The organism is Candidatus Effluviviaceae Genus I sp., assembly GCA_016867725.1.
GTDB lineage: Bacteria > Joyebacterota > Joyebacteria > Joyebacterales > Joyebacteraceae > VGIX01.
Genome location: VGIX01000013.1, coordinates 1 through 46435 on the forward strand (window position 1 = coordinate 1; position 46435 = coordinate 46435).

The 46435-nt window shown below is 70.3% G+C and carries 42 protein-coding genes; 15 read left to right on the top strand and 27 right to left on the bottom strand.

Translation table 11 applies throughout. The features are described from left to right. The 3 genes from FJY74_04670 to FJY74_04680 all read right to left on the bottom strand — a co-directional run. The coding region (locus FJY74_04670) for a BatA domain-containing protein (protein MBM3307596.1) at positions 1 to 1482 on the bottom strand (1482 nt) is incomplete at its 3' end. A 43-nt stretch (positions 1483 to 1525) separates the two neighbouring features. Further along, positions 1526 to 2425, bottom strand: coding sequence for a DUF58 domain-containing protein (locus tag FJY74_04675; protein ID MBM3307597.1), 900 nt, complete (start codon positions 2423 to 2425; stop codon positions 1526 to 1528). A gap of 128 nt (positions 2426 to 2553) precedes the next feature. After that, a complete protein-coding gene (locus FJY74_04680; GenBank protein ID MBM3307598.1) occupies positions 2554 to 3561 on the bottom strand; it encodes a MoxR family ATPase in 1008 nt (335 codons plus the stop codon). Positions 3562 to 3830: 269 nt separating this feature from the next. Here FJY74_04680 and FJY74_04685 point away from each other — a divergent pair, with 269 nt between their 5' ends. The 3 genes from FJY74_04685 to FJY74_04695 are packed head-to-tail and all read left to right on the top strand — an operon-like array spanning position 3831 to position 6402. Continuing rightward, the gene (locus FJY74_04685) at positions 3831 to 4259 is read left to right on the top strand and encodes a hypothetical protein (GenBank protein ID MBM3307599.1); all 429 of its coding nucleotides are present in this window, start codon (positions 3831 to 3833) and stop codon (positions 4257 to 4259) included. A 27-nt stretch (positions 4260 to 4286) separates the two neighbouring features. Next, positions 4287 to 5093 carry a hypothetical protein gene (locus tag FJY74_04690; GenBank protein ID MBM3307600.1) on the top strand — a complete coding sequence of 269 codons (807 nt, stop codon included), beginning with the start codon at positions 4287 to 4289 and terminating at the stop codon, positions 5091 to 5093. 40 nt (positions 5094 to 5133) lie between these two features. Next, positions 5134 to 6402: a hypothetical protein gene (locus FJY74_04695; GenBank protein MBM3307601.1), complete on the top strand. Its 1269-nt coding sequence runs from the start codon at positions 5134 to 5136 to the stop codon at positions 6400 to 6402. A gap of 91 nt (positions 6403 to 6493) precedes the next feature. Here FJY74_04695 and FJY74_04700 read toward each other — a convergent pair whose 3' ends face one another. The 6 genes from FJY74_04700 to FJY74_04725 all read right to left on the bottom strand — a co-directional run bounded on the left by FJY74_04700 (position 6494) and on the right by FJY74_04725 (position 14911). Then, on the bottom strand, positions 6494 to 8587 hold the full coding sequence (locus FJY74_04700; protein ID MBM3307602.1) for a hypothetical protein: 2094 nt from the start codon (positions 8585 to 8587) through the stop codon (positions 6494 to 6496). A 23-nt stretch (positions 8588 to 8610) separates the two neighbouring features. After that, the gene (locus tag FJY74_04705; GenBank protein MBM3307603.1) at positions 8611 to 9237 is read right to left on the bottom strand and encodes a hypothetical protein; all 627 of its coding nucleotides are present in this window, start codon (positions 9235 to 9237) and stop codon (positions 8611 to 8613) included. A gap of 40 nt (positions 9238 to 9277) precedes the next feature. Beyond that, a complete protein-coding gene (locus tag FJY74_04710) occupies positions 9278 to 9784 on the bottom strand; it encodes an RNA polymerase sigma factor (protein MBM3307604.1) in 507 nt (168 codons plus the stop codon). A 112-nt stretch (positions 9785 to 9896) separates the two neighbouring features. Next, entirely contained in the window at positions 9897 to 12065 is a 2169-nt protein-coding gene (locus FJY74_04715) for a hypothetical protein (GenBank protein ID MBM3307605.1), read from the bottom strand. A gap of 34 nt (positions 12066 to 12099) precedes the next feature. Next, positions 12100 to 13401, bottom strand: coding sequence for a diguanylate cyclase (locus FJY74_04720; GenBank protein ID MBM3307606.1), 1302 nt, complete (start codon positions 13399 to 13401; stop codon positions 12100 to 12102). A 277-nt stretch (positions 13402 to 13678) separates the two neighbouring features. Next, positions 13679 to 14911 (bottom strand): OmpA family protein, encoded by a 1233-nt coding sequence (locus FJY74_04725; GenBank protein ID MBM3307607.1) that lies wholly within the window; start codon positions 14909 to 14911, stop codon positions 13679 to 13681. 225 nt (positions 14912 to 15136) lie between these two features. On the opposite strand from FJY74_04725, the gene FJY74_04730 reads away from it, so the two are divergent. Next, on the top strand, positions 15137 to 15529 hold the full coding sequence (locus FJY74_04730) for a cupin domain-containing protein (GenBank protein ID MBM3307608.1): 393 nt from the start codon (positions 15137 to 15139) through the stop codon (positions 15527 to 15529). A 168-nt stretch (positions 15530 to 15697) separates the two neighbouring features. Next, positions 15698 to 16387 carry a hypothetical protein gene (locus tag FJY74_04735; protein ID MBM3307609.1) on the top strand — a complete coding sequence of 230 codons (690 nt, stop codon included), beginning with the start codon at positions 15698 to 15700 and terminating at the stop codon, positions 16385 to 16387. Between the two features lie 128 nt (positions 16388 to 16515). Here the strand turns inward: FJY74_04735 and FJY74_04740 are convergent, their stop codons facing one another. The 18 genes from FJY74_04740 to rpmH all read right to left on the bottom strand — a co-directional run bounded on the left by FJY74_04740 (position 16516) and on the right by rpmH (position 32372). Then, positions 16516 to 17139, bottom strand: coding sequence for a V-type ATP synthase subunit D (locus tag FJY74_04740; protein ID MBM3307610.1), 624 nt, complete (start codon positions 17137 to 17139; stop codon positions 16516 to 16518). Continuing rightward, positions 17136 to 18521, bottom strand: coding sequence for a V-type ATP synthase subunit B (locus FJY74_04745; protein MBM3307611.1), 1386 nt, complete (start codon positions 18519 to 18521; stop codon positions 17136 to 17138). Before FJY74_04745 ends, FJY74_04740 begins: the two co-directional genes overlap by 4 nt. 19 nt (positions 18522 to 18540) lie before the next feature. After that, positions 18541 to 20325, bottom strand: a complete 1785-nt coding sequence (locus tag FJY74_04750) for a V-type ATP synthase subunit A (GenBank protein ID MBM3307612.1) — start codon at positions 20323 to 20325, stop codon at positions 18541 to 18543. 31 nt (positions 20326 to 20356) lie between these two features. Further along, positions 20357 to 20692, bottom strand: a complete 336-nt coding sequence (locus FJY74_04755) for a V-type ATP synthase subunit F (protein ID MBM3307613.1) — start codon at positions 20690 to 20692, stop codon at positions 20357 to 20359. Further along, the gene (locus tag FJY74_04760; GenBank protein ID MBM3307614.1) at positions 20685 to 21686 is read right to left on the bottom strand and encodes a DUF2764 family protein; all 1002 of its coding nucleotides are present in this window, start codon (positions 21684 to 21686) and stop codon (positions 20685 to 20687) included. The genes FJY74_04755 and FJY74_04760 overlap by 8 nt, the downstream gene beginning before the upstream one ends. Positions 21687 to 21694: 8 nt before the next feature. Next, positions 21695 to 22294 carry a V-type ATP synthase subunit E gene (locus tag FJY74_04765; protein MBM3307615.1) on the bottom strand — a complete coding sequence of 200 codons (600 nt, stop codon included), beginning with the start codon at positions 22292 to 22294 and terminating at the stop codon, positions 21695 to 21697. A 19-nt stretch (positions 22295 to 22313) separates the two neighbouring features. Beyond that, positions 22314 to 22772, bottom strand: coding sequence for a V-type ATP synthase subunit K (locus tag FJY74_04770; GenBank protein MBM3307616.1), 459 nt, complete (start codon positions 22770 to 22772; stop codon positions 22314 to 22316). An 80-nt stretch (positions 22773 to 22852) separates the two neighbouring features. Next, the gene (locus tag FJY74_04775) at positions 22853 to 24820 is read right to left on the bottom strand and encodes a V-type ATP synthase subunit I (GenBank protein ID MBM3307617.1); all 1968 of its coding nucleotides are present in this window, start codon (positions 24818 to 24820) and stop codon (positions 22853 to 22855) included. 20 nt (positions 24821 to 24840) lie between these two features. After that, a complete protein-coding gene (locus FJY74_04780) occupies positions 24841 to 25152 on the bottom strand; it encodes a hypothetical protein (protein MBM3307618.1) in 312 nt (103 codons plus the stop codon). A gap of 322 nt (positions 25153 to 25474) precedes the next feature. Continuing rightward, positions 25475 to 25912, bottom strand: coding sequence for a polymer-forming cytoskeletal protein (locus tag FJY74_04785; GenBank protein MBM3307619.1), 438 nt, complete (start codon positions 25910 to 25912; stop codon positions 25475 to 25477). Between the two features lie 132 nt (positions 25913 to 26044). Beyond that, entirely contained in the window at positions 26045 to 26902 is an 858-nt protein-coding gene (locus FJY74_04790) for a ParB/RepB/Spo0J family partition protein (protein ID MBM3307620.1), read from the bottom strand. Then, the gene (locus FJY74_04795) at positions 26899 to 27756 is read right to left on the bottom strand and encodes a ParA family protein (GenBank protein ID MBM3307621.1); all 858 of its coding nucleotides are present in this window, start codon (positions 27754 to 27756) and stop codon (positions 26899 to 26901) included. Before FJY74_04795 ends, FJY74_04790 begins: the two co-directional genes overlap by 4 nt. A gap of 386 nt (positions 27757 to 28142) precedes the next feature. Next, positions 28143 to 28811, bottom strand: coding sequence for a 16S rRNA (guanine(527)-N(7))-methyltransferase RsmG (rsmG, locus tag FJY74_04800; protein MBM3307622.1), 669 nt, complete (start codon positions 28809 to 28811; stop codon positions 28143 to 28145). Between the two features lie 215 nt (positions 28812 to 29026). Then, positions 29027 to 29689: a Jag N-terminal domain-containing protein gene (locus FJY74_04805; GenBank protein MBM3307623.1), complete on the bottom strand. Its 663-nt coding sequence runs from the start codon at positions 29687 to 29689 to the stop codon at positions 29027 to 29029. A 33-nt stretch (positions 29690 to 29722) separates the two neighbouring features. Then, the gene (gene yidC / locus FJY74_04810; protein MBM3307624.1) at positions 29723 to 31522 is read right to left on the bottom strand and encodes a membrane protein insertase YidC; all 1800 of its coding nucleotides are present in this window, start codon (positions 31520 to 31522) and stop codon (positions 29723 to 29725) included. A 54-nt stretch (positions 31523 to 31576) separates the two neighbouring features. Next, positions 31577 to 31834: a membrane protein insertion efficiency factor YidD gene (gene yidD, locus FJY74_04815; GenBank protein MBM3307625.1), complete on the bottom strand. Its 258-nt coding sequence runs from the start codon at positions 31832 to 31834 to the stop codon at positions 31577 to 31579. A 10-nt stretch (positions 31835 to 31844) separates the two neighbouring features. After that, positions 31845 to 32195 carry a ribonuclease P protein component gene (locus FJY74_04820; protein MBM3307626.1) on the bottom strand — a complete coding sequence of 117 codons (351 nt, stop codon included), beginning with the start codon at positions 32193 to 32195 and terminating at the stop codon, positions 31845 to 31847. A 39-nt stretch (positions 32196 to 32234) separates the two neighbouring features. Next, the gene (gene rpmH, locus FJY74_04825) at positions 32235 to 32372 is read right to left on the bottom strand and encodes a 50S ribosomal protein L34 (protein ID MBM3307627.1); all 138 of its coding nucleotides are present in this window, start codon (positions 32370 to 32372) and stop codon (positions 32235 to 32237) included. 454 nt (positions 32373 to 32826) lie between these two features. Between rpmH and dnaA the strand changes: the two genes are divergently transcribed. The 10 genes from dnaA to FJY74_04875 form a co-directional block, all read left to right on the top strand. Next, positions 32827 to 34185: a chromosomal replication initiator protein DnaA gene (gene dnaA / locus FJY74_04830; GenBank protein ID MBM3307628.1), complete on the top strand. Its 1359-nt coding sequence runs from the start codon at positions 32827 to 32829 to the stop codon at positions 34183 to 34185. Between the two features lie 541 nt (positions 34186 to 34726). Then, entirely contained in the window at positions 34727 to 35848 is a 1122-nt protein-coding gene (dnaN, locus tag FJY74_04835) for a DNA polymerase III subunit beta (protein MBM3307629.1), read from the top strand. Positions 35849 to 35864: 16 nt separating this feature from the next. Further along, positions 35865 to 37016, top strand: coding sequence for a DNA replication/repair protein RecF (locus FJY74_04840; protein ID MBM3307630.1), 1152 nt, complete (start codon positions 35865 to 35867; stop codon positions 37014 to 37016). Then, entirely contained in the window at positions 37013 to 37372 is a 360-nt protein-coding gene (locus FJY74_04845; protein ID MBM3307631.1) for a DUF721 domain-containing protein, read from the top strand. The genes FJY74_04840 and FJY74_04845 overlap by 4 nt, the downstream gene beginning before the upstream one ends. After that, positions 37353 to 39647, top strand: coding sequence for a DNA topoisomerase (ATP-hydrolyzing) subunit B (gene gyrB, locus FJY74_04850; GenBank protein ID MBM3307632.1), 2295 nt, complete (start codon positions 37353 to 37355; stop codon positions 39645 to 39647). The genes FJY74_04845 and gyrB overlap by 20 nt, the downstream gene beginning before the upstream one ends. A gap of 18 nt (positions 39648 to 39665) precedes the next feature. Then, the gene (gene gyrA / locus FJY74_04855; GenBank protein MBM3307633.1) at positions 39666 to 42092 is read left to right on the top strand and encodes a DNA gyrase subunit A; all 2427 of its coding nucleotides are present in this window, start codon (positions 39666 to 39668) and stop codon (positions 42090 to 42092) included. 17 nt (positions 42093 to 42109) lie between these two features. Next, a complete protein-coding gene (locus FJY74_04860) occupies positions 42110 to 43831 on the top strand; it encodes a hypothetical protein (GenBank protein MBM3307634.1) in 1722 nt (573 codons plus the stop codon). Continuing rightward, a complete protein-coding gene (locus FJY74_04865) occupies positions 43828 to 44700 on the top strand; it encodes a hypothetical protein (GenBank protein MBM3307635.1) in 873 nt (290 codons plus the stop codon). The genes FJY74_04860 and FJY74_04865 overlap by 4 nt, the downstream gene beginning before the upstream one ends. Positions 44701 to 44728: 28 nt before the next feature. Continuing rightward, positions 44729 to 45508 carry a hypothetical protein gene (locus FJY74_04870; protein ID MBM3307636.1) on the top strand — a complete coding sequence of 260 codons (780 nt, stop codon included), beginning with the start codon at positions 44729 to 44731 and terminating at the stop codon, positions 45506 to 45508. 227 nt (positions 45509 to 45735) lie between these two features. Continuing rightward, positions 45736 to 46435: hypothetical protein (locus FJY74_04875; GenBank protein ID MBM3307637.1), on the top strand; the 700-nt coding region annotated here is incomplete at its 3' end.

The following is a 46435-nucleotide window of genomic DNA, read 5'->3' on the forward strand; positions in this document are numbered from 1 at the left end:
GAGGATCTCCTCCGCGCCGGCGAGCGTCGCCTCGAACCCGCGGCGCACGGCCACGTCGTCGATCAAGCGTCCGCCGAACACGAGCCCGTCGAGGATCGGATGCCCCTCGCCCGCCGGAGCGAGCCGCGCGCCGCTCGAGCGTTCGAAGGGGACCGTGAGCGTCACGCCCGTGACGGACGAGAGCGGGCCGGTGTTCCAGAACCTCGCGTCCGTCCTTCGCCCGAGAACGAAGAGCGCGCCGCCGCCGTCGGCGAGATGCCGCTCGGTCCACTCGAGTCCGGACCCCGGCAGCCTGCCGGCGTCCGCGAAGACGACGACCGGGAACCGTCCGCGGTCCTGGCCCGCGAGCGCCGACGCGGCGACCCCCACGGGAGAGAAGCGCTCGCCGCGGCCGGTCGGGTCCAGCGCCAGCCGAAGGTAGTGGCCGTCGCCACGCGCGTCGGCGCCGTCGGGCTCCACGACGAGCACCTCGACGCGCTCTGTCGCAGGGATCGCGAGGTACGCCTCGTTGTCGCCCGCGAAGGCGTCGGGCGGGATCTCCACGCGCCACGCGTGCCACCGAGCCCCGTCGACGGCCACGGCGAAGCCGACCGGGGACGACTCCCCGGGCCCCACGTCAACGCCCGCCTGACCGACCTGCGCGTCGTCGAGGAAGAGCCTGACCGGCACCGTTGCCCGCCGCCGGCCGTGGTTCCTCACCTCGGCCGAGATCGTGTGAAGCCCCCGCGTGCCCCCGTACGCGCGCTCCACGCCGGTGACGACGACGCTGAGGTTGCTCTCGGGGCCGGCGACGGGAAGGCAGTAGGTCCTCGGCCCCGCCGCATCCGGCGCCCGGGCCGACTCCGCGCCGGCCGTCGCGAGACGCCACCCGCTCCGCTGCATGTCGCCGATGACGTAGATCTCGCGGTTGAGGTTGCGCGCTCCGGCGAGGAGGTCGCGCGCGAGCGCGAGGGCGGCCGGGTAGTCGGTCGCCGCCGCGCCGACGCGCACGCCGTCGACGGCGGCCTTGAGCGCCTCGCGGCCGAAGGTGCCCCCGGGCAGCACGGAGCGCGGCGGGACGCCGGCCGTGACGAGAAACGCCTGGTCGCCCTCGGCGAGGAGGCCGGCGATCCCGCGCGCGGCGGCGACCGCGGCGTCGAAGAGCGGGCGGCCGTCCTGCCCGTCGCGCGACATGCTCGCGCTGTCGTCGAGCACGATGGCCACCGACGTCCGGGCGTGCGCGCCGCCCGCGTGCGCGCCGCGGAGGGTCGGCCGCGCGAGCGCGAGCGCCGCGCAGAGGAGCACGAGCGACCGCACGACGAGCAGGAGGATCTGCCGCAGCCGGACACGTCGGATGCGCTTCCGCTCCAGTTCCTTCAGGAACCGAAGCGAGCTGAAGTCGACCGTCTCGACCTTCCGCCGGCTGATCAGATGGATGACGAGCGGGACGAGCGCGGCAAGCCCGGCGAACAGAAACCCGGCGTTCAGGAAGGTGAGGTTCACGTGTGACCTCCGGCGCGACCCGGCACGACCCGCCCGCGCCGCGCTATCCCAACCGCTTCCGCTTCTCGAGGTACGAGAAGAGCGCCCGGTCGTACGGCGTCGAGGTCAGCACCGGCACGTAGTCGATCCTGCTCTCCGCGCACTCGCGCCTGAGCGTCGTCGTCCACCGCCCCACGGCGTCGAGGTAGTCCCGCCGCACCGTGAACGGCTCGGTGGTCATCACCTCGCCCGTCTCCATGTCGCGGAACGACGCGTCCACGTCGAACCCGAAGTCGGCCTCGCGCGGGTCGAGGACGTGGAACACGATGACCTCGTGCTTGAGATGCCGGAAGTGCTTGAGCCCCGGAAGCACGTGATCGGCGTCGTCGAGGAGGTCGGAGATGAGGATGATGAGCCCCCGGCGCCGCACCCGCCGCGCGAGCTCGTGGAGCACGAGGCCGATGTCCGTTTCCGACGATGCGTCGGCGCGGTCGAGCTCGGCGAGGAGCAGGTGAAGCTGCTTCGCGCTCGACCGCGGTGGCACGAACCGCCTCACCGCCTCGTCGAACACGAGGAGGCCGACGGAGTCCTGCTGCTTGAGCATGAGGTAGATGAGCGCCGCGGCGAGGTACCGCCCGTACTCGAGTTTCGACACGCCGGCCGACCCGTACGCCATCGAGGCGCTCGCGTCGAGCAGGACGTGCCCGCGGAGGTTGGTCTCCTCCTCGTACTCCTTGATGTAGAAGCGGTCGGTCTTGCCGAAGACCTTCCAGTCGATGTGCTTGAGCGGATCGCCCGGCATGTACTGCCGATGCTCGGCGAACTCGACGCTGAAGCCCTTGTACGGGCTGCGGTGCAGCCCCGTCACGAAGCCCTCGACCACGAGGCGCGCGCGAAGCTCCATGGTCGCGAGCTTCGAGACGACCGCTGGGTTCAGATAGCGTCGGAAGGACTCGTTCGTCATCAGGCTCCCAGGAGGCGGAGGCCCATCATCCGCGACCGCGTCGGCGGGCTCCATCATCCCCTCCGGCTCAGACAAGGCTGCTTCGCAGCCAAACTCGCCGGGCGGGGATGATGGAGCCCCGCCACCTGTCACTTCACCTCCGCCACGATCCGTTCGACGATGTCGGCCGGCGACACGCCGTCGGCCTCGGCGTTGAAGCTCGTCACGATGCGGTGCCGCAGCACCGGCTGCGCGACCGCGCGAACGTCGTCGGTCTCCGGCGCGTACTTCCCCGCGAGCACGGCGCGCGTCTTCGCCGCGAGCACGAGGTACTGCGACGCGCGCGGGCCTGCGCCCCAGCTCACCCAGTTCCGCACGAACTCCGGCGATCCGTCGGCCGGGCGCGTGCTCCGCGCGAGACGCACGGCGTAGTCGAGCACGTGCCCCGGCACCGGGACGCGCCGCACGAGCCGCTGGAGCCCCCGGATGTCCTCGCCGGTCAGGACCCGCGTGAGGTCCGGCTGGTATGCGCTCGTGGTCGTCTCGACGATCTCCCTCTCTTCCGCCTCGGTCGGATATCCCACGTGGATGCTGAACATGAAGCGGTCGAGCTGCGCCTCCGGCAGCGGGTACGTGCCCTCGAGCTCGATGGGGTTCTGCGTGGCGAGCACGAAGAACGGGAGGTCGAGCGGATACGTGTTCCCCCCGGCCGTGACCTCCTTCTCCTGCATCGCCTGGAGGAGCGCGGCCTGCGTCTTCGGCGGCGTCCGGTTGATCTCGTCGGCCAGCACCACGTTCGCGAACACCGGACCTCGGATGAACTTGAAGCTGCGCGCGTGGCTCGCCGGGTCCTCCTCGATGATGTCGCTCCCCGTGATGTCCGACGGCATGAGATCCGGCGTGAACTGGATGCGCTTGAACGAGAGGTCGAGCACCGAGGCGAGCGTGCTCACCATGAGCGTCTTCGCGAGCCCCGGCACGCCGACGAGGATGCAGTGCCCGTCGGCGAGGATCGCCGTGAGAAGCTCCTCGATGACGCGGTCCTGGCCGACGATGACCTTGCGCATCTCGCCCAGGATCTTGCCCCGCGCCTCCGCGAGCGTCTGGATCGCCTCGATGTCCTTCCGTCCGTCTGCCCGCCCCGCGTCGCTGGCCATGCTTCCCCTCGCTTCGGTTGCCGCGCTCGCGCGGTCCGCCCGTGAATGCACCTAGCCGCCGCGCACGGCCCCGGGATGGGCCTGCGCCGCGGTCCGTCTCTCCGTCCGGCGCGTCGCGCGCCGTGCAGACCAGTCTAGTGAACGCGGCGCCGCGGGGCAAGGACGCGGTGCGACGGGCCGGGGGCTTGATTCGGCGCGCTCCGCGGCCTATGATGTGACGAGCCGTTCACCCCCTGCAGCACGCGGAGGTCGGCAGGCATCCGAATCAGATGGAGGCGGCCCATGACCGCTCGAGGCTCTGCGCGCTCGTGCTCGCGCTCGTCGTCGTCGCCGGACTCGCGGGCTGCGCGAAGAAGGTGGCCGTCAGCATCTCGTCCACGGTCCCGGCCGCGCAGGCGGAGATCAAGACGAGCAAGGACAAGAACGAGAACAGCGTCGTGGACCTCAAGGTGAAGTACCTCGCGCCCCCCGACAGGCTCACGCCGCCGAGGTCCGTGTACGTCGTCCGGGTCGAGGCTCAGGACAGGGTCACCGTGAACGTCGGACGCCTCAAGCTGAGCGACAAGCTCGAGGGCGGCATCAGGGTCACAACGCCCTACAAGAGCTTCAGGATCGTCGTCTCCGCCGAGGACGACGCGCTGGCCCGGTCGCCCGGGTCACACAGGGTCATCGAGACCGGGCAGATCAACATCCGATAGCACGCGGTCTCTCATCCGGAGCGGCCCGTGACGTGTCTCCAGGAGCTCCGGCAGATCGGGATCGAGAAGAGCAGGGGGCTTCCGGACGAGGCCTTCCGCGTCCGCGGCCTGTGGCGGACCGACCTCCTCTTCAAGCCCAACCCTGCCGAACGCACGTTCAACTACACGTTCCTCCTCGTCCAGACGGTCGCGGAGGGCGCGTGCTACTGCTCCACCATCCCCGCGCTCGTCGAGGGCTTCGACCTGCTCGGCAAAGACTGCCGGACCGCCGAGTTCAAGTATCGCTGCTTCGAGGTCGCAGCCCTCGACGCGATGTTCTCGGCGTTCGACAAGCGCCCCGATGAGACCCTCACGCTCTCCGGCACCTCGGCTGAGAAGGCGGTCCGGCGGAGCGGCATCATCGCGGGCGAGGTCCTGCGTCAGCTCGAGCTCGCCGGCGCGGAGCGCGGCCGCGTCGTCAACGTCGGCGTCATCGGCAACCTCGTGAAGATGCTGACGGAGCGCAGCATCGAGGTCGTCGGGACCGACGAGGACCCCGCGCTCGTCGGCTCCGAGATCGACGGCATCCCGGTGCACGGCGAGGAGCGCACCGTCGAGCTCGTCGAGGAGTGCGACGTCGCCGTCATGACCGGCATGATCATCTCCACCGACACGATGGAGGACATCCTCGCCGCAGCCCGACGGGGCCGGACGCGGCTCGTCATGTTCTGCGAGACGGGCGCCCACCTGTGCGAGGAGTACGTGCGAATGGGGGTGGACAGCGCCATCGCGGAGCCGTTCCCCTTCTACATCTTCGGCGGGACCACGCGGATCGACATCTTCAGGAAGAAGTGAGGAGGAGCGTCTGCTCAGGAACTTCGAACAGCGAGACGGCGTGCTGCACATCGGAGGCGTCCCCGTGACGGGGATCGTCGCGGACCACGGCACGCCGCTGTACATCTACGACGGCGGCATGATCCAGGCGAAGTGCGGCGCCGTCGCCTCGGCCTTCCCGTCGTTCGACATCTTCTACTCCCTCAAGGCGAACCCGTCGCTCGGTCTGGTCGGGTTCCTCCGTCGCATGGGCGCCGGCGCCGAGATCGCCTCCGGCGGCGAACTCCACGTCGCGCGCGCGGCGGGGTTCGACCCGCTCGACATCGTCTTCGCCGGGCCCGGCAAGACCGACCGCGAGATCGAGGAGGCCATCGTCGCGGGGATCTTCGCGATCAACGTCGAGTCCGTGCGAGAGCTCGAGCGCGTCGCGCACATCTCGAAGCTGCTCGGAGTCCCCGCGCGGGTCGCGCTGCGCGTGAACACGGCGAACGGGCTGGCGGACCCGGGGCGCGGGTCGGCCGGTCCGCTCCACGAGCAGATGGCCGGGGGCCCGAGCAGGTTCGGCATCGACGAGGAGAAGCTCGGCAGGGTCGCCGAGGTGTGGAACCGACGAACCGTGGACATCGTCGGTGTCCACGTGTACACGGCGAGCCAGATCCTCAAGGCCGACGAGATCGTGGAGAACGCGCGGAGGGCCGTCGCCGTCGCCCGACTCGTCGAGGAGATGACCGGCCGGCCGATCGAGTCCATCGATTTCGGAGGCGGCATCGGCGTGCCGCACTACGACAGTGAAACGCCGCTCGACCTCACGGCCCTCGGCGCGCGCGTCGAGGAGGTCTTCCGCCCGTTCGCGGAGGCGGACGCGCGGCTCATCATCGAACTGGGAAGGCACATCGTGTCCGAGGCCGGGGTGTTCGTGAGCAGGGTGATCGAGCTCAAGGAATCCCGCGGCGAGCGGTTCGTCATCACGGACGGCGGGGTCAACCAGTTCCTGCGGCCCGTGCTCATGAAGGTGGACCACGAGGCGCGCGTCGTCAACAAGCTCGCGTCCCCCGGCGCGGCGACCGCGAGGGTCGGCGGCCCGCTCTGCACGCCGATCGACTGCACGGCCCGAGAGCTCCCGGTTCCCGACGACATCGCGCTCGACGACCTCGTCGGCGTGTTCAACGCGGGCGCCTACGGCTACTCGATGAGCCCGCTCCTCTTCCTCTCGCACCCGACGCCCGTCGAGGTGATGGTCCTCGACGGCGAGATCGTCCCGCTCAGGAAGCGCGGCACCTACGACGACCTCCTCCGCAACCAGCAGCCGTTCCCCGGCGCGGCGCGGTAGGGGCCGGCGCGCTGGGACGAACCCCCGACGCGACGCGCGCCGGGAGCCAATGCCCCCGGCGCGCGATCCGTTGCGACTCCGATCGTCCCGACTACTCCGAGCCTCCTCCCCCGATCGGGCGGACCACCCTCACGAGAGCCGCGTCGCTGTACACCTCGCCGCCCTGCGTCACGGTCGCGACCACGCGCGTCTGCTTCACCTGGCCGGGCAGGATCTGCGTCGTAGCGGTGAAGAGACCGTCGGGCGAGATGCTGCCCGCCTCCGCGTTCAGCACCTGCCACTCGACCGGGAGCGGAAGCGGCGACCCGTTCTGATCGAGGACCAGCGCCTCGAACTGCCGGGTCTGCCCTGGGCGCAGCGTCGCCTCACGGGGCCTGACCCGCACGACGACCTCGGGCATCCCGATGTTGATGATCACGACGGCGGCGCCGATGAACACGCGATCCTGCCCCAGCACGACCTGGGCGGTCACGCGCCCGGTCGGCGGCTCCGGCGAGCCGGGCTGCGGGAAGTCGGTGGCCGCCGTGAAGAGCCCGTCCGGGGTGATGGTGCCGATCCGCTGCGGCACCACGCCCCACGTGACGGGCACTTCCAGCTCCTCCCCGTCCGGACCGAGCACCACGGCGTGGAACTGCGTCGATTCGCCGGGCGGAACGAGCGCGACGCGCGGCTCGACGATCACTCGAACCGGGACCCCGGGGACCCTCACGAGCACATGCGCGAGGTCGGACAGCGTCGTGCCGTCCGGGAGCGTGGCCCGCGCGCCCACGGCGCCCTCGTGCGGACCGAACTCGGGCGAGGTCGGGTCTCCGTACGCGGGGTTCGCGGTGAAGAGCCCGTCCGGCGTGATGGTGCCGAGGCCGGGCGGGAGCACGGCCCACTCAACCGTCACGGGGATGGGGCCGCCGGGGCCGACGACCTCAGCGTCGAACTGCACCTCCTGCCCGGGCGCGACGACCGCGCGGGCGGGCGTGATCCTGAGACGCGCGGTCGGGCCCATCGCGCGGACGAACACCCGCGCGGCGTCGCTCGCCGTCCCCTCGGTCGTGGTGACCGACGCGGTGACGGCCCCGCGCCACCCGCCGCCGGACGCGGGCTCGGGGAACTCCTCGGCGGCGGTGAAGAACCCGTCCGCGCTGACCGTGCCGAGCCACTCCGGCCGCACGTGCCAGTCCACGGGCACGTCGATGGGCTCATTGTCCGGGCCGAGCACGACGGCCTCGAACTGCACGTCCCCGCCCGGCGCCACCGAGGCGCCCTTCGGACGGATGTGCACGCGCAGACCGGCGGGCCCCGGGTACCTCACCTCGACGGCCGCGAACCCGCGCGCGGGGCCGTCGACGGCCATCGCGGTCGCGACGACGCGCCCGTCCATCTCCTCGGGTCCTGCCGTGAACACGCCGCCGGCGGTGATGGCCCCGAGCGCGCGCGGCACGACGGACCACTCGACCGGCACCTGCACGGACTGGCCGCTCTCGTCCAGCACGATCGCCTCGAAGCGCGCCTCGTCCCCCGGCCGCAACAGGGCGCGAGGCGGCCTCACGATCACCCGCAGCCGCCCGCTCTCGGGCTCGCCGACCACCACGCTCGCGGCGCCGACGCCCTCGCGGCCGCCGGAGGAGGCGTGCGCGGCGACGCGGCCGGCGCCCGAGGCGTCGCCCGCCGTGAAGAGGCCTGAGCCCGTCACAACGCCGAGCGCGTCGGGGAGCACGACCCATCGCACGTCCGCGCTCACGGACTCCCCGGTCAGCGGATCCGTGACCGAGGCCTCGAACTGCACCTGGCCCCCGGTCGGGGTCGCGGCGTCCGGCGGAGCGACCGTGACCGACAGCCGCCTCGGTGCCGCGCTCCCGACCTCGATCACCGCGTGCCCGGACCCTGTGGCCTCGCCGTGACGAGCCACGACCCTCACGATGCCTCGCCCTTCGTTGTTCAGCGCGACGAGCCTGCCGTCCGCGCCGACTCGGCCGAGCCGCGGCGGGATCACCGACCACGAGAGCTCGGCGGAGACCGGCCGCCCCTGCGCGTCCGTCACGGAGGCCGTGAAGCGGACCTCCGCGCCCGGCCTCAGGTACGCCTCGGCCGGCGAGACCGTGACTGTCAGCGCGTCGGCGGCCGCTTGGCCCGTCGTCGCGAGCGCGACGGCGAACGCAACCGTCAGCATGATGCCGTGTGCGCGAAACATGCGATCACCTCCATCCCTTCGTTTCACACGCGCTCGTCCGGAGCGCGGTGTCCGTCCACCGTGTAGAAGAGCCACGTGATGTCCCTGATCTTGTTCCCGGCGCGGTCTCGGATCTCGATGGTGATGACGTGCTCGCCCTCGGCGAACCGCTCCCCCGGCGTGTACATGACGTAGTCCGCCGTGACCTCCGCGAGCCCGGTCACGTCCTCCTCGTCCACGAGCAACCGGATGACCGCCCCCTCGAGCGGCGGCGTGATCGCCGCCACGATCTCCACCTGGCCGCCGCCCACGACCGCGTTCCCCTGCGGGAGCATGGGGTCGATCCTCGGCGCGACAACCTCGGACTCCACGGCGACCTGTTCCGCCTGCGGCGCGACGGGGACGGCGATCGGCGCCTGCCGCCCGCCGCGCGCGAGCACGACGGCCAGCGCGGCCACTGCCACCGCTGCGACCGCCCACGCGAGCCTGGGCGAGCGGAGGAGCCCCGCGCGCGTCCGCCCCGCCGCGTCTCCGCGGAGCCTCGCGAGCAGCCTCTCCCGATAGAACGGCGGGAGCTCGGCCTGCCGGAGCTCGCCGAGCAGCCGCTCGACCCGCTCGTCCTCGGGCCCCATGGGCGCCCCGGTCCTCTGCTCATCCCGTCCTGTTGCCATCGTCTCCTCCCCGCCGCGCCCGTCGGTCCGCCCGGCGGCCTCACACCTTGCCCTCGAGCAGCCGTCCGAGCATCGCCTTCCCCCGCGCGATCCTCGACTTCACGGTGCCGACCGAGCACCGCGTCACCGCGGCGATCTCCTCGTAGCTCGCGTCCGACATGTACCGGAGCACGATCGCCTCGCGGTACGGCTCCCGCAGTCCCGCGACCGCCGCGCGGACCGCCGCGGCGCGCTCCCTTTCGACCGCGTCGAGCGCCGGCGTCCGCCACTCCGCCGACGGCGGCGGGTCCTGCTCGGCATGGTCCCGCCACAACGCGGCCCGGCGCGCCTGCCTGCGATGCCGCTTCTTGAACACGTTGACGGCGATGCGGTAGAGCCACGTGAACGGGTCGGCGTCGCCGCGGAAGCCGTCGTAGGCGCGCATGGCGCTCACGAAGGCCTCCTCGGCGAGGTCGAGCGCGTCATCGTAGTCGCCGGTCAGTCCGTACATGACGTTCACGAGCCTCTTGTCGTAGCGCGCCACCAGTTCCTCGAAGTCGGGCTTCACCCTTCACGCCCTCCGCGCCCTGTTGCTCGTGAGTTAGAGACCGCGACGTGGCGAGTTGTTCCCGGCCGAGGCGGCGTTTCGGGGCCGCCCGCCGCTCGCCGCACGGAGCGGGTCAGAAGCGCCGTCCGAGGCGGACGATCCCGACGTGCTCGGTGTAGCTCTCGTCCGGAGTTGCCCGGTCCTCAAGCTCGAGGTATCGGTACTCGGTCTCGAGATCCCAGGCGTCGAAGCGGTATCGCAGTGCAAGCGTGTGGGTCGCCCGCGTCGAGTCGTCGTCGCCTGTTCCGAACGTCCAGCGCGTGGACGCCCGGGCCGTGAGGTCGCTGGGCAGAACCTCCCAGCGGACCTCGCCGCCCGCGCCCGCGGTCTCGTTGTCCGCCGTGGCGGAGATGCGCGACCAGAAGAGCGAGAGCGAGACGAACAGCCGGTCCCGGCGATACGAGCACCCGGCGGCGCCCTGGACGTAGCGGTAGTCGTACGCGTCGTACGGGGTCCGGTCGTATCGCGCGAGCGCGTAGCCCCGCGCGTCGCCGCCCGCCACCGTGAGCACGCCGTCGGCCCGCGCCGTGAGGACCGTCCCCCACTCGTCCGCCGCGGTCCCGGACGCCGACCCTTCGGTGCGGTGCACCTCGGCGGTCACGAGCGCGCCCAACGCCGCCGGCGAATAGGCCGCCTCCACCCCGACGCTCTCCCGCCCGGGCCTCGTGGCGATGTTCCCCGCGGCGTAGAACGCCGTGTCGGCGCGCGCGTACTCGATCCACGCGCGGTTCGCGTGGTCCTTCTCGTAGCCGACCCGCACGCGCGCGTGCGCGCCGTCGCCCTCGACGACGCCGCTCGACCACGACCTCGCGGCCTCGGCCTCGACGAACCTCCGGCCGCCTCGGACGAGAAGCCTCGCCGCGAGCACGTCGTTCTCGACGGGCTCGACGACGCGGTCGGCGGCGGCCACCGTCGCCGTGTCGTCGAACGCGTGCAGGAACGCGAGCGCGAGCTCGCTGCCCGTCCCCCACGCCACGGTCTCCTTCGCCCCCAGCGCGTAGCGCGCGTACGCGCCCCATCCGTCGGTCGTGTCGGCCTCGGCGAGTCTGAGCGCGACGACGTCGGTCCTGGTCGGCCCGACGCGGACCGCCGCGCGCGCCCCCAGCCCGGAGGCCCACTCCAGCGTCGCGCGTGTCAGCGACGGGTAGATATCGCCGGCCTCTGCGTCAAACGACGACGATTCGAACAGGAAGGCCCCGCTCAGTCGTTCGTCGAAGAGCGGGTCGTATCGCGCCGTCGCCATCCACGTGCTCCCGACTCCGAGGGACGACGCGTAGAGGTCGAGGCTCGGCGCGCTCACCTCTTCATAAGGAAGGAAGACCTCGAGCGACTCCGCGTCCGCGGCGTCGGCCGCCACCGCCGCCCAACCGACCTTGACGAAGCCGCTCAGGACGGGCGCTGACTCCCAGGTCTCCCCCGTCGGCGCCGCCGTCGCGTCGGGTTCCGGCGTCCGCGGGACCCACAGGGCCTCCTGCACGAAGAACATCCACCTCCCCTCGACCGCCCGCGAGGAAGTGAGCGCCGAGAAGACCACCGTGTGCGCGCCGACGCTGAGGGACTCCGGCGGTGAGAGGTAGAAGTGGTCGGATCGCAGCTCGGCGGCGTCCGTCACGTCCCGGCCGTCCAGGAGGACGACGGCCGTCCATGGGCTCTCGAGCGGAGGATCGAGGACGGCGACGACGTCGGGGCGGCGCCCCGGGACGATCTCGCCGGGAAGCGGGGTGATGACCTCGATGCCCGGGTCGAGCGACGCCGGCGGCAGGTCCGCGGCCGCCGCGACGCTCGCCCGGCCCGCGACCGCCACCGCGTACCAGCCGGGCGCCGGCGACGACGGAGGAGCCGTGAGCGCGTCTCCGGTCAGATCGGTCACGCGAAGGTAGTAGCGGAGCTCCGCGGGCAGGACGAGGTCCGCGGGGATCGCGCCCAGCAGAACGCTCCCCGACAGCGAGAGCGGGAACGCGCGCTCCCCGGACGGGGTGAGGACGACGACGTCCGCAGCCGCGACGTCGGCGGCGGCAAGGCCGGTGAGGGCCGCCTCGACCTGGAGCGCGACGCGCTCTTCGACGATGACTGGAGGAACGTGGGTGAGCCGTGCGCCCGCCGGAAACGCCGGGCTTCCGTTCGGGGCGGTGAACACCATGAGCACGGCGACGACACCGGCCGCGCGGAGCGCGCGCGGCCCGGGACGCCGGGTGGGGATGTCGCGGGCCTTCTCTGGGGGCGCGGCGTGCTCTCTCGCCATGGAGTCCAACGATACCACCACGCGAGGGAGCGTGTCACCGCCGCAGATAGGACTGGATCTGCGCGGCGAGGTTGTTCGTGTCGATGGGCTTCGTGATGTAGCCGCGGCACCCGGCGCGGACGAGCTCCTCGAGGTCACGGGGCATGTCGTGCGCCGTGAGGGCGACGACCGGAATGCACCGGGTCTCCTCCATCTGCACAAGCCTCCTCGCAGCCTCAAGCCCGCTCATCCCGTTGAGGCTCACGTCGATGATCACGAGATCGGGGCGGGCCGACTTGGCGAGGTAGAGCGCGGTCGGGCCGTCCGACGCCTCGATGACCTCGTACCCGTTCGCCCGCAGGACGACGGACGCAACGTTCCGGCTGTAGTCGTTCTCCTCGACGAGGAGGATCCTGGCGCCCGTGTCCGCGTCGCTCCATCGGCCTCCGACGGCCTCGGAGAACGCGACGACCGTGCGGTCCCGACCGCCCTGCTTGGCCTGGTAGAGCGCCGAGTCCGCCATGCGCATGAGGGTGGTCGCGTCGCGGGCGTGGTCGGGGTAGGTCGCCACTCCGCCGCTCATCGTGGCCACGAGCTCGGGAAGGTCGGGCACAGGCGACCGCTGGCCGAACGACACGCGGAGGCGCTCCGCCATGACGCCGGCGGCCCGCCCGTCCGTCTCGGGCAGGATGACCGCGAACTCGCCGCCGCCGTACCGCGTGACGATGTCCGACTGCCTCGTCTCGCTCAGGAGCACGTCGGCAAGCCCCCGGAGCGTCTCGTCGCCGACCTCATGGCCGAAGCGCGCGTTGACGCTCCCGAGGCTGTCGACGTCGAACACCACACAGGACACCTTCCTCCCGTACCGCCTCGCCCGCTCGACCTCCTTCTCCAGGCGGTCCTCGCAGAACCGCCGGTTGTACACGCGGGTCAGCGCGTCGCGGTCCGCGGGGGTCGCGCCGGGCTCGTCGCCGTACGCGATCCGCAGCATCGCGCGAACCCGCGTCGCGAACTCGACCGCGCCGACGGGCCAGCACATGCTGTCCATGTCGCTCGCGGCGCCCGCGAGCTCCTGTCCCTTCCTCCGCAGCACGAGCACGGGGATGGGTCTCGACCGCCCGTCATCCGACAGCCGCTCGAGGGCCTGGCAGCGGCGCAGCTCCTCGCCGGGGAACTCGACGACGATGAGGTCGGGACTCGAGGCCGTCGCGGCATCCAGCATTTGCTCGGGCGTCGTGCACACGACCGCCTTGTAGCCCGCGCCCTGGACGCGGTCGACGAGGACCCTGCTGTCCTGGCCGTCACACGCGGCCACGAGGACCTTCCTGCGGACCGTGTCGCCTGTTCGCTCCGACATGCTTCCCCCCGTGGGTGAACGCGTTTCAGCGGGCCGGGGCGCCGACCGCCCACGCATGCGTGCCCTCCCGGGCGCGGCGGCCCGAGCTCGGTTGTTCAGGTTAGCAAGCGGTGTGCCACGGGAATCGTGCAGCGGGCGAGGCCGGCGCGCGTGTTGCCGTGCGGGTTGCGGGCGGAGCGCAAGATGAAGGGGCGGCACGCACTGCGCCGCCCCTTCCCTTGTGCACCCATCCGTGGGCCGCCGCGCCGCATCCGGCGCGCGACCTCCTGTCGGCCCGCTACCGCACGGGCTCGATGATCGCCCGTCTGTTCTGCGACCGGTTCGCCTCGGTCGTGTTCGCCATGAGAGGCTGGGTCTCGCCCAGCCCGACGGTCGTGATGCGCGAGCCGGCGATGCCCTTCGCGACGAGGTAGTCTCTCACGGCGACGGCGCGGCGCTGCGACAGCCGCTCGTTGTACTCGTCGCCGCCGAGGTCGCACGCGTGCCCGCCGACCCTCACTGCGAGATCCGCGTCAGCAAGCATCGCGGCGGCCATGGCGTCCAGCTTCCCCCTGGCCGTGCCGTCGAGCGTCGCGCTGTTGAGCGCGAAGTTGACCGTCACCGCGAGCAGCTGCGGCTTGATCTCCACGGGCGGCGGGGGCGGAGGAGGCGGAGGAGGCGGAGGAGGCGTGACCTTCGGGCAGCCGCGCTCGTCCACCGTCGTCCCGGGCGGGGTGCCGGGGCACTCGTCGTAGAGGTCCGGCACGCCGTCGCCGTCGGTGTCGATCGCGCTGAGGTCGACCGGGGCGGGCTCGGCCTTCTTGCCGCAGTCGCCCGGGCCGAAGTAGTAGGTCAGCGCGACATAGCCTTCGAGCAGCGTGTTGTTGAGGTCCATGCCCTCGAAGCCGTACTCCTCGATCGAAGAGAGCCCGCACGTGTCGAGCTTCTGCTTGTAGAGGTAGCTGTAGCGGCCGCCGATGCCGATGGCGGTGCGCTCGCCGGCGAAGAACTCGACGCCCGCGCCGACGATGCCCGTGAGGTTCTCGCCGCGCAGCCTGCCCTGCTTGCCGTCGTTGTCGTAGCCGACGGGGACGGTGCCCTTCCCGTCGCGCCAGTCCTCAACCTGCCACCAGGTGATGCCGAGTCCGGCGCTCACGAACGGGCGGACCTTCGCCTCGGGCATGATGTTCCAGATGGCGGAGAGGGAGCCCGTGTTCCACATCGTGCGGAACTCGTCCGGCTCGCCCCAGCCGGAGAAGCGGTCGCCGTCCTCGCCGAAGAGCTCCTCGATCGGCTTGTTCCGGGTCTCCCCGTGCCGGTAGTCCAGGGCCACCCAGAACCTGTCGTTGATGGGCTTCGACACCTGAAGCCCGAGGGTGAGCCCCGCGTCGGCGTACTCGTGCGTGCAGCCGATGGGCTGCATCACTCCGACGTTGATGCCCACGCCGAGATCCTCGCACGAGATTGCGGCGTGCAGCGTCGCGGGAACGAGGAGTCCCGCGGCGAGGATGCAGAACACCAATCGGAACATGCCTCACCTCCTCTGATGGGAACTGCGTTTCCCCCGGTTACGGTTCGCCGGGGGCCAATGCTATACAAAACCCCTCCGGGTGACAAGAGGAGCTTTCGGGGGGCATGCCCGACCGGTCTTGTCGTGGCGGGTCGTCTCGGGCATACTCGGCCCGCCGGAGTCGGGGTCGTCACCGCGGCGGTCCGCGACGGCGTCCGCGCTCAAGCGACCCTATGGAGGACCACGATGCTTGTCAAGGACGTCGCGACGACCAGGCCGCTGACGGCCGCCGACCACTCGGAGATCCGAGAGCTCCTCCACCCGGAGCGGGACCCCGTGGCGCTCGGGTACAGCCTCGCGCACGCGTTCGTGAAGCCCGGCGCGGCGACGCTCCCCCACGCGCTCACGCACACCGAGGTCTACTACATCATAGAGGGACAGGCGGTCATGCACGTGGGCGACGAGTCCCGATCGCTCCGCGCCGGGCACGCCGTCTGCGTCCCGCCCGGAGCGACGCAGTGGATCGAGAACGCCGGGAAGAGTGGGCTCGCGTTCCTCTGCATCGTGAGCCCACCGTGGACGGAGGAGTGCGAGGTGGCCGTCGGACCGTCGTCCCCGGCCGGCCGGCCTCGCTCGTGATGCGCGCCATTTTCCGCTTGGCAGAAACCGGCCCTGTGCTAAGATTCGGCGCTCGGAAGCCCCGGGCCTCCCGGGGCGGAACGGGCAACCACGCCGCCCGTTCCCGGCGCGTCGGGAATCCCGCAGCGAAGGCGGGACGCCGGGGGGGCGGAACAAGAAGGAGGGCATATGCGTCGCGCTGTTCTGCTTGCGCTCGTCGTGGCGATGCTCGCCGGCGCAGGCACCGCGGTGGCGGATGACGGCTTCTACATGGGCCTTCGTCTGAGCGGCATGGGTCGCACCTGGCTCAACCCCTACTGGCACGGACCGTACTACGACTGGGACGAGGACCCGGCCCATCCGCTCTACTACCTCGATCGCACGGACGACGGTCTCTTCGACTACACCGAGATGTGCTTCGGGTACCGCACCGGCGCCATGGCCGGCGAGCTGAGCTTCGGGATGTCGAGCTCGAAGTGGTTCGAGGAGTGGGAGGACACCCGCGCGGACAACGAGTACACCGAGCAGGTCACGTGGCGGACCATCGGCCTGACGGGCCTCTACACGATGATCGAGCCCGATCCGATCGAACTCGACCTCGGCCTGAGGTTCCAGCTGCATTCGGCCAAGTGGACCTTGGAGCTGACCGGCTACAGCGAGTCCGACCGTGAGGAGGGCGCGTCCGGCTGGTCCATCGGCCCCGTCATCAGGGCCCGCTGGTACCTGGGCGACGGCGCCTTCGCCATCGGTCCGGAGATCTACCCCCGGTACACGAGCCTGAGCTACAAGCACGACTCCAGCTCCTACCTGGAGCCGTCCGAGGCCACGATCAGCGACATGGGCGTCGAGTACTCGGTCAGGGCGGAGTTCTTCTTCTAGACTTCCCGCCGGGACTCAAGGCCCGCGAACACGACGAGGGGCGCGGTCACCCGCGCCCCTCGTTCGTTCCAGCCGCCTGGCGCCGCCGGCGCCGGTCGGCGTGTCACGCCGCCCCGGCCCCGCTGCCGCTAGTGCTTCCTCACGATCTCCTTCACCTTCATGAGCCGGGTCGCGTTCGCGCGCTCAAGCTCGGAGAGCCGGTCCGAGATGAACCGGATGGTCTCCTCGAGGCTCGGCACGAGGATGTGCTCGAGCGCGTTCACCCTCCGACGCGTCTTCTCGAGCTCGGCGGCGATGAGCTGGACGGCCTTCTCCATCTCGGCGAGCCGGACGAGCTTCGGGAGGGCCGCGGCGTACATCGCAAGCGCGCGGTCGAGGTCCGCCGTGGTCTCGAGGTACCCGTACCCGAGTTCCGCCTGCTCGGGGAACTCGACGCTGAACTTCGGGACCTTGAGGTTCATCACCTGCTCGCGGTCCGCGCGCACCTCGACGAGGCGGCGCGAGAACGAAAGCGCCGCGTCCATCGCGCTTCGGTCCATGTCGAACCGCGCGGACAGGAACGCGCGGTGCGCGCGCGCGAGCTCCTCGTCCACCTCCGCGCGGAGGTCGCGCACGTGGTGCACGAGCCCGAGGAAGCGGCGCATGAGCTCCTCCTGCTTGTCCTTGAGGAGCTTGTGCCCGCGGCGGGCGAGAACGCTCCTTCGCCTCAGGCGAAGGAGCTGCATCCTGGTGGGGTTCGCGCGGAGTCTCACGCGGCGTCGACCTTCCTCTTCATGTACTTCGCGATGTGCTCGGGCTTCACGCGCTTGAGCTCGGCCACCGGCAGGATCTCAAGAAGCTCCCAGCCGAGCGCGAGCGTCTCCTCGATGGTGCGGTTCTCGTCGGTCCCTTGCTGCACGTAGCGGCCCTCGAACACGTCGGCGAACTTGAAGAACGCCTTGTCCTCGGGCGAGAGCGCGGCCTCGCCGAGGATGACCGCGAGCTCCTGCGCCTCCTTGCCGCGCGCGTACGCAGCGAAGAGCTGGTTGGCGAGGCTCGCGTGGTCCTCGCGGGTGCGGCCCGCGCCGATGCCCTTGTCGCGGAGGCGCGAGAGCGACGGCAGCACGTTGATGGGCGGGTAGATGCCCTTCCGGTGGAGCGCCCGGTCCAGGATGATCTGCCCCTCGGTGATGTATCCCGTGAGGTCCGGGATGGGATGCGTCTTGTCGTCCTCCGGCATCGAGACCACCGGGATCTGCGTGATGGAGCCCTTCCTGCCCTTGATGCGCCCCGCGCGCTCGTAGATGGTCGCGAGGTCGGTGTAGAGGTAGCCCGGGTAGCCGCGGCGGCCGGGGACCTCCTTGCGCGCGGCCGAGATCTCGCGGAGCGCCTCGCAGTAGTTCGTCATGTCCGTGAGGATGACGAGCACGTGCATCCCGAGGTCGAACGCGAGGTACTCCGCCGCGGTGAGCGCCATCCGCGGCGTCGCGATGCGCTCGATCGCCGGGTCGTTCGCGAGATTCATGAAGAGCACGGCGCGCTCGATGGCCCCGGTCCTCCGGAAGTCCGACACGAAGTACTCGGCCTCCTCGAAGGTGATGCCCATCGCCGCGAACACGACGGCGAAGTCCTCCGCGGCCGAGAGCACGGTCGCCTGCCTCGCGATCTGCGCCGCGAGTTCGGCGTGCGGCAGACCGAAGCCGCTGAAGATGGGCAGCTTCTGGCCGCGGACGAGCGTGTTCAGGCCGTCGATGGACGAGACGCCCGTCTGGATGAACTCGTTGGGGTAGTCGCGCGCGGTCGGGTTGATGGGCGAGCCGGCCACGTCGCTCTTCCTGTCGGGGATGATCGCCGGGCCGTTGTCTTTCGGGCGCCCGAGGCCGTCGAAGACGCGGCCGAGGATGTCGCGAGAGAGCCCGATCTCAAGCCCGCGCCCGAGGAAGCGCACGCGGGCGCTCTCGACGCTCACGCCCGTCGCGCCCTCGAAGAGCTGCACGAGCGCCACGTCTTCGTTCACCTCGAGGACCCTGCCCCGCCGCACCTCCCCGCCCGGCAGCTCGACCTCCGCCAGCTCCTCGTACTTGATCCCGGAGACCCCCGCGACAAGCAGGAGCGGCCCCGCGATCTCCCGGACGGTCCTGTACTCCTTCAGCATCGTCTCTCCCCTGCTCGGTTCAGACCTGAGCGCCCTCGCGCTTCTCGACGAGCGCGCGCACCTGCGACTCGATGCGCGTCGCGATGGCATCCAGCTCCGCGACGTCCGACTCCGGGACGTAGCGAGACCGCGCGATCTCCCCGACGACCCCCAGCGCGAACAGATCCTCCGCCTGGACGCCCAGCTCGACGGCCTCGCTCGCGATCCGGCTGAACGCCATGATGTTCCGGAGCATCCGGTACTGCTTCGGGAACGACGTGTACGTGTCCACGTCGTCGAAGGCGTTCTGGTGAAGGAAGTCCTCGCGCAGGGCCTTCGCGGTGCCGAGGACGAGGCGGTCGCGGTTCGAGAGCGCGTCCACGCCGACGAGCCGCGCGATCTCCTTGAGCTCCGCCTCCTGCTGCAGGACCCTCATCGCCGCCTGCCGCGTCGTCTCCCAGTCCTCGGACACCTCGCGGCGGAAGTAGTCCGCGAGGCTGTCGTGGTAGAGCGAGTAGCTCGTGAGCCAGTTGATGGCCGGGAAGTGGCGCTCGTACGCGAGCCAGTCCTCGAGCGACCAGAACACCTTGACGACCTTGAGCGTCGCCTGGACGACCGGGTCCGAGAGGTCGCCGCCGGGCGGCGAGACCGCGCCCACCGCGGAGAGCGCACCGACGCGGCGGTCGGACCCGAGGCACACGACCCGACCCGCGCGCTCATAGAACTGCGCGGCGCGCGCAGGGAGGTAGGCCGGGTACCCCTCCTCGCCCGGCATCTCCTCGAGGCGGCCCGACATCTCGCGGAGCGCCTCGGCCCAGCGGGAGGTCGAGTCGGCCATGAGCGCGACGGAGTAGCCCATGTCGCGGAAGTACTCCGCGATCGTGATGCCCGTGTAGATGGACGCCTCGCGCGCGGCGACCGGCATGTTCGAGGTGTTGGCGACGAGGACGGTCCGCTTCATGAGCGGCTCTCCGGAGCGCGGGTCGGTGAGCTCGGGGAACTCCCTGAGCACGTCGGTCATCTCGTTCCCGCGCTCGCCGCAGCCGATGTAGACGACGATCTCGGCGTCGGCCCACTTGGCGAGCTGATGCTGGATGACGGTCTTCCCGGCGCCGAACGGGCCCGGCACGCACCCGGTGCCGCCCTTCCCGATCGGGAAGAACGCGTCCACGACGCGCTGCCCGGTGACGAGCGGCTCCTCGGGCGTGAGACGCTCCTGGTAGGGCCTCGCGAGGCGGACGGGCCACCGGTGCATGAGCCGAAGCTCGTGCGTCCCCCCGCCGTCCTCGAGCTCGCCGATGACGTCCTCGACCGCGAACTCGCCGCTCGCGAGCCTCCTGATCGTCCCCTTCACGCCGGGCGGCACGAGCACCTTGTGGACAACGAGGCTCGTCTCCGGCACGGTGCCGAGAACGTCGCCGCCCGTCACCTCGTCCCCCGCCTTCGCCGTCGCCGTGAACTCCCACTTCTTCGAGCGGTCAAGGCCCGGCACGTGCACGCCGCGCGTGACGTGATCGCCGACCTTCGACCTGATCTGATCGAGCGGGCGCTGGATGCCGTCGTAGATGGACTCGATGAGGCCCGGGCCGAGCTCGACGGACAGCGGCTCGCCGAGCGACACGACGGGCTCGCCGGGGCCGAGGCCGCCGGTGTCCTCGTAGACCTGGATCGAGGCGAGGTCGCCCCTCACCTCGATGATCTCTCCGATGAGCCGCTTGTCGCTCACGAGCACGACGTCGAACATGCGCGCCTCGCGCATGCCGTCGGCCACGACGAGCGGACCGGACACCTTCCTGATGGACCCCTGGACCTTCGACTGTGCCATTCCGGGTCTCCCGCGCGACGTCGCGTCGCGGCTAGTCGTTTCGTCCCACCGCCAGGATGTCGGCGCCGACGGCCGCGGACACGGCCCGATGGATCTCCTTCGCCGCAAGCCCGCTCGAGCCCCTCACGCCCGGCAGCACCGTCACGGTCGGCAGCGCCCGGTCGCGCAGCGCCGCGATCTCGGCCGCGCACGCCTCGTGAACGTCCTCGGTCACGAAGACGATGGCGTGGCCGGCCGCCACGGCCTCGGCGAACGCCGCGCGCGCCTCCTCCGGCGTCGCCGCCGGCATCGCGGCCACTCCGAAGGCCCGAAGGCCGAGCACGGAGTCGCGGTCCCCGATGAAGGCGATGGTGGCGGTTCTAGACATGGACGCTCCTCAGGCGCTCCTCGACGTCGCCTCTCGCGAGGCCGCCGAGCCTCGCGAGCACGGCGGTGCGAACGAGCCTGATCTCGATCTGCCGCCGCAGGACGTACGCGATGAGCGGCTCGATCCCGTACGCGACGGTCTTCGCGGGCTCGACCCGCGCGAGCAGCGCGTTGTCGCACGCGCGCTCGACCGCGTACGACCTCTCCGGCGCCCACTCGCGGAGCGCCGGCGCGAGATCGCCGTAGGGACCGTACTCCAGCGCGCGGGCGAGCGAGTCGACCGGCTCTCCGAGAAGCCGCGTGAAGAAGGTCGCGTCGAGCTCGCCTCCGGCCACGAGCGTTCGCGCGAGGTCGGCCGCGTCCGCCCCGGCCTGTCTCATCCGAAGGAACGCGCGGACGTTCGCAAGGTCGATCTCGACACGGAAGTACGATTCCAGGAACTGGTTCCGCCTCGCGCGCGCGGTCGCGAGCGAGTGCGCCCACAGCGCCGCGTCGCAGACACGGTCGATCGCCGCGAGCTCGCCCGTCTCGCGGTGCGCCTCGAGCGCCGAGCGCGCGGCCTCCGCGACCGGCTCGGGGATCTGCGCGAAGCCGCCCTCCTCGACCGCCTTCCTCATGGCGTCGAGCGGCACGGTCCCGATGCCGTCGGCGAGGCCGAGATGGCCGTCGCCCCGCCTGAGCGCCGCGGCCTTGAGGAGCGACTTCAGATTTCGGAAGTCCCACCGCAGCCTGAAGAGGTCGATGAGCTCGGGCTCGGGCGACACGCCGGAGATCGTCGCGAGCGTCTGGGCGAGCGCCCGCTCGAGCCCGCGCTCGATGTCCTGCGGACGCGCGACGCCGGCGAGCGCGTCCTGGTACCCCGAGTCGCCGAGCGCCTTCAGGACGCCGTCGGGCGTCTCCGAGAGGAGCCGCTCGATCCACTGCCGGTCGAGGGCGCGGGTCTCCATCCCCCTCACCCTCGCGACGGCGTAGGCGTACCTGGTGTCGTCGGCCATCCGCTCTCCTACCGCGTCGCGTCCTCAGCGAACAGGATGCCCGCCACCTCGGTCTCGAGCCGCTCGCGCGCTCCGCGAAGGACCGTCTCGAGCGAGCAGTTCGTCTCGGTCTTCCCGCGGCGCAGCACGAAGCCGCCGTCGATCGGCCGCCGCTCAGTGGAGAGTCTGAGGCCGCCGGGCGTGCCGCGCTCCTGCGAGAACCCGTCGAGAAGCCGCTGATCGATCCGTCGTTCCCCTTCCCCCACGATCACTTCCTCGTCACCGGCCTCCACGGCCTGCCTGAGGAGCGCCCTGATGAAGCGGCCGTACTCGTCGGCCGGCATCGTCATGATGCTCTCGCGCGTCTCCTCGAACACGCGGTCGATGAGAGCGCGCTTCTCGCTCAGGAGCTCGCGCCGCGCGGCGAGCCTCGCGAGCGTCAGGATGCGGTTCCGCTCCTCGTCGGCGCGCTGCGTCGCCCGAGCGCGGATCCGCTCGGCCTCGGCGGCGGCCTTCCGTCTTGCCGCCTCGAGCGCCGCCTCGGCCTCGCGCCGCGCTTCCGCGATGATCCCACGGCACGCCTCCTCGGCGTCCGCCTCGATCTTCTTCAGGATGTCCTCAAGCGCCATCGCCCCGCCCCTGTCCGGCCTAGATCTGGCCGAGAAGGAGAATCGTCGCGAGCAGGCCGAGCACCGCGTAGGTCTCGACAACGACCGCGAAGATCATGCCCTTGCCCATCTCGTCGGGTCGCTTCGCCGTGAGCCCGCACGCGGCGCCGGAGACGCGGCCCTGCGCGATCCCGCTCGTGAGACCGGCGATCGCGACGGGGACGCACGCGAAGAAGACGCGCCAGCCCTGCCCCGCGCTCATGTCCCCGAGCCCGAGCGCGACCATCTTGTTGATCGCGAGGAACATCGCGACGATGCCGTAGATGCCCTGCGTGCCCGGGAGCGCCTGAAGCAGCAGGACCCGCCCGAACTTCTCGGGGTCCTCGGCGACCACGCCCGACGCCGCCTGTCCCGCGATGCCGCAGCCGACCGCCGAGCCCGTCCCGGCGAGCCCGGCCGCCAGCGCCGCCCCGGCCATTGCTACCATCATCCCGTCCATGCGTCAGCTCCTTCCCCGCTCGTGGATCGCTTCCGTGTTCGTCGCGCTCCGCGCCCCCGCGTCGGGCGGCGCCTTTCGGCCTACCGTGAGACCGTCGAGTAGCGCCTCTCCGATCGGAACGGCGTGAACGGCCTCCCGCCACCCGTGAAGAATTTCCCGAAGAACTCGAGGTACTGCAGCCTCGCGGGATGGACGAACGCGCCGAGGATGTTGATCGTGCAGTTGAAGACGTGCCCGCCGAGCAGCACGAGCACCATGAGCACCGGCCCTATGACCGGCATGCCCGACGCCATCTCACCGACGCCGTTGATCGCGAGCGCGATGGCGCTCGTTGCCAGGCCGAGCGCGAGAAGACGCGCGTACGACAGCACATCGGCGAAGTAGTTCACGACGCCGTAGAGCTTCGGGATGCCGCCGAGGACCTTGAGGACCGGATTGCGGTTCTTGCGCCCGCCCGTGACGGCGGCGATCGCGAGGAACACGATCGCCCACGTCCTGCACGCGCCGATCACTGCGTCGGACACCGAGCCGCCGAAGATGAACTTGAACCCGAGCGGCGCGAGGGCGGCGATGAGCACGATCCACACGAGCTCGTCGAGGACCGCGTCGAGCCAGCGACCCTCCTTGAAGTTCATCGCCATCTTGACGGCCACGCCGAGCAGCACGTGGATGAGCCCGAAGAGGAACACGATGTTGAGCATCGTCATCGGCTCCGCGAGCGGGTCGATGAGCGTCGCCCGCCTGAGCGGCGACGGCAGCGAGGACGCCGCGATCCCCGCCCAGCTCCCGGTGAGGACGCCGACGAGCATGGACGCCGCGCCGCCCATCACGAGCAGCTGCAGCGCGACGCGCGCGGCGTTGCCTTTCGGGAGCCGGCTGATCAGAAGGAGCGCGGCGAGCGCGATGGCCGCCCCGTAGATGACGTCCCCGACGCAGAGGCCGAAGAACAGAATGAAGAACGGCGCGATGAGCGGGGTCGGGTCCCACTCCCAGTAGGCCGGCCTGCCGTACATCGTGACGACGAACTCGCACGGCTTGACGAGCGGGCGGTTGTCGAAGTCGACCGGCACGTCCTCTCCGGGCTCGGGCTCGCGGCTTCGCATCTCGATCGCCGGCGAGATCGCGCGCAGGCGCCCGACGAGGGCCGCCTCATCCCTGCCGCGGACCCATCCCTCAACGAGGAAGGTCTCGCGCGTCGCCGCGAAGCGCTCCTGCGCCGTCTCCTTCGCCAGGCGCTCGGCGGCTTCGTCCAAGACGATGAGAACCCGCGAGTACTCGTCCGCGAGCGCCGCGGCCTCGGCGCGCAGCCCGTCGATGCGCGCGCGCGCGGCATCGGCCTCCTCGAGGAGTCGCCGCACGGCGTCCTCGGGAAGACCGGACGCGCCGGAGAGGTCCACCCAGCGGACGTTGTAGCGCTTGAGGATCGGGGACACGGCCGAGGCGGTGTCGTGGTGGAAGAGGATCGCGACGCAGGCGGTCGAGCTGTTGCGCGACACCTCCACGACCGCGGTCTCGCGCGCGCCGCTCGCGAGCGCGCTCGGAAGCGCTCCTGCGTCGGTGGCCGCGACGGTTGCGAGTCCCACGGCGACGCGCGCCGTGTCCTTCGCGTCGCCCACGGGCATGCCGAGCCCGGCCCAGCGGTTCAGTTCCGCGGCGAGGGTCTCCCTGCGCAGGATCTCGGCATCGGCGCTCCGGACCATGCCCTCGAGCTCGACGCAGCGTCGATACCAGGCATCGACGTCCGCGGCCTCGAGCGTGGCGCGGAGCTCGTCATCGCTCACGAGCACCTTCGGGGCAGCGAGGGCGTGAAGACCTGAGATCCTTGGGGCGTACGGCTTGAGGAACTGCCTCACGTGCTGGAGCTTCGTGAGCTCACCCTGCAGTCGGCGAACCACGTCCTGCGGCGGCTCGCGCCGTGCGGCATCGGCGGGGTCCACCGACGGCTCTGTGATGTGGAGGGCCCCGCCTTCCCGAAGGGCGGCGACGACATCCGCCCTGGCGCTCTTGTGCGCGAGGATCTGGATCCTCTTCATCCGCGCGATCGCCATGTGCCCCCGTCTCCGCCCGGCTACGACACCACGGCCTTGAGCGCGCTCTTCACTGCAGCGCTGATCCGACCGGCGGCTGTGCGACGAATCTCCTCGACCTCCCGCCGACCGTCCGCGAGTGCGCTGTCTGCGCGGGCTTCAGCCTCGGCACGCGCAGCATCAACGAGCTTCCTGCCCTCGTCCCGAGCCTCGCGTGTCGCATCCTGCAGCATGCGTTCGGCCGTCTCCCGCGCGTCGGCGAGCATGCGCTTCGCGTCACTGTGAGCCGAGCGGGCTGCTTCGTCCGCGGCCTTCTCCGCATCCCTGATCCTGCGAATCGCTTCCGAGACCACGCGTCCTCCTCGAGCGACGACCGTGCGTCCTCGCGCCGGGAGTTCATCTACAGGTCATCCACACGCGCAGGCCGCGGCCGGCCGCGCGGAGCGGCGACGCGCAACCCCGCGGACCGCACGCACTTGCGCATTCGGCGCGGCTACTGACAGACTGCGACTCCGGTGGATAACCGCGCCTGCGCGCTGACCCCCGTGTCATCTAACGTGCCATCTTATCGGGAGATAGCGTAGTGAGGCCCCGCTATGCACATTTGTCCACACGTGCCGCCGCGGGGGGCTTCACAGTGGCTGCGGATCCGCGCAGGACACGCTCAAGGAAGACCTAGTAGCGTGCCTCGGCTTCCTCGAGTTCCTCGCTGTCGCTCCGCTCGAGTCGGCTATCCGATCGGCGCCGCGTCGGCGGTTCGACGACGTCGCCCATCTGGCAGTTGCCCTGGAACACGACGCCGTCCTCGATCACGAGCCCGCGCGTCTTGATGTCACCGAGCAGCTGGGACCCGCGACGAAGCTCGATCTTTCCGGACGCGAACACGTTGCCGTACATGTGGCCACCGATCACGGCGTTCGCGACGGTGGCGTCACCGTCCACCTTGCCGCTGCTGCCGACGATCAGCGTGTCGGTCGCGTCGATCGTGCCCTCATAGTCCCCGTCGACCTCGATGCTGCCCTCGACCTTGATGTCGCCCTTGAGGGTGGTTCCCTCACCGATCACCGTGTTCACGCCGCCCACGGTCGTCCTCTCGCCCTCTTTCTGGAACATCGCGGACCCCCCTGCGACCTGGCTTCAGAGCCTCGCTCCGAGCCCATCTCCCACGCCCCGCGCCACGGACGGCGCGACGCTATCAGACGACATGCGCCAAGTCAACATCCAAGCCCTGTCCGACTCCCGCGCTCACCTCGCGCCGCCCATCGTGAGCTGCTCGAGGATCCTCTCGAGGTCCTCGTCCGAGTAGTACTCGATCCGGACGGACCCCTCCTTCCCGAGCCGTTCGATCCTCACCAGGGTTCCGAACACCCTCTGAAGCCGCTCCTCCCACTCCCTGATGAATGGGTCATCGCTGCGCCTCGGTCGCGCCGCCTTCTTCCTCTTCACGGCCCCGCGCGCGAGCGCCTCGACCTCTCTCACGGACAGCCCGCGAGCCGCCGCCCGCTCGGCGACTCGCCGCCGCTCGTCGGGACTGCCGAGGCCCAGCAGCGCCCGCCCATGCCCTGCGCTGAGCTTCCCGCTTCGCAGCATCTGCTGAACGTCAGGGGGCAGATCGAGCAGCCGAAGCGCGTTCGCCACGGTGCTCCGGTCCTTGCCGACGCGCTCCGCGACATCGACCTGCGTCGCTCCAGCGACCTCCATCAGCGTCTCGTACCCGTGCGCCTCGTCGATCGGGTTCAGATTCTCGCGCTGCAGGTTCTCCACGAGGGCGACCGCGATGGCCCCCGCATCGTCCGAGTTCCTGATCACGGCGCTCACGGTCTCGAGCCCCGCCAGCCGTGCCGCCCGCCACCGCCGCTCCCCCGCCACGAGCCGGTACTTCCCTCCGCCGAACTCCCTCACGATGACCGGCTGCAGCAGTCCGTACGCCTTGATCGACGCGGCAAGCTCGCCGAGGCTCTCCTCATCGAACATCGTCCGCGGCTGCTCCGGGTTCGGCTCGATGTCGCCCACACGAAGCTCAGCCAGCCCGGGTCCGGCCGTCGGCGCCTCCGCCCCCGGGATCAGTGCGCCCAGCCCACGCCCAAGTGCCTTCCTGTTCATCTCGCCCCACCCCCGGTCTCGCGCCAATCGCCTACTTCATCCGCTCCGGCGCCGTCCACTCTGCTTCCAACACCTACGATCGCGGCCTGCTCTCCGCCGGCCATGACCTCCTTGGCGAGGGCGATGTAGCTCTGCGCCCCGGCGGACAGGATGTCATAGAGGATGATCGGCCGCCCGAAGCTTGGGGCCTCCCCCAGCCGCACGTTCCGCGGGATCATGGCTTTGTAGACCCTGTCACCGAAGTACCGCCGCGCCTCGTCGGCCACCTGCCGCGCAAGCGTCAGTCGGCCATCGTACATCGTCAGCGCGATGCCCTCGATCCGCAGCCCCGCGTTCAGGTTCCGCTGCACAAGGCGAATGCTGTTGAGGAGCTGGCCCAACCCCTCAAGGGCGTAGTACTCGCACTGGATGGGCACGATCACGGTGTCAGCGGCCGTCAGCGTGTTCACGGTGAGTAGGCCCAGTGATGGCGGGCAGTCGATGAAGATGAATTGGTAGTCGTCCCTGACACGCTCCAGCGCGCGCTTCAACCGTGTCTCTCGTGCCATCACGTTCACGAGCTCGATCTCCGCCCCGATCAGCCGCTGATGCGCCGGCAGCACATCCAGGAACGGCAGCTCCGCGGCCTTGACGATCGCCTCGTTGACCTCCGCCTCACCGATCAGCACCTCATAGATGCTCTGCTTCACATCGTCCCGCGCGATCCCGATGCCGCTTGTCGCGTTGGCCTGTGGGTCGATGTCCACGAGCAGGGTCGGACGCTCAGCCACGGCCGTACATGCTGAAAGGTTGACGGCCGTTGTCGTCTTCCCGACCCCGCCCTTCTGATTGGCGATGGCGATCACCCGGCCCATGGTACCCCTCGATGTGGATAGCGCATGTCATCCCACGCCAGGCGCTGGCTTCATGCTGGCAGGTGGTGGGAGCATCATACAGCGAGCCGAAGAACTGTCAAGAGAGAAATTCTGGATAAGCGCTGTTGTCCACAGGGGATTGGTGTGAGCGTGTCGGGACCCGGGGCACTGGGATATGGGGCGTTGAGCGGTCGTGCGCTGGCGGCATCGGACTGCATGCGCGGGGTGTCCGCGCCGGGGTGTTTCACGTGGAACGTGGAGAGGCAGTGCGGGGGCTGGGCGTGCCGGCCTCATCCACGGCACCAAGGCTGCGGACGCTAGGATCTGCGCTCCCGACGGCCCCCTCGCTGATGGTAAGAGGCCGCCCGACTCTGCTCTCGCGGTGCTCAGCCAGGCGGCTCAGTCTTCTGGGATCGCCTGCCACCCGGCGTGCCGGGCGCCCTCCCCTCTTGCTTCACGTGGAACTCCACGAACCGCGTGCCTCTTCCGTACCCAGGCAACTGGACATCCCGCACCCACCCCAACTCGCAACCAACGCCGCTCGCGAGCGAGACTGCGCGCGCCTCCTCCCGCTCCCACGCCGGGCCCTTGAACAGGATCAGCCGTCCCCGGCTCGATAGCAGCCTCAGGCTTGGGACAAGCGTCTCCTCGATCGCCCCCAGGGCTCGAGACACCGCCACATCGAACTGCCGCACACCCCCCAGCGCCTCGAGCCTCGCGTGCACCACCTCGACATTGTCCAGAGCGAGCTCGCGTGCTGCCTCCTTCAGAAACACGATCCTGCTCCTCCTCGCATCCACCAGGACGACGCGCACAGCGGGCCGCAGTATTGCGATGACCACGCCGGGAATCCCACCGCCTGTACCCAGGTCGGCCACATCCTGTGCACGCCCCGTGGCACCCCCCAGCGGCTCTACTCTGAGCAGCGCCGCCGCGTCCGTGACGTGGAGACCGATCTCGCCCTCTGCTCGCCTCGAGACCAGCCTCAGGCGCCTGGACTGCTGCCCCAGCAGCTGTGCGTACCTCTCCAGCCGCCCCCAGGAAGCGTCGTCCACGGCGCCACTCAGAGACTCAATGACCCCTCGCCTCGGTGCGGCGCCCGGACCTGCATGATCGTCCATGTCACCCCCTAGAACGAGTCCCCCGGCTGGGATCCAGCGCCAGCCGGGGAGACATCGCTCAACACACAGCATACATAGCGTGGGCAGTTGTTGCAGAGATCGCCGCCCCTCTGGGGCAAACGTCAATCCTCAGAGATTGCCTGCGATCGTCACGGGGTTGGAGCGGACTTCCCCGCGCTACCCTGGGAACCGGTGCCCCGCTGCTCGCCCCCCGACTGCCTCGCGCGCGGCCGACGACGACGCCCGCGCCCGGACCTTCTGCGCCCACCGGATCGCGCGCCCGGGGCGGCTGCGCCGACCGCCTCCGGAGCCTCCTGCCTCGTGCCGCGGTCCCCGTGCCGGCGCCCACGCGGTCGCCTGGACGGCTCCGGCTCGTCCGACACGCGCGGCCTGTGCCCACCGACACTCAAGATCACGCGCTGGCTGTTCCGGTCCTCGTTCTGGAGGATCCGGTTCACCATGTACTCCAGAGACGCGAGGGCAAGTCCGCCCTTGTCCGACAGCAGGGCGTCATCACCGGCGGTCGACACGTCGATGTGCAGATCGTGCCGCCGCTCAAGCGTGTCCAGCTGGCAGCTGATGTCCATGCGCCTGAGCATGTCGCGCAGCAGCGTCTCTGCGCGGTCCCGCGCCGACTGCCTGTGCGCGACACGGACCCTCGCCGGCGTCCCGGGGAAGATACCGAAGAGGCCTCGCCGCCCCCGGGTGACGACCGTCACCTCTGCCTCGTCCGTCGTGATCCCGAGTTCCCTGAGCGCACTCGCCGTCGCCTCAGCGACGGTCCTGCCTGTCCTTTCCGTGCTGCGGGTCATGCTGTTCCTCCAGAGGCTACCCCCACGAGGTGATCACTTCCGCCTGCGCCGTCGTCCCTGAACCGCGCGCGCGCCGCCGGCGCGTGGCGACTCGTTGGGGACGGACATCGGAGGCGCAGGTGGTGATGGGGCCGGTGCTCCGTCGGGGGTAGCAGCGTCGGCTGTCCGCGCGGCGGTTGAACCGCGCTGGACGTAGAACTGCTGGGCCACGCTGAGGACGGTGTTCACCAGCCAGTACAACACGAGACCCGAGGCGAAGTTGTAGAAGAGCGCCGTGAACACGATGGGCATGAGGTTGTTGACGATGGCCTGGCTCGGGTCCTTCGAGGACATGCGCTGCTGCGCGAGCATCGCGGCACCCATGAGGAGCGGAAGCACGTGGATGGGGAATCCCGCGATGAACGCGACCGTGTCGGGCATGGAGAGGTCGGTGATCCAGAGCGCGAACGGCGCCCCGCGCAGCTCGATCGTGGTGCGAAGCACCTGGTACAGGGCGATGAACACCGGCATCTGGAGGAGCATCGGCAGGCAGCTCCCCATCGGGTTCACGCCTTCCTTCTTGTACAGCTCCATCTGGGCGCGCGCGAGCGCTTCGCGATCGCTACCCAGCTTCTCCTTCAGCGCCTGGAGCTTCGGCTGAAGGTCCTGCATGCGCTTCATCTCGGTGAAGCTCTTGTGCGTGAGGCGATAGAAGAGGAGCTTCGTGATGATCGAGAAGAGGATGATGACAACCCCGTAGTTGGGGATGAGGCGATAGGCCCACCGAAGCGCGACCAGCATGAAGACGGAGAGCGGGCGGAAGATGGTCCACCCGAGGTCGATCGCTCGGTCGAGATGCCTGCCCATCTCACGCAGGGCGTGATAGTCCTGCGGTCCTGCGTACACCGCGAACGCGGTGGCCGCCGCCTCTCCCTCAACCCGCAGCCCGGCAGTGAACGCCGCCGCCCTGTTCTCGGCGTCCCCGGTGGTCTCGACCCCGATGAACGAGTCTCCCTCGGGCATCACCGCCGTGACGAAGTACTGCGACTGAGAGGCTACCCAGTCGATGACGCCGCTCTCCCGCTCGACGTCTTCATCCTTGAGGCCTCGCAGCCGCGTCCTCGCGACCTTCCCGTCGACGAGAGCGACCGTGCCGATCGCGTTGTCGTCCTCGCGCTTCTCCGAGGGCACGACGCCGGGCCATCCGATCCACACCTCGCGCCGCGCCCCTGGCTCGACCAGGCCGCCGACACCGACGAGCAGTCGAAACGCGTACGCGTCTGGTGAGAGGATGTACTCCTTCGAGACCTGGACGCCACTCGAACTCACCGCATCGAACTTGAGCGAGCTCGCACCGCCCTCGACGAGCGTCAGGTGGTTCGGCCCATCGTACCGGAAGTCCAGCCGCCCGGTCTCGATCACCGAGGGTCCGTAGCGGACGTCAAGCTCGAGCCCTCGCTTGTCCGGCGGCACCAGATCGACGTACCCGCCGCCCGCCGCCTCGTAGCCCAGCAGTCTCCACGAGGTCACCGAGGCGCCGCGCGTGGAGAACGTCGCGACCCACAGCGGCGACTCCACGACGATCGCCCTCTCAGGCAGGCCGGCACCAGTGACCTCGCCATCGGCCCCCGGCTCTTCGACCGGGGCGGCGAACACGCGCTCCGCCGAGCCTGACCCGACCGCCGACAGCCCGCCCTCGCTGACGGTGTCGGGAACCGCGCGCTCGGCCACCCCCTCCGTCGAGTCGACCGGCTCCGCAACGGGCTTCTGCCCTGTCCTGCTCGCGATGAAGTTGTACCCGAACAGCACGAGGAATATGAGCACGACAGCAAGCAGGGCGCGTCGCTCGTCCATCCTCGCCTCCACAGTGAGTGCCACCGCGCCCACTCGCGCCGCGGCCGCATCGCCCTAGCGCCGGTTAGGCACGGGATCCACCCCGCCGTCTGCCCAAGGGTGGCAGCGCAGGACCCTCGCGGTCGCGAGCCAGATGCCCCGCGCGAGACCGTGACGCCTGAGCGCCTCCACGGCGTACGCCGAGCAGGAAGGGTGGTAGCGGCAGGTTGGCGGAAACAGGGGAGAGATCAGACGCCTGTAGAGCTCCACGAGCCCCACGAGCGCCCTGGTAGGCAGATGGGGTGTCCGGTGCGACCCTGTGAGACCAGCCATCAACCGTCTGCTAGGCCGCTCTCGCGGCCTTCCCATTCCCGTCTGATCCGGTCCGTTCCGACACCCGGACGAGCGCTGCAGCGACCGCCGTCTTCAGTTCCCCCCACGGCGCCTCCGGCGCTCTCTCGCCCGCAACGAAGACCAGAGTCTCGACGAAGGGGAGATCGACACCGCTCGTGCGGTAGGCCTCCTTGAGCACCCGCCGGGCCCGGTTGCGTCGAACCGCGCCCCCGACCCTCCTCCCGGCCAGGAACGCCACTCGCGGCGGCCCGTCGCCTGCCCGATAGACCATCCGGAAGAACGGCGTTCGCACAGATTGTCCGCTCTTCAGGGCCCTGTCCACCGCATCCCGGCTCGCGATCCTACGGTGCCTGTTCTGCCTCTCCAAAGGCACCCGCCCCTACCGAGTCGTCAGGCGCTTCCTGCCCTTGGCGCGCCGGCGTGCCAGGACCTTCCGGCCCCCGGGGCTTGACATGCGCTGCCGAAACCCGTGCTTCGCCTTCCCCTTGCGCACCTTCGGCTGGTAGGTCCTCTTCATCGTCCCCTCGGTCTCGTGGCTTCCCGTCGCTGCTCAAAGCCTATAGGCTACGGCCCTTCATGAGCGCCTGTCAAGCCATTTCTCCCGGCGACCCGGCACGCCTGCTCGGTCCCCCTCCCCCCGAGATTTCGCTTGCGCTCGCCAGGGTCCTGTGCTAGGATGCCGCCCGCCACACGACCCGTTGATAACCCCCCGATCCGGGAGGGTCCTCAGCACCGACTGAAGAAGCTGGACACGGATGCTCGACCGACGGCTGCGCCCCTGGCTGGAGAGCCCCGCAGATCAAGTGACATAATCTGCTGTCAGATAGTCGGTTAGCGGTCTATGCACATTGGGGAAGTCTCCTGTAGATAAGTGCACCGTCCCCATGCTGGCACTAGCTCCTAGAAACGACTGTTTCCTCGTGGAATCTGCCGCTTGCGTCATGTGTGGATAAGATGCTGACAGCTGGTTGATGAGGTGCCGTGTGAGCCCGACTGCCCCCGAGATCTGGACCAAAGCCCTCGATCTCATCAGGGCTGAGACCGAGCAGCAGAGCTTCAGGACCTGGTTCGAGCCCGCCCGCCCCCTGGAGTTGACGGACGGCACCATCAAGGTGGAGGTCCCGAACCGCTTCTTCGCCGACTGGCTGGAGGAGCACTACCAGAGCCTCATCTCACGCGCCCTCCGGGAGGCCTCCGGCCAGGAGATCCAGGTCGCCTTCCAGGTGTCGCACCGCCGCCCCGACGAGTACGAGCCCGTGTCCCCGAGGAGGCTCCAACCCACGGTGGCGCCGGCGTCCGCCGCCGCTGAGTCCCAGCTCAACCCGCGGTACACGTTCGACTCGTTCGTAGTGGGGAGCAACAACCGCTTCGCTCAGGCCGCGAGCATGGCAGTGGCCGAGGCCCCGGGGACAACATATAACCCACTGTTCATATATGGCGGGGTGGGCCTCGGCAAGACGCACCTGATGCAGGCGATCGGCCACTACGTCCGCCAGCAGCGACCGCAGATGTCGGTCTACTACGTGTCGTCCGAGACGTTCATGAACGAGCTCATCACCGCCATCCAGCGGGGCACGACGCTGAGCTTCCGGGACAAGTACAGAAGCCGCGACGTCCTTCTCATCGACGACGTGCAGTTCCTGGCGGGGAAGGAGAGCACACAGGAGGAGTTCTTCCACACGTTCAACGCGCTCTACCTGGCGCACAAGCAGATCGTGCTCACGAGCGATCGCCCGCCGAAGCAGATCGCGACCCTCGAGGAGCGCCTCGCGTCCCGGTTCGAGTCCGGTCTGGTCACCGACATCCAGAGCCCCGACCTCGAGACGCGCATTGCCATCCTCCATAGAAAGGCCGAGCTGGACGGGATCCTGATCCCGAACGACGTCATCCACCTCATCGCGAACAGCGTGACCTCGAACATCAGAGAGCTCGAGGGCTCGCTGGTGAGGCTCCTCGCGTTCTCCAGTCTCACCGGCAGCGAGATCACCGTGGACCTGGCCAAGGAGGTTCTGAGCGAGTTCCTAGGCCGCCCGCGCGGGCCGGTCTCCGTAGCGCGCATCCAGCAGGCGGTCGCCGAGGCCTACGGCGTGCCCGTCGAGAAGATGAAGGCGCGCGGGCGCTCGAGCCAGATCGCGCTCGCGCGACAGGTCGCCATGTACTTCGCGCGCGAGATGACGCCCCTGTCTCTCGCGCAGATCGGAGAGCACTTCGGCGGCCGCGACCACACGACCGTGCTTCATGCCCACCGACGCATCTCGGAGGAGACGAAGAAAGCGAGCCCGATCCAGCGCGACATCGAGAACATCAAGCGCGTGATCCGCATCCCCTGATCCCGCCCCGTCGCAGTTCACATCGTTCCGTGACTTCCCCGTGGAGATCGTGGTGACGGCCGTGGGCAACTCTCTCCGGAACGAGCGTCCTCACGCAACCCCTGCGTCTTGCCTACGGGTTGTCAAACGGCTCCCCACGTTGAGCCGATTCGCCCACCGCTCTTCCGACTCGCACGCGCGGCACAACCAGAGTGACGGCGGTCGTTCTCCACATCCACACAGCCCCTACTGCTACTTCTGAGATTCTCTATCTCAGAAGAAGAAGGAAGCGTCTCCCAACGCGCGCGGCGTAACGCATACGTAGTGATTGATATATTGTCCGACGGCTGTCGGGATCCGGCAACCACGGGGCGCGGGGCGGGAACGAGCTCCACGGAGCGGCGGGCGGAGTGCGACGAACGCGCCGGGCGTGCGGGTTTGTCGCTTGCCAGCGCCAAGGCCCGCCCCTATAATCTGGCGCTACGACGCGGCCCCCGAGGGCGATGGGGGTGCCTTTGCCTGGCGGATGCAGCCGGTTCGCGGTCATCGCGGAGGTGTGCCCATGAAGTTCACGATCGCTCGGCAGGATCTGGACAAGGCCATCCAGAGGGTGCTGGCCGTGGTGTCTCCGAAGACAACGCTCCCGGTCCTCGGCAACTTCCTGGTCGAGGCTGACGCCAAGGCGAAGCAGATCGCGCTGACCGCCACGGACCTCGACATGACCGTCACGACGAGAGTCGATGCGGCGGTGGAAGAGGGCGGCGGGATCACGATGCCGGCGAAGCGGTTCGCGGAGATCGTGCGCGAGCTGGGAGCGCAGGATGTCGCGGTGAGCGTGGAGGGGGAGGAGATCGGCATCCGGTGCGGCAAGGGCAACTTCAGGATCGTCGGCATCGCGCCGGAGGAGTTCCCGACGCTTCCGAAGAGCGACCCCGCAAGCGCCTTTCCGCTCGACGCGGCGATGTTCACTCGCATGGTGGACAAGGTCGCGTTCTGCGCGTCGAAGGACGAAACGCGTCCGTCGCTGAACGGAGCGTACTGGGAGTTCGCAGCCGACTGCATGACCATGACCGCGACGGACGGCCACCGACTCGCCACGTTCAAGGCGGCGGGCAAGTACAAGGCGCTCGCAGGGAAGAGCATGATCGTCCCGCCGAAGGCGCTCGCGCAGGCCGCCAGGGTCGTGGGCGCGGAGGCCGGCGCGCAGTCCAGCGTCTCGCTGCACGAGAACCACGTGACGTTCTTCATCGGGTCGACGACGATCAACTCGCGACTGCTCGAGGGGCCCTTCCCCAACTACCGGCAGGTGATCCCGAAGGACAACGACAAGGAACTCGTCGTGGACCGCGACGAGCTGGCGGCGGCCGTGCGCAGAGTGGCGGTGCTGGCCGACACGCTCACGCACCAGGTCCGCCTGACGATCTCAAGGAAGAAGATCGACCTCGTTGTTTCGACCCCGGACGTCGGCGAGGCGAGGGAGGAGATCCCGGGTCGGTTCGCGGCCGACAAGATGGACGTCGGCTACAACGCGACGTATCTGCTCGAGGTGCTCAAGCATATCGACAGCGACGAGGTGAGGTTCCTCTTCGGTTCGCCGGTAGGCGCCGCGGTGGTGACGGGAACCGGAGGGGATGGGGCGCAGGAACACGTGTGCCTTCTCATGCCGCTCCGGCCGTCGGCGTAGACGGGGGTGCGCCAGGGTGTGGCTGAAGGCGCTCCGGCTCGAGGACTTCAGGGTGTTCGCGCGCCTCGAGCTTGAGCTCGTGCCGGGCCTGAACTTCCTCTACGGCCCGAACGGGTCCGGCAAGACGAGCATCCTGGAAGCGGTCTCGTGGCTCGCCGTCTCGCGCTCGCTGCGCGGAGCGTCGGAGAGCGAGGTCGTGAGGTGGGGGACGAGGCGCTTCGGCGTGGGCGGCGAGTGCGCCGACGGCGAGCGCCGAACGACGATCGTCCTTCGCTACGAGAGGGGCGGCACGCGGGAGGTGACGGTCGACGGTGCGCCGCTCGCGAAGCTGTCCGAGCTCGTGGGTGTCCTTCGGGTCTCGTGGTTCGGTCCGGAGGACACCGCGATCACGAAGGGCGGCCCCGCGGAGCGGCGGCGGCTGCTCGACCTTGCGCTCTGTCAGGCCGACCACGCGTATCTCGCGGCCCTCGCGGACTACCGCCGGGCGCTGAGGCAGCGCAACGAGGCGCTGCTGGCGTGGGGCTCGGACGACGACGCGGACGCGCTCGTCGACGTCTGGACCGAGCAGCTCGTGAGGAGCGGAAGCCGGGTGGTCGCGACGAGGCTGGGGTTCCTTCCCGCGTTCGGGGAGCGCGTCTCGGCCGCGCACGCGGCGATCGCGCCCGGGGACAGCATCACGCTCTCGTACAGGAGCTCGATCGCCCCGCCGGCCGGCGATGCCTCCGGAACACCCGACGAAGGACGAGGGGCGGTGGAGTGGAGCGCCGACGAGGCCCGGACGGCGCAGGCCTTCCGGGACGCGCTCCGCAGGGTGGCCGACGAGGAGCGCCGCCGCGGGCTCACGCTCGTGGGCCCGCACCGCGACGACCTCGACGTGCGGCTCAACGAGCGGTCCCTGAGGTCGTTCGGGTCCCAGGGGCAGCACCGCACCGCGGCGATCGCGCTCAAGCTGGGGGAGGCGGCGATGCTCGCTCAGGACGGCCGCGGCGTGACCGTGCTGCTCGACGACGTCGCGTCCGAGCTTGACGATCGGAGATCGTCCGCTCTCGTCGAGTTCGTCGGAGGCGTCGGCCAGGCGCTCATGACCTCGACACGCCCACTGCCCGGGACGCCGGGCGTCGCGTGCGCCGCGCTGCGCGTGGAGCGCGGGGAGGTCGCACGGGCTTGAGCAAGGCGCTCCCGATCTCGGACGTGCTCGCCGCGGTCGTGCGGAACCTCGGGCTTTCGAGGAAGCTGTCCGAGCACCGCGCGGTCGTGGACTGGGAGGACATCGTCGGGGCGCGCGTCGCGGAGCACGCGCGCGCGCTGCGGGTGGACTCCGGCCTCCTGTTCGTCGGCGTCGACAGCAGCGTGTGGGCCCAGGAGCTCACGCTCATGAAGCAGAGGATCCTCCGTGAGCTGCGCAGTCGGGTCGGGGAGGGTGTGATCAACGACGTGCACTTCGTGCTTGGAGGAGCGAGGCCCTATGGCGCCTCCGGTATCGGCGGCACAGAAGCAGAGGACCATGGCAAGACCCACGGATAGAAAGAGGAGCGCGCGGCCGAAGGACAAGGCGGCGGGCGCGCGGCCGGCGAAGGGCGGGGCGAGGTCGGGCGGCCGCAAGGGCGGCGCCGCGAAGCCCCAGGCCCGCAAGCCGGGCAGCGGCAGGCCCGCGCCCCGCGCCGGGGCGGGGAAGGCGCCGAAGCCGTCGCCGAGGGCGGCGCGGCCGGTGAAGGCGGCCGCGAAGAGGCCGCCCACGCACGCGAAGAAGGCGGAGCCCCCGGCGCCCCGCGAGCGCGCGACGACCGACGAGTCCATCGAGCGCAAGGTCGTCGAGGAATTCCCCATCGAGCCGGCTGCGCAGGTCGGCGCGGGCGCGGCGGACGGCAGCTACGACGCGAAGCACATCACCGTGCTCAAGGGACTCGAGGCGGTGCGCCGCCGCCCGGCGATGTACATCGGCGACACCGGGAAGCGCGGACTCCACCACCTCGTCTACGAGGTCGTCGACAACTCCGTGGACGAGGCGATGGCGGGGTTCTGCGACCGCATCGTCGTCACGCTCCACAAGGACGGCAGCTGCACGGTCGAGGACAACGGGCGCGGCATCCCCGTGGACATGCACCCGACCCAGAAGAAGTCGGCGCTCGAGGTCGTGATGACGATGCTCCACGCCGGGGGCAAGTTCGACAGGCAGAGCTACAAGGTCTCGGGCGGTCTTCACGGCGTGGGCGTGTCGGTCGTCAACGCGCTCTCCGAGTGGATGAAGGTGGAGGTCACGCGCGACGGGACCGTGCACGCGCAGGACTACGCGCGCGGCACCCCGGACGCCCCGGTGAAACCCATCGGGAAGCGCAAGAAGAGCGGGACGAAGACCGCCTTCCTGCCCGACCGCGAGGTGTTCGAGGAGACGGAGTTCGATTTCGAGATCATCCAGTCGCGCTGCCGCGAGCTCGCGTTCCTCAACGCGGGGCTCACGATCGCGCTTCGGGACGAGCGCACCGACGAGGAGGCCGAGCACTGCTACAAGGGCGGCCTCCGCGAGTTCGTGAAGTACATCAACGAGAACGAGACCCCGCTCCACACGAAGGTCGTCCACTTCCAGAAGGAGCGCGAGGGAACCGTCGTCGAGATCGCGCTCCAGTACAACGAGTCGTACCGCTCGAGCATCTACAGCTACGCCAACAACATCAACACGGTCGAGGGCGGCACGCACCTCACGGGCTTCAAGCAGGCGCTCACCCGCACGGTCAACACCTACGCCGAGAAGGCGAACCTCCTCGGGAAGGGCGACGAGGCGGTCCAGGGAGACGACTGCCTCGAGGGCCTGGCCGCGGTCGTGAGCGTCAAGGTCAAGGAGCCGCAGTTCGAGGGCCAGACGAAGACCAAGCTCGGGAACAGCGAGGTCAAAGGGCTCGTCGCGTCCGTCGTGGGGGAGGGGCTCCAGGAGTTCTTCGAGGAGACCCCGTCGGTCGCGAAGCGCATCGCGACGAAGGCGCTCTCGTCCGCACAGGCGCGCATGGCGGCGAGGAAGGCGCGCGACCTCGCGCGAAGGAAGTCGGTCCTCGAGAGCGGGTCGCTGCCTGGCAAGCTCGCGGACTGCTCCATCACGGACCCGGACAGGTGCGAGCTCTATCTGGTCGAGGGCGATTCGGCGGGCGGCTCGGCGAAGCTCGGTCGCGACCGGCGCTTCCAGGCGATCCTCCCGCTCCGCGGCAAGATCCTGAACGTGTTCAAGGCGCGCCTCGACAAGATCTTCCACAACGAGGAGATCGGCACGATCATCACCGCGCTCGGAACCGGCGTGGGCGAGGCGGCTGGGAACGGCGACGACGGCGAAGACGCTGGCCGGGACGACGGGTTCAACGTCTCGAAGCTGCGCTACGGCAAGACGATCATCATGACGGACGCCGACGTGGACGGCGCGCACATCCGCACGCTGCTCCTTACGTTCTTCTACCGGTTCATGCGCGAGCTCATCGAGACCGGCCACCTCTACATCGCGCAGCCGCCGCTCTATCGCGTGAAGAAGGGCAAGGACGAGCACTACGCGTACGACGAGAAGGAGCGCGAGAAGATCCTCCAGCGCGTCGGGCGCGACGGCGCGATCATCCAGCGGTTCAAGGGCCTCGGCGAGATGAACCCGGAGCAGCTCTGGTCCACGACGATGGACCCGGAGCGGCGCGTGATGCTGCAGGTGAGCGTCGAGAGCGCGGCCGAGGCGGACCACGTGTTCAACATCCTCATGGGCGACGCGGTCGAGCCCAGGAGGAAGTTCATTCAGACGCACGCGAAGACCGTGCGGAACCTCGACATCTAGCGGGGGCGCGGAGCCACGATGCCACAGAGTGAGCGCATCATCCCGATCGTCATCGAAGACGAGATGAAGAAGTCGTACATCGATTACGCGATGAGCGTGATCGTCTCTCGCGCGCTGCCGGACGTCCGGGACGGCCTGAAGCCCGTGCAGCGCCGCATCCTCGTCGCGATGAATGACCTCGGCCTCGAGCACACGAAGCAGCACCGGAAGTCGGCGAAGATCACCGGCGACGTGAACGGCAACTACCACCCGCACGGCACCTCGGCGATCTACGACGCGATGGTGCGGCTGGCGCAGGATTTCTCGCTCCGCTACCCGCTCGTGGACGGGCAGGGCAACTTCGGCTCCATCGACGGCGACAGCGCGGCGGCCGAGCGGTACACGGAAGCGAGGATGACGCGCGTCGCCGAGGACCTCCTCGCCGACATCGAGAAGGACACGGTCGACTTCGTCCCCAACTACGACGAGACGCGCAAGGAGCCGGTCGTTCTCCCGGCGAAGCTGCCGAACCTCCTCATGAACGGCGCCGCCGGCATCGCCGTCGGGATGGCCACGAACATCCCGCCGCACAACATCGGCGAGATCGTCGACGGCATCGTCCGCGTGATCGACGACCCGGAGGTGCCCGACGAGGAGCTCCTCAAGATCGTCCACGGGCCCGACTTCCCCACGGGCGGCATCATCTTCGGCCGCGCGGGCATCCGCGACGCGTACCTCACGGGGCGCGGTCACATCGTCGTGCGCGCGCGGGCGAACGCGGAGACGCACCAGAACGGCGCCGAGTGCATCGTCGTGACCGAGATCCCCTTCATGGTCAACAAGTCGAACCTCATCGAGGCCATCGCCGACCTCGTGAGGAGCGACAAGGTCCAGGGGATCCGCGACATCCGCGACGAGTCGGACCGGGACGGCATCCGCGTCGTCATCGATCTCAAGCGTGACGCGCAGGCGGCCGTCATCCTGAACCAGCTTTACAAGCACACGCAGATGCAGACGACCTTCGGCGTCATCATGCTCGCGCTCGTCGAGGGCGTGCCGAGGGTGATGACGCTCAAGCAGATGATGGAGCACTTCATCGCGCACCGCGAGGTCGTCATCGTCCGCCGCACGAGGTTCGACCTCGAGAAGGCCGAGGCGCGGGCGCACATCCTCGAGGGCCTCAAGAAGGCGCTCGACCACATCGACGAGATCGTCCAGCTCATCAAGAAGTCGAAGGACGTCGAGGACGCGAAGTCGCAGCTCATGAAGCGCTTCCGCCTGTCGGACATCCAGGCGCAGGCGATCCTCGACATGCGGCTCCAGCGCCTGACGGGCCTCCAGCGGAAGAAGATCGAGGACGAGTATAAGGAGACCATCAAGCTCATCGCGTATCTCAAGAGCATCCTCGAGAGCCGCGCCAAGGTGCTCGAGATCATCAAGGACGACCTCAGGGCGGCGGCCGAGCAGCACGGCGACGAGCGGCGCACCGAGATCGTGGAGGCGACCACCGACCTCACCATCGAGGACCTCATCGCCGAGGAGGACGTCGCGATCTCCATCTCGCACGGCGGCTACATCAAGAGGCTGCCCATCGGGATGTACCGGCGCCAGCACCGCGGCGGGAAGGGCGTGACGGGCATGGCGACGAAGGAGGACGACTTCGTCGAGCACATGTTCATCGCCTCGACCCACGACTACATCCTGTTCTTCACGCAGACCGGCCAGTGCCACTGGCTGCGTGTCCACGAGATCCCGCAGGCGGGCCGCGCCGCGAAGGGGAAGGCGATCATCAACATCCTCGAGCTGAACGCCGGCGAGCACATCCGCGCGTTCCTGCCGGTGCGGCAGTTCGACGACGACCACTTCATCGTGACGGCGACGAAGCTCGGCGTCATCAAGAAGACGCGCCTGTCGGCGTTCGGGCACCCGCGGCGCGGCGGCATCCGGGCGATGGCCATCGACGACAAGGACGAGCTCATCGAGGCGGCGGTGACGGACGGGAAGTGCGACATCCTGCTCGCGAAGCGCAGGGGCAAGGCCATCCGGTTCCACGAGAAGGACGTCCGCGAGATGGGCAGGACCGCGCGCGGCGTGCGCGGGACGAGCCTCGAGAAGGGCGGCGCCGTCGTCGGCATGGCGATCATCGCGGGCGAGAGCGGCACCATCCTCTCCGTGACCGAGAACGGGTACGGGAAGCGGACGAAGGTGTCCGACTACCGCATCATCCGACGCGGCGGCATGGGCGTCATCTCGATCAAGGCGAACAAGCGCAACGGCTGCGTGGTGGCCGTGAAGGCCGTGAACGACGGCGACGAGATCATGATCATGACGGCCAAGGGCGTCATGATCCGCCAGCCGGTCGCCGGCATCTCGGTGATCGGCCGCAACACGCAGGGCGTCCGCGTGATCAATCTCACGGCCGGCGACAGGGTGGTGGACGTCGCCTGCGTGGTGCCCGAGGACTAGGAGCGGGGGGGCGGGGCTTGGATCGAGCCGAACGCACCGCGTTCATCTCCTTCCTGAGCCATGCGGGGCTTGCCGCCCTCACGGCGCCGGTCGCGTTCGCGTCCGGAAGCGCCGCCGTCCTCGGGCTCTCGTTCCTTCTTGCGTCCGGGCTCGCCGCGTCCGGGCTCGCGCTGTCCGGTCGTCTTCTCTCTTCCCGCGCGCGGCGACCGCTGCCCGCGGCGCTCTCGAATCTCGCTCTTTTGCTCGTCGGCGTCGGGCTCGTCTGGGCCGCGGTCGCGCTCGTGCTCGCGTCCCCGGCGGGTCCTCGCGCGCTGACCACCGAGGCGGCGCTCGCGTGCGCCGCGGCGGCGGTCGCCCTCCTTCTTCTTGCGCGGCGCGAGCTCTCCGTGGGCTGGGAGGCGGACAGCCGTGGGCTCATCGCGGTGGGGCGGCACTCCGCGGTGTCGGCCGCGGGGGCGGCGCTCGCGGCGGCGGCGCTCGTCGCCGGGCCGGAGACGCTCCCGTTCGACAGGCCCGCATCGCTTGCGATCGCCGCGCTCGTCGCGCTGTCGGGACTGGGCTTCGTCGCGAGCGCAGCGCTCGCTCTCCGCGCGGGCCGGCCTGCCGAGGCAGCGCTTCCGGTCCGGCTGGGGTCGGTGGCCGCGAAGGACCGGAGGTGGGGCCGCCGCGGCGTGCTCAGGGCGCGGATGCGCAGGGTGCACGACGCGCTCTTCCATCCGGCGCACCGGTGGGCGACGGTGTGCCGGACCGCGTGCGCGCTTCTTGCGGTGTGGGCGCTGTCCTCGGTCTCGATCGTCGGGGCGGGGCGCGTGGCGCTCGTGAGCGGGCGGGGTGCCGTGCGCGGGGCGGGGCCTGGCGTGCACGCGAAGCTGCCGTGGCCGATCGAACGTGCCGAGCTTCTGGACGTCGGCGGGGTGCGGCGGGCGGCCGTCGGCGGAGGCGCCGTCACGCTCACCGCGTGCCCGTCGCGCCTCGAACAAGGGGTCGCGAGGCTCGCGGCGTCCGCGGGCTTCCCCGTGCGCGACACCGCGCGCGCCGCACGCCGCGGGGCCGAAGACCTCTTCCTCACGGGCGACGGCGAGCTCGTCGCGGTCGAAGCGGCGGCGCACTACGACGTGCGCGACCCCGCGGCGTTCGCGCGGGCGCTCGACCCGGACGCGGTGATCGAGCGCGCGCTTCGGGCCGAGGTCGCCGCGGTCATGGGCGCGGTGAGCAGGCGGCGGGCGGTCGGCGGCGACCGCCGCGAGCTGGAGCGCGCCGCCGCGCGGGATCTCGAGCGCTCCCTTCGCGCGCTCGGTCTCGGCGTGGCTGTGCAGTCCGTGGAGTTCCTGCGCGTTCTTCCACCCGCGGCGGCCGGGGCGCTCGGCTCCGCGGCGTCGGCGCGGGACGAGGCGGAGCGGATCGTCGTCGAGGAAGCGGCCGGGGCCGCGCGGGCGCTCGCGGACGCGCGGACCGAGGCCGCGGAGACGCTCGCGGCGGCGCGCCGCTACGAGGCCGACCGCGCGCGGGCAGCGCGCGCCGAGGCCGCGAGGTTCGCGGCGCTTGCGCCGCGGCACCGGCAGGGGACGTCGGTGACGGAGACCGCGCTGACCTTCGAGACCATCGAGGCGCTCCTGGCCGGCGCGGACAAGTGGATCCTCGGCGCGGGCGTGGCTCTCGAGGGCCACGACCCGGCGCCGTTCGACAGCGCCCTGGGTCGCGCGGGCGCGGCGGCCGAGTGGCCGAGGGAGGTCCCGTGAGACGCGCAGTGCTCATCCTGGCGGGCGTCCTCGCCCTCGTCTACGTCGCGGCGACGGGGCTCTACGTGGTGGACCACGGCGGCGCGGCCCTCGTGACGCAGCTCGGGAAGCCGGTGAGGGTGGTCGAGGAGCCCGGGCTGCACTTCAAGATGCCCGCTCCCGTCCAGAGCGTCCAGGCGTTCGACCGCAGGCTCCGCGTGTGGGACTCCGAGCCCATCGAGTGCGCCACGGCCGACAGCGCCGCGGTCGTTCTCTCGGTGTACGCGGCGTGGCGCGTCGGCGACACGCGCGCGTTCGCCGCCGAGTGCGGCACGCCGGAGCGGGCGGAGCGGCGCATCGCGGACGCCGTCCGGTCGAGCCTCGCCGCGGCGGTGGCCCGCGAGCCGATGGGCGCGCTCGCGTCCACGGTGGGGTCGGACATCCGGACGCCGTCGGTCCTCGCGACCGTGAGGCGCGAGTGCGCCGCGGCGGTGGAGGGGATGGGGATCGAGATCGCGGAGGTCGCGCTCACGGGCATGACGCTGCCCGCCGCGGCGCGGGAGGCCGTCGTGCGCAGGATGAGCGCGGAGCAGGAGGCCGCGGCGGCGCTCGAGCTGGCCGCGGGCGAGGAGGAGGCGGCGAGGATCCGCGCGGCGGCCGACAGCGAGCGCGTCGCCATCCTGAACGACGCACGGCTCGCGGCTGAGCGCATCAGAACCGAGGCCGACGCGGAGGCGCTCGGCGTCCTCGCCGCGGCGCACGCGGCGGACCCGGAGTTCTATCGGTTCGTGCGGACGCTCGACGCGTACCGCGCGTTCATGGACGGCAGGACCACGGTCGTGCTCTCCACGGACTCGCCGCTGCTTAGGCTCCTCGAGCGGAAGGAGTAGCCGCGATGCGGGCGGGGAGGGACGCGGGATGAGGCGCGACGGCCGCGCGAGGGGGACGCGGGGTCTCCGGGCGCTGTGGGCGGGCGGCGCCGCCCCGGCGGCGCTCGCAGCGCTCTGCGCGTGGGCATGGCACGGCGCCGGCGGCCCGGAGGCAGAGCGCTGCGATGCCCGCCGCCTCGAGCTCCTCACGGGCGACCGGTGCCTCGTCGAGTGCCGGGTGGTCGTGGAGCGCGAGGCGGCGGGCTCGCCCGCCCCGCGCGTCGCCCGGCTCGCGCAGCGGGCGGCGGAGGCCGCCGCTGCCTCGGCGGTCGCCCACGCGGCCCTGCCGGACCTCCTTGGCCCGGGCGTGTCCGCGGTCGAGACCGCGGCGGCCGCGGCGGCGAATGCGTCCCTCGAGGCGCGCGGCGAGGGCGATGTCATAGCGGCCGTGAGGCTCCGCGACGTGCGACCGATCGGCGCCGCGGGCGAGGCCCTTGCCCGCGCCGGGGAGGCGGGGAAGACGCGGCGCGAGACGGTCGCCGCGGCCCTGGCCCACACGGAGAGGATGCGGGTCCTCGCCGCGGGCGAGTCCGCCGCGCTCCTGGCGGCCGCGCGGGCCCACGCGGAGCGTGCCGCAGCGGCGTCGCGGGACGAGGCCGCGCGGTTCGCCGCCCTCCTGGCCGACTATCGGGTGGACCCGGCGGGCGTCGCGGAGCGGCTCTTCGAGGAGACGATGACGGCCGTGCTGTCCACGGCCAGAACGCGAGTCGCCGGGGAGGCCCCGGAGCCGGCGGCAGGGAGCGCCGGCCGGGGTCGGCTTGGCGCTTGACACGGCGCCGAGCGAGCGGCTACAGTCGGCGGGACCGCGGCCCGGCGTCCCGAGGCGCACGGCGTTCGGACGCCGGCCGTTCACGTAGGCCATGCCCACTCCACACGCACGACCGCGCCGACGGTCCCGTGGCGCCCCGACGATCAGGGGCTCGGGGCCGACCCGAGGGGGATGACGGCGCCGACGCCCGGCGGGCGCGCGACACCGAGCGAAGAGGACCGGCCAGGATGAAAGACGCCTTCGTCTCCAGGGAGAGTCTCGACAGGCTCGTGACGAGATGGGCGACCGACCGTCGCGTTTTCGTCCCCGTGACCTTCGACATCATGAACCACGAGGAGACGCCCGACTACGAGCTCGTGCGCGACAAGGTCCCCGGGACGGTCACGCTGCACGGCGCCGCGCCGGCCCACACGCCGAAGTCCTTCCTCTTCTATGCGCGCGAGGTCGTCGCGACCTACCCAGGCGCGCCGGCCGAGGCGACCGTCGAGGCGCCGCCCACCGTCCTCGTCGGCCCGCGCGCCTGCGACCTCGCGGCGCTCCGCAAGTACGACAAGGTCTACTGGAGCACGAAGCACTTCACCGAGGAGTACGACGACCCCTTCTACATCGAGAAGCGCGAGCGCACGCTCATCGTGTCGCTCGACTGCACCGCGCCGAAGGAGACCTGCTTCTGCACGAAGGTCGGCGGGAAGCCACACCCCGACGACGGGTTCGACCTCAACCTCTCGCCGGTCGAGGGCGGGTTCATCGTCACCGTAGGCTCCGCGAAGGGCGAGAAACTCCTCGAGGGCGCCGACAACCTCCTCACGGCCGTGTCGGCCGAGCACCGGAGCGAGCGCGAGCGGACGAGAAGGTCCGTCGCCGAGGCCGTGGACCGGCAGAACGCGAAGTTCGAGATGGACGGCCCGCCGGACGCGTACGATCTCG

Coding starts and splice junctions, on each gene's coding strand:
- FJY74_04795 (MBM3307621.1), bottom strand. CDS start 27,756: ATGGGCCGGGTGATCGCCATCGCCAATCAGAAGGGCGGGGTCGGGAAG.
- yidD (MBM3307625.1), bottom strand. CDS start 31,834: ATGGCTGGTCTCACAGGGTCGCACCGGACACCCCATCTGCCTACCAGG.
- FJY74_04770 (MBM3307616.1), bottom strand. CDS start 22,772: ATGGACGGGATGATGGTAGCAATGGCCGGGGCGGCGCTGGCGGCCGGG.
- FJY74_04720 (MBM3307606.1), bottom strand. CDS start 13,401: ATGTCGGAGCGAACAGGCGACACGGTCCGCAGGAAGGTCCTCGTGGCC.
- FJY74_04705 (MBM3307603.1), bottom strand. CDS start 9,237: ATGGCAACAGGACGGGATGAGCAGAGGACCGGGGCGCCCATGGGGCCC.
- FJY74_04675 (MBM3307597.1), bottom strand. CDS start 2,425: ATGACGAACGAGTCCTTCCGACGCTATCTGAACCCAGCGGTCGTCTCG.
- FJY74_04870 (MBM3307636.1), top strand. CDS start 44,729: ATGAGGCGCGACGGCCGCGCGAGGGGGACGCGGGGTCTCCGGGCGCTG.
- FJY74_04730 (MBM3307608.1), top strand. CDS start 15,137: ATGCTTGTCAAGGACGTCGCGACGACCAGGCCGCTGACGGCCGCCGAC.
- FJY74_04775 (MBM3307617.1), bottom strand. CDS start 24,820: ATGGCGATCGCGCGGATGAAGAGGATCCAGATCCTCGCGCACAAGAGC.
- FJY74_04755 (MBM3307613.1), bottom strand. CDS start 20,692: ATGTCTAGAACCGCCACCATCGCCTTCATCGGGGACCGCGACTCCGTG.
- FJY74_04760 (MBM3307614.1), bottom strand. CDS start 21,686: ATGGCCGACGACACCAGGTACGCCTACGCCGTCGCGAGGGTGAGGGGG.
- FJY74_04725 (MBM3307607.1), bottom strand. CDS start 14,911: ATGTTCCGATTGGTGTTCTGCATCCTCGCCGCGGGACTCCTCGTTCCC.
- FJY74_04790 (MBM3307620.1), bottom strand. CDS start 26,902: ATGAACAGGAAGGCACTTGGGCGTGGGCTGGGCGCACTGATCCCGGGG.
- FJY74_04685 (MBM3307599.1), top strand. CDS start 3,831: ATGGAGGCGGCCCATGACCGCTCGAGGCTCTGCGCGCTCGTGCTCGCG.
- dnaA (MBM3307628.1), top strand. CDS start 32,827: ATGAGGTGCCGTGTGAGCCCGACTGCCCCCGAGATCTGGACCAAAGCC.
- FJY74_04745 (MBM3307611.1), bottom strand. CDS start 18,521: ATGCTGAAGGAGTACAGGACCGTCCGGGAGATCGCGGGGCCGCTCCTG.
- dnaN (MBM3307629.1), top strand. CDS start 34,727: ATGAAGTTCACGATCGCTCGGCAGGATCTGGACAAGGCCATCCAGAGG.
- FJY74_04785 (MBM3307619.1), bottom strand. CDS start 25,912: ATGTTCCAGAAAGAGGGCGAGAGGACGACCGTGGGCGGCGTGAACACG.
- FJY74_04715 (MBM3307605.1), bottom strand. CDS start 12,065: ATGGCGAGAGAGCACGCCGCGCCCCCAGAGAAGGCCCGCGACATCCCC.
- FJY74_04700 (MBM3307602.1), bottom strand. CDS start 8,587: ATGTTTCGCGCACACGGCATCATGCTGACGGTTGCGTTCGCCGTCGCG.
- gyrA (MBM3307633.1), top strand. CDS start 39,666: ATGCCACAGAGTGAGCGCATCATCCCGATCGTCATCGAAGACGAGATG.
- gyrB (MBM3307632.1), top strand. CDS start 37,353: ATGGCAAGACCCACGGATAGAAAGAGGAGCGCGCGGCCGAAGGACAAG.
- FJY74_04805 (MBM3307623.1), bottom strand. CDS start 29,689: ATGACCCGCAGCACGGAAAGGACAGGCAGGACCGTCGCTGAGGCGACG.
- FJY74_04750 (MBM3307612.1), bottom strand. CDS start 20,325: ATGGCACAGTCGAAGGTCCAGGGGTCCATCAGGAAGGTGTCCGGTCCG.
- rpmH (MBM3307627.1), bottom strand. CDS start 32,372: ATGAAGAGGACCTACCAGCCGAAGGTGCGCAAGGGGAAGGCGAAGCAC.
- FJY74_04735 (MBM3307609.1), top strand. CDS start 15,698: ATGCGTCGCGCTGTTCTGCTTGCGCTCGTCGTGGCGATGCTCGCCGGC.
- yidC (MBM3307624.1), bottom strand. CDS start 31,522: ATGGACGAGCGACGCGCCCTGCTTGCTGTCGTGCTCATATTCCTCGTG.
- FJY74_04680 (MBM3307598.1), bottom strand. CDS start 3,561: ATGGCCAGCGACGCGGGGCGGGCAGACGGACGGAAGGACATCGAGGCG.
- FJY74_04765 (MBM3307615.1), bottom strand. CDS start 22,294: ATGGCGCTTGAGGACATCCTGAAGAAGATCGAGGCGGACGCCGAGGAG.